Here is a 45,160-nt window from a genome sequence, read left to right on the forward strand (position 1 = left end):
CTGCTGCACTGATTGGCGCAGTGGGGGCGGTTGTGCTCGGCGGAGCAGGCGCCATATTCGTTACAGCACTCTGGGCGTGGATCTTCCCCGAACTTCGTCGGGCCAAGACATTCGCGCCACAATATAGACACGAAGGGAAGGAACCCCGGCATGAAGGCTGACAATGTTCTGGCAACGATTGGCAATACACCGCATATTCGCCTCTCCCGCCTGTTTCCCGATCACGAAGTCTGGGTAAAATCCGAAAGGGCCAATCCCGGCGGCTCGATCAAGGATCGTATCGCGCTGGCTATGGTAGAAGCTGCCGAAGAGTCCGGCAAGCTGAAGCCCGGTGGCCAGATTATCGAGCCAACCAGCGGCAATACCGGGGTCGGCCTTGCCATGGTGGCGGCGGTCAAAGGTTATAAGCTGACGCTGGTGATGCCCGAAAGCATGTCGCTCGAAAGGCGGCGGCTGATGCTGGCTTATGGTGCGAATTTCGATCTGACGCCCAAAGAAAAAGGTATGAAAGGTGCCATCGAGCGCGCTCGCGAACTGGTTGAGCAGACGCCCGGTGCCTGGATGCCGCAGCAATTCGACAACCCGGCCAATGTCGCCATTCACAGCCGCACCACGGCACAGGAAATTCTCACTGATTTTGCCGACAGCCCCATCGATGTGCTGATTACAGGCGTTGGCACTGGCGGCCATCTCACTGGCTGTGCCGAAACGCTGAAAGCCGAATGGCCGGGCATGAAGGCCTTTGCCGTGGAACCGGGATTATCCCCGGTCATCTCCGGCGGTCAGCCCGGCCCTCATCCAATTCAAGGCATCGGTGCCGGCTTTATCCCGGAAAACCTTCATACAAAGGTCATTGACGGCGCCATTCAGGTTGATGGAGACGAAGCCAAGGCCATGGCCTTGCGCTGTGCCCGTGAGGAAGGACTGCTCGTCGGTATCAGTTCGGGCGCCACGCTGGCTGCCATTGCGAAGAAACTGCCCGAACTCGATGCAGGATCGCGAGTGCTCGGTTTCAATTACGATACAGGCGAACGCTATCTCTCAGTGCCGGACTTCCTGCCCAATGAGTGATTTCCGCGAGATTCCTTATAAAGACGGGGATGTTGCGCTGACCGGTCTTCTGGCTCTGCCCGAAGACCGCCCGCGCGCCGCCATTCTCGTTTATCCGACGATTATGAACCCCACAGAGGCGGTGCTGAACAAGGCACGGGAACTGGCCAAATCCGGCTATCTCGCTTTTGTTGCCGATTTCTACGGCTCAAAGCCTGAAAGCATGGATGAAGCCCGCGAGCTGGCGGGCGGCGTTCGCGAAACGCCGGGATCGTATCGCCAGCGTTTACGGGCGGCGATACGCGCGCTGGTTGGAATAGAGCAGGTCGGCAACGATCTGCCAATTGCCGCTATCGGTTTCTGCATGGGCGGGCAGGCTGCGCTCGAAGTGGCCCGCGAAGGCGCACCCCTGTCAGCCGTGGTCAGTTTCCATGGCCTGCTCAATACCGAACAGCCTGCCGAACCAGGGACTATCGCAACCCGCATTCTGGTTTGCCATGGCGATAAAGACCCGATGGTCCCGCGAAGTCAGGTCATGAGCTTCTGGGAAGAAATGGACCGCGCCGGAGCGAACTGGCATTTCCACTCCTATTCGGGTGTGAAACACGGATTCACCAATCCTGACGGACCGGCTGACAATCCGGCACTGGGTTATGACGCCAGCGCCGACCGGCAAAGCTGGGCAGCCATGCACGCTCTGTTCGACGAAGTCTTCGAGCTGAACTGAGGCAAGGAGAGACGGCGAAACATTTTCGCCGTCTCCTGATCTTCTTTACACTGTAATTTCAAAGGCTTCCGCCGGAAGTGCCATCAGTGTTTCAGCCCCGGCCTGCACCTGACGTTTGAGCATGGGAACCTCGGCCAGTCCGCGTCGGGCATAATGATGCGCGACAGCCAGTTTGGCTTCATAGAAAGCCTGATCGCCTTCCCCGGCAGCCAGCTTTGCCTGTGCCACGGACGCAATTCGCAACCACATCAAGCCGATTGAAACAATGCCCACCAGTTGCATGAAGGCAAAGGACCCGGCGCCGAGATTATTCGGATCGGCGCCCGCATTCTTTACCAGCCATTGGGCACTGTCCCGCAAATCCTGCACCGCTTCGCTCAAAGGTTCTGTGATAAAACCAAGCGAAGCATCGGCCGCATCGCATTCCCTTTCGATAAGGGTGAAGTAAGTTTCCGCTACCTGACCGCCATCCCTGGCCAGCTTGCGCCCGGCCAGATCCATAGCCTGCACCCCATTGGCACCTTCATAGATCATTGCCACACGCGCATCGCGCACGCATTGTTCGAGCCCCCATTCGGTCACATAGCCATGGCCGCCAAGCACCTGCTGCATATTCACGGCAGTATAAAAGCCGCGATCCGTTCCGAAACCTTTCAGCACCGGTGTCAGGAAACTGACCAGAGCATCGGCCGTATTGCGCTCTTCTTCTGTTTCCGCACCATGGGCGAGATCGAGCTGCAAGGCACACCAGAGGGTCAAGGCGCGAAAGCCCTCGATGAAGCCACGCGCGTCCATCAGCATCCGTCGGACATCGGCATGGACGATAATCGGATCAGCGGCTTCCGAGGGATCGGGCCGTTCACCCGATGCACGGCCCTGACGGCGATCCAGCGCATAGGTCGCAGCATTCTGATAAGCCAGTGAAGCCTGCCCCAGCCCCTGATTGCCGCAGCTCAACCGTGCCGCATTCATCATGATAAACATGGCGGCAAGGCCCTTGTTTTCTTCGCCGACAATCCAGCCTTTCGCTTCGTCGAAATTCATGACGCAGGTGGCGCTGCCATGAAGGCCCATTTTTTCTTCGATCGATCCGCAAGTGACCGGATTGCGTTCACCCAGCGATCCGTCTTCTTTCACGAGAAATTTGGGTACGATAAACAGCGAAATTCCGCGTGAACCCTCCGGTGCATCGGGGGTTTTGGCGAGCACCAGATGGACGATATTCTCGGTCAGGTCCTGTTCGCCGCCGGAAATGAAAATCTTGGTCCCGGTGATTGAATAAGAGCCGTCATCCTGCGGTACGGCTCGCGTCCGGATCAGCCCAAGATCTGTGCCGCAATGCGGTTCGGTCAGCGCCATCGTGCCCAGCCATTCGCCCGCAACAAGGCGCGGCAGATATGTCGCCTTCTGTTCCTCTGTTCCCTTTTCGAGAATGGCCGAAACCGCGCCATGCGTCAGGCCGGGGAACATATGGAAGCCGTGGCAGGCAGAGTTGAGATATTCCTCGAACACTGTGGCAAGAATATGCGGCATGCCCTGCCCGCCATATTCTTCAGGCAATGCCAGCGTGCCCCAACCCGCCTCGCAATATTGAGCATAGGCTTCACGAAAACCCGTCGGTGTCGTGACCCGTCCATCCTCATGCCAGGTGCACCCTTCCTTGTCGGCAACCGGATTGAGCGGGGCAATAACCTCCGCACAGAATTTCCCCGCTTCATCAATAATCGTATCGATCAGATCATTATCGACGGCAGAGAAAACCGGCAGATTACTATATTCGTCAAGTCTCAGAAGATCCTGAAGAATAAAACGGGTATCACGGGTGGGAGGGGTATATGATGGCATTGTGATCCTCTTATTGCTTTTTTCGGACCCGTTCTATTCTTCTGCCGGATGTAAGCCGTTTTTATCGAGTGAACGATAGAAACAACTTACTGCGCCAGTATGGCAGGTCGGGCCCTTAGGAAGCGCTTTCAGCACAATTGCATCCTGGTCGCAATCGACCAGAATGTCCTCCACTTCCAGAACATGCCCGGAACTTTCACCCTTCTTCCACAAACGCCCGCGGCTGCGCGAATGGAAATGCGCCACACCGGTTTCGCGTGTTTTGTCGAGCGCTTCCCTATCCATGAAAGCAACCATCAGAATTTGTTTGGTTTGTGCGTGCTGAACCACAGCACTTAACAAACCGGCAGCATCGAATTTCGGCATGAAGGCCGAACCCTGCTCACGTTCGGCTGCACTGTTCTGGGAATCGGAAATTGTTTCATCCTTTCGTTAAATTTCACCAGCCCTATTTCCGCAGGGCCGGTTGTTGCACGATAACCACAGATTGCGGGCAAAATCCAACATCTCTCATTACAAGGCTTTCTATGCGAGGCTTTCGATGGAATGAATAGGTCGTGGCTCTGGGGAGGGCCGCGTAAACCAGACCAAGGTGCTAAAGCATGCGCGCCAAGGTTATAGGGGGGTAAGAAAGCTGTCTCCACAGAGAGATGGCTTAATAACATGAGGGTTGGGCCGTGTTGCTGGGGGGTAACACTTAAGGTCGCAAGACCGGCCTGGATATCGTCACGCGAACGCCCGGAGCCTCGCTCCGGGCGTTTTGCATTGAAACAGCATGTTTCGTTCATTCGGCATCCTGCTCAATAATCGAGAGCTTCGTCCAGAACTCTTGCAAAACAGGCAATACGGACCTTTTTCGCCCCCGCGCGCTTGAGCGCCGATACGCAAGCGGCAGTGGTCGCGCCGCTGGTCATCACATCATCCACCAGAATAATCTGCATATCGCGCAATACCGCTTGTCGCCGGGGATTGGTGCGAATCGCTCCGGTGAGTGCCCTTGCCCGTGCCTTTTTGCCCAGACCGCCCAGAACGGGCGTTCGCCTGTGCCGCTCCAGAGCATCGACACATAGCGGCCAGTGACGTGTTCTGGCTATAAAGCGAGCCAGCAGGGCAGACTGGTTGAAACCGCGCCGCCACAAACGCCAGCGATGGAGAGGCACAGGGACCAGCAGCCATTCGCCCTCCAGTGGCGGCAGCCGTGCGTTTATCAGACGCGCCAGCATATCGGCCAGCGCAATCCGGCGGCCGTGCTTATAAGCCAGGATCAGGCGACGCGACGCGTCATTATAGAGCGTCGCTGCCGTAATTCCGTCATGCCGGGGCGAATTGGCCATACAGACTGCACACAGGCCTTCCTTCAACCCGTTTTCGGGCGGGAACGGGCGCTGACAAGCCGTGCAGGCCGGTTCGCCGGGAATGACCAGTTCCGACCAGCACGGTCCGCACAAGCCATCCTGAGCCGCCATGCTTTCGCCGCATAAGGGGCAGCGCGGCGGATAGATAAGATTCACTATAGGAGACAGGGCTTGCGCGATCATAGAAGCAGGCTGCAAGCGGACTGGGCAAGCGGCAAGCGCCTTGTGCCGACCCATTGCGTAATGGGACAGCAACGGGCACAGCGCCGTCATGTCCGACCAAACCCCTCCCCGCATTTTCTCTCCCGACCGCCGCAAGGCCATTCGTCAGCGTGCCGTGGCATTGCAGGCCCGGCCCGATGCAGCGCATTTTGTGCTCGACGATATGGTCGAGGATGTGATCGAGCGTCTCGCATTTCTGCGCCACGAGCCGGAAAGCGCATTGATTATCGGTGACTGGACGGGGAAACTGGCGGGTGAACTGGCAGGTCGCGGCTGCGCCGTCACACAAGCCGATCCGGGCGCGCTCAACAATATACCGGCACTGGATGAAGAGCAGCCCTATCCGGCAGGCGCCTTCGACCTGATCGTCAGCCTCGGCACTCTCGATACGGTGAACGATCTGCCCGGTGCGCTGATCCATATTCGCGAAGCACTGGCCGATAGCGGCCTTGCCATTGCGAGCTTTCCGGGAGCGGGAAGCCTCCCTGCCCTGCGCACGATCATGATGGAGGCCGATGGAGACCGCCCTGCAGCGCGGATGCATCCGATGGTGGATGTGAGAGCAGGGGCGCAATTATTGCAGCGGGTAAACTGGGCGAGCCCGGTGGTCGATACCCATTCCATCGCAGTACGCTATCGTTCGCTGCACGGATTGGTGGACGATATTCATGCGCAGGGTCTGGGATGCGCGCTGACATCGCGCGCACCGATGATTTCGCGCGAAGCGCTTGAAAGAGCCGAAAAGGCTTTTGCAAAACTGGCAGATAACGATGGAAAAGTGTGCGAAACTTTCGAAGTTTTGACACTAAGTGGCTGGAAACCAAAGGGCGGGCAGTTCCTCTAAAGCAACTGCCCGCCTTTCATGGATAGTCTCAGGCCAAAGCTGCCTGTGCGGCAGCCAGACGGGCAATCGGCACGCGATAGGGCGATGCGCTGACATAATCGAGGCCGGTTTCCTCGCAGAATGCGATACTGGCCGGATCGCCGCCATGTTCACCGCAAATGCCGAGCTTGATGTCAGGTCGTGTAGCCCGGCCGCGTTCCGCTGCCAGCGAAACGAGTTGACCGACACCTTCCACATCGAGGCTCACGAAAGGATCGCGGGCATAAATGCCCTTTTCGACATAAGTCGAAAGGAAACGGCCTGCATCGTCACGCGATACACCCAGCGTCGTCTGGGTCAGGTCGTTGGTCCCGAAAGAGAAGAAGCGGGCCTCTTCGGCGATCTCACCTGCCATCAGCGCAGCGCGCGGCAATTCGATCATCGTACCGACGAGATAATCCAGCTCGCGGCCCTTTTCCCTGAACACATCGGCGGCTGTGTCATTCACCAGCTTGCGGAGAATTTCCAGCTCGCGCTTTGTGCCGACCAGCGGGATCATCACTTCGGGCACCGGCGCTTCGCCGCTCTTTTCAGCGACGTCGCAGGCAGCTTCGAAGATTGCCCTGGCCTGCATTTCGTAAATCTCGGGATAGGTGATCCCCAAACGGCACCCGCGATGGCCCAGCATCGGGTTGAATTCGTGCAGTTCCTCGGCCCGACGCTTGAGATGATCGACTCCGAAACCGGTAATATCGGCCAGCTCCGCAAATTCGGCATCGCCTGTGGGCAGGAATTCATGGAGCGGCGGATCGAGCAAACGGATCGTGCAGGGCAGCCCTGCCATACATTCGAGAATATCGACGAAATCCTTGCGCTGTTCGGGCAATAGCTTGGCCAGCGCTTTGCGACGGCCCTCTTCGCTTTCCGCCAGGATCATCTCACGCACTGCGCTGATCCGGTTGGCATCGAAGAACATATGCTCAGTGCGGCACAGACCGATGCCTTCCGCCCCGAATTCACGCGCCATGGCGCAATCGGCCGGGGTTTCCGCATTGGTGCGCACACCCATGCGGCGATGGCTGTCAGCCCATTTCATCAACGTGGCAAAATTACCTTCGAGCCTGGGCTCGATCGTCGGCACTTTGCCGGCCATGACCTGACCGTTGGCACCATCAAGCGTGATGATCTCGCCTTCCTTCAGTTCATGATCCCCGATCCGCAGCGTGCGGGTCTTCCGGTCGATCGATACGGCGGAGGCGCCCGAAACGCATGGGCGACCCATACCGCGGGCCACCACGGCAGCATGGCTGGTCATCCCGCCGCGCGCGGTGAGAATGCCCTTGGCCGCATGCATACCGTGAATGTCTTCCGGGCTGGTTTCGACCCGGCACAGAATTACGCTTTCTCCGCGTTCGGCCCAGCTTTCCGCCGTATCGGCATCGAGCACGATCTTGCCCGACGCCGCGCCCGGCGAGGCCGGCAGGCCGGTGGTCAGCACATCACGAGACGCTTCGGGGTCGAGCGTGGGATGCAGCAACTGGTCGAGAGCCATCGGATCGACGCGCAAAACCGCGGTTTTCTCGTCAATCAGCCCTTCCCCGACCATATCGACAGCCAGTTTCAGAGCCGCCGCAGCCGTACGTTTACCGTTACGCGTCTGGAGCATCCACAATTTGCCCCGCTCCACGGTAAATTCGATATCCTGCATGTCTTTGTAATGCTGTTCGAGCAGTTCAAAAACCTCGGCCAGTTCCTTATAGGCATCGGGCATCGCCTCTTCCATCGAAGGGGCAGTAGCACCCGATGCTTCGCGCGCGGCTTTGGTGAGATATTGCGGCGTGCGGATACCGGCCACCACATCTTCACCCTGTGCATTGACGAGATATTCGCCGTAATATTCTTTCACGCCCGTGGCCGGATCGCGGGTGAAGGCCACACCGGTGGCGCTGGTATCGCCCATATTACCGAACACCATGGCCTGAACATTGACCGCCGTGCCCCAGTCGCCCGGAATATCGTTCAACCGGCGATAGACCTTGGCGCGATCCGAATCCCAGCTATCGAACACGGCGGCAATTGCGCCCCAGAGCTGTTCTTTCACTTCCTGCGGGAAAGGCGTGCCATTCTGTTCCTGCTTCACGATGGACTTATATTCATCGACCAGCGCGCGCCAGTTATCGGCGGTCATTTCCGTATCGGCGAAATAGCCGTTTTCTTCCTTGGCGATTTCCAGCGCTTCTTCGAACAGGCCGTGATCGAGGCCCAGCACCACATCCGAATACATCTGGATGAAGCGGCGATAGGAATCCCAGGCGAACCGGTCATCGCCGGAAACTTTGGCAAGACCTTCGACCGTCTGGTCATTCAGGCCGAGATTGAGCACCGTATCCATCATGCCGGGCATCGAAACCCGGGCACCCGAACGGACCGAAACCAGCAAGGGATCGGCGGCATCGCCGAAATCTTTACCGACTGTTTTTTCGATATGATTCAGAGCCTTGTCGACTTCTGCTCGCAAAGACTCCGAAAAGTCGGAACCTTCCTTCAGATAACGCACACATTCTTCGGTGGTGATTGTAAAACCGGGCGGCACGGGCAAACCGATAGAAGCCATCTCCCCAAGATTGGCCCCTTTACCACCCAGCAGATTCTTATCTTTGGCACGCGGATCATCGTGACGGACACCGCCACCGAACGTGTACACCATCTGGCTCATTTATATTCCACCCTCGTCGGTCAAGACAGACTTACATCATCGAGGTGAGTGTTTTATCCCTCGATACGTGAAAAATCTGCAACATTGTGCACTGCGGCACGAAAGTTATCAAGCAAGGCGAGACGAGCCGATCGTTTTTCCGTCTCGGGTGCGTTCACGATGACAGACTCGAAAAACGCATCGATCGGCGCACGCAGGGAAGCCAGAGCCGCCATTGCCCCTTCAAAATCTTCCTGCTCTATTGCCGCAGAAGCACGCGGCTCGGCTTCGCTCAAAGCATCGATCAGAGCCTTTTCGGCAGGCTCCGGCTCATAGGAAAGCTCTGGCAAACGCTTGCGGCGGTCTGCCATTTTGGCAGCAATAACGGCCGTGAGATCGGGATCGTCCACTTCGGACAGAGGGTCTTCCTCTCCGGTTCTGGCAATATCGCTTTCCAGCCCCTGCCAGTCTTCTTTTTTGAGAATATTGGCGGCACGCTTATAACCCGCAAGCAGATTGGTACCGTCCTCGGTTTCGACAAAACTCTGCAAAGCCTTCACCCTTGCGAGCAGGCGAACCAGATCGTTCTCTCTGCCCAGAGCAAACACCGCATCGATCAGATCATGGCGGATCCCGGCTTCTTTCTGCTGGACCTTGAGGCGGTCAGCGAAGAAATCGAGAAGGTCGCCTTCAGCCACAGACATACGCAGACCGTTCTCAGTGAGAATGCGAATAACGCCCAAAGCAGCACGACGCAGAGCGAACGGATCTTTCGATCCGCTCGGTTTTTCATCAATTGAAAAGAAGCCCTGCAACGTATCGAGCTTATCCGCCAGCGCAACAGCCACCGTTACCGGCGCTGCAGGCACACCATCGCCCTGCCCGACCGGCTTGTAATGGTCGCGAATAGCGTCGGCCACGGCATCCGGCAGATCCTCGGCGCGGGCGTAATAACCGCCCATAAGACCTTGAAGTTCAGGAAATTCTCCGACCATTTCGGTCACGAGATCGGCCTTGGAAAGCCGCGCGGCCTGTTCTGCCTGATCGGCGTCAGCGCCTTTGACGATGCCCTGCTCCACCAGCCAGCGAGCGAGCCTGGCAACCCGCTCCACCTTGTCGGCCACCGTACCGAGTTTTTCGTGGAAAGTGATGCGCTGCAGGCCTTTGGCATGCTCTTCGAGCGTCTTCCTGCGGTCGACATCCCAGAAGAAACGCGCATCGGACAGTCTTGCGGCAAGCACTTTTTCATTGCCTGCAACAATCGCCACACCGCCATCTTCAGCTTCGATATTGGCGGTGCAGATAAAGGCATTGGCCAGTTTGCCGGTTTTATCGTTGCAGATAAAATATTTCTGGTTGGTCCGTGCAGAAAGCTGGATCACTTCGGGAGGCACTTCGAGAAAAGCGTCGTCGAACCGCCCCAGCAGCGGCACCGGCCATTCGGTAAGGCCGGCATTTTCCACCACCAGACCTTCATCCTGGACCAGCGTCAGGCCGGCGGATCGGGCGGCTTCTTCCGCTTTTTCGCGGATCAGCGCTTCGCGTTCGGTGTGATCGACAATCACATGGCACGCCCGCAGCTTTTCCTGATAATTATCGACATGGCCGATGGTGATATCGCCCGAATGGTGAAAACGATGACCCAGCGTGACCAGCCCGCTCGTCACGCCATGCACTTCACATTCGACCAGTTCTTCGCCGAACAGCGCGAGAATGCCCGAAAGCGGACGCACCCAGCGCAGGCTTTCCGTGCTGAGCGAGGCGGCGCCCCATCGCATCGATTTCGGCCAGGGGAAAGCACGAATGACGGCCGGAATAGTGTCCGCCAGAACCTCTTTCACCGCCCGACCCGGAATATTCCTGACCGCAAAATAGGTCGCCCGGCCTTTAACATCACGCAGTTCGAGTTGATCGCGGGTAACACCATTCTTGCGGCAAAACCCGTCAATCGCCTGATCGGGCGCACCTTCGGGCGGTCCCTTGGCTTCTTCGCTCACCGCTTCTGTCTGTTCGGGCAAGTCGCGCGCGATCAGCGCGAGGCGGCGCGGCGTTGACCAGACGGTGATGTCGCCCGGAGCGATGCCGGCGGCACTCAATTCTGACCGGAACAGCTTTTCCAGATCGGCACGAGCGCTTTTCTGCATTCGGGCGGGAATTTCCTCGCAGCGCAGTTCGAGCAGAAAGTCGGTCATGCCTGCCACTCCGGATATTTTGCGGCCCAGCGGTCTTTTTCCTTGGCCATATAGGCTTCACACGATCCGCGCGCGAGATCACGAACCCGGCCCATATAAGAAGCACGTTCCTGCACAGAAATCACGCCGCGCGCCTGCAACAGATTGAAAATATGGCTTGCTTCGATGGCCTGTTCATAGGCTGCGATGGGCACATCGGCATCGAGCGCATTGCGGCATTCGGCTTCTGCTTTATTGAACAGATCGAACAATGCATCCGTATCGGCGACTTCGAAATTCCATTTGGACATCTGTTTCTCATTTTCGAGAAACACATCGCCATAGGTCACACCGCGCCCGTTGAAATCCAGATCGTAAACATTGTCGACATTCTGGATATACATGGCGAGCCGTTCGAGCCCGTAAGTCAGTTCCCCTGCGACGGGCCGGCAATCGTAACCGCCCATCTGCTGGAAATAGGTGAACTGGGTGACTTCCATCCCGTCGCACCAGACTTCCCAGCCAAGCCCCCAAGCCCCCAGTGTGGGCGATTCCCAGTCATCTTCCACGAACCGAATATCATGTTTGAGCGGATCGATCCCGATCACTTCGAGACTTTTGAGATAAAGATCCTGAAGATCGGGCGGGCTTGGCTTCAGGATTACCTGATACTGGTAATAATGCTGAAGCCGGTTCGGATTTTCGCCATAGCGACCGTCGGTCGGGCGGCGGCAAGGCTGCACGAAAGCAGCGTTCCACGGCTCGGGGCCGAGCGCGCGCAGTGTCGTGGCGGTGTGAAATGTCCCTGCGCCCACGCGCATGTCGTAGGGTTGCAGGATCAGACAGCCCTGTGCGCTCCAGTAATCATGGAGCGCAAGGATCATGTCCTGAAAGCTCTTGGGTGCTTTAGTCATCGTGCGGAAGCCCATGGCCGATGGGCTGAAAACCGTCAATCCACCTTTCCTTAGATGTTACACTGCAACAGCTGTGTCTTTCCTGACACGTTAAACATTTCCTCGCTTTCTCAAGGCATTTTCACTTTATCGCTCCTTGTGGAAATGCCTATGGATCGGAACAGGTTACTTTGTCGGCGGAGTGCCGGTGCCCGAAGGAAAACAGCAATGGCCTTTACATCGCGTCTGATTCCCTCCCTTGCGGTGCTAAGCCTCAGTTTCGCAACGCTGGGCTGCGCCACACCGCGCGCCAGCGCTGAAACTGCCCAGGCCGCGCCCAACGGCCCGGCTCTGTGGTGCGCTGCCGATGAGGACACAACGATCTATCTGTTCGGCACGGTCCATGCTCTGCCCGCCGGGGTCGACTGGTTTAAAGGGCCGGTCAAACAGGCTTTCGATCGCTCCGACGAACTGGTCACCGAAATCGCGCTGGACGATACCACAGGAATGCAGAAGCTTGTACTCGATAAGGGTATGCTGCCTGAAGGGCAGAATCTTCGCGACCTGATGAGCGAAGAAAACCGCATTCAATATGAGGAATCGCTCGTCTCGCTGGGTGTGCCAGTGGAAGCTTTCGACCGGTTCAAGCCCTGGTATGCCGCAATGACGCTGCAACTTCTGCCGATCCTCCAATCGGGCTATGTGCAGGATAGCGGGGTGGAAAATGTGCTGAATGGCGAAAGCCCGGCCAAGACGCATGCCGCCCTCGAAACAGCTGAAGAGCAGATCGATCTGTTTGACAGCCTGTCGATGGATCAGCAGCTCACCTATCTCGATCAGACCGTGGAAAGCGCCAATGAAATCGTGCCCACAATTGATGAAATGGTGCGCGAATGGCTGGCGGGCGATGCCGATCATCTGGCGGATCTGCTCAATTCCGAAATGACCGATCCGGCGCTTTACAAGCGTTTGCTGACCAACCGGAACGCCCATTGGGCGGACTGGATCGACAAACGCCTCGGCCAGCCGGGCGTAGTCTTTATCGCAGTGGGCGCCGGCCATCTCGCCGGCAAAGGCAGCGTGCAGGATCAGCTCCGCAAGCACGGTATCAAGACGAAACGCATCAACGAATGATCCGCCTGCTCTTCCTCATGCCTTTCGCGGCGGCGCTGTTTCTAGGAGCATGCCGCAGCGATCCGGCAGGGGACTGGCCAGCGCCCAGCCCGGCCTTATGGGAAGTGCGCGATGGCGACGGGCAGATGAAAGGCTGGCTGTTCGGTACGGTCCACGCCCTGCCCGACGGAGTGGACTGGCACACCCGCCAGATCGATAATGCAGTGGAACAGGCCGGCCTCCTGCTGGTCGAAGTGGCCAATCTGGACGATGGCAAGGCTGCCAATGCTTCTTTCATGCAATTCGCGCGCACGAATGGCTTACCTCCGCTTACCGAGCGGGTTACAAAACAGGACCGCCCCGCCCTGCGCGGATTGATGGATAAGACAGGTCTCGATGACAGCGATTTTACCGAATATGAAAGCTGGGCCGCGGCGCTGATGCTGGCCAATGCCGCGCAGGCCGATCAGGCAGCCGGCAACGGAGCCGATCGCTGGCTGCTCGAACAGGACATCCCGACGGGAGAACTCGAAGGTTTCAACCAGCAGTTCCGTATTTTCGATCAGCTTTCGCCTGAGGATCAAACCGATCTGTTAATGGGCGTGGTCGCCGAAGCGCAAGATAGCGGCGGATCGTCCAATCTGCGCGCCTGGCTGACAGGCGATATCGATGCATTGCAAGCCAATACACGCAAAGGGATTCTTGCCGATCCCGACTTACGGCGAATTCTTCTGACAGACCGCAACCGGCGCTGGGCAAAGATCATCGCCACAAAGCTGGATCAGGCGAAGGACGGGCCGGTTTTTGTCGCTGTAGGAGCAGCACATATGCTGGGAGAAGACGGTCTGCCCTCCCTGCTCCGCCGTCGCGGCTTCCGGGTCAATCGCGTGCAGTAAGCTGTGCGGATTCAGCCGAGCAGATGAAACAGCAGCGGCAGGAACAGCACATTCATGACCCCGACCAGTACCATGACCAGCCCGGCAATCGCCCCCTCGGTCCGACCGAAGCGATGGGCCTGTGCAGTGCCCGCGCCATGCGCGGCCATACCGAAAAGCGCCCCGCGCGCCATGGGCGATCCATAGGAACTGCGGGCCAGCAGCACATCGCCGATCACCGCCCCGCCAATCCCGGTAATCGCCACAAAGACCGCTGTCAGATCGGGCGCACCGCCAATATCCTGCGATACGATCATAGCGAAAGGCGTACTCATGGAGCGCGGCATCAGGCTGAGACGCAGCGTTTCATTGAGCCCGACAATCGATGCCAGCGCCCAGCTCGATAATGTCGCGGTGGCGCTGCCGACCAGCATACCGATCAGCAGAACCGGCCAGTAACGACGGATCAGGGCACGCTGTTCATAAAGCGGAATGGCAAAGGCAACGGTCGCCGGCCCGAGCAGGGTCAGCAGCCAGTGGGTGCCCTGAATATAACTGGCATAGCTCGATTGCACGGCAATCACGACCAGACCGATCAGCACCGGCGTCATACCCAGCGGCGAGAGCCACCAGCGCGGCCAGCGGCGATACAGGTTTTTAACCAGCGCATAGAGCCCGATCGTTACCACAGACCAGACGATAATATGCAGGATCGTCTCACCCATGGTGGTTCATACTCCAGCGGATCGCACGTTCGACGGTGAAGACCGTTGCCAGCATCACCAGTACCGTGCTGGTAAGAATGACGAACAGCACTTTGAGGCCAAGCAACCCGAAAAGCTCCCGATGTTCGAGCACCGCCAATACGGCAGGTACGAAGAACAGCAGCAGATCGGCAAGAAAGAGATTGGCCCCCTTGCGCATGCTGACGACACTCAACCGACGGGACGTCAGCAGAATAATCGCAATCGCAAGGCCGATAATACTGCCCGGAACCGGCAGACCGGTCAGGCGGGCAAGCGCTTCCCCTGTCAGCCAGCAGGCGAACAGGATCGCAACCTGTAAAATAGCATTGCGTTGAATAATCCGTGCAGTGCGAGCCATATGCGACCTCCTGCAACCCATATGTGTGCAATTGCAGCATGATGGAAATGAATAGACTTCATGACTACTATTCCATATTAGAATGGCATGAATTTTCGTCGCCTGCGTATTTTCGTCGAGGTCGTCCGGCAGGACAGTTTTTCGCGTGCTGCGGACATTGTGGCTGCCACCCAGTCCACGGTCAGCAAGGCCGTCCGCCAGCTTGAGGAAGAAGTGGGCGCTCCGCTGCTCGACCGGGTGGGCGCACATAATATTCTCACGCCCGCGGGGGAAATCGTTTATCGCAGGGGCATGAAATTGCTGGCCGATCGTGACGATCTGCTGGTCGAACTGGCCGAACTGCGCGGCCTCAAACGTGGTACTTTGCGGCTCGGCCTGCCACCGATCGGCTCCAGCACGTTATTCGCGCCATTATTTACAGCCTATCGCCGGCTTTATCCGGGGATCACCGTGCATCTGGTCGAACATGGCAGCGATCAGCTCGAACAGATATTGCGGGCCGGTGAAATCGATCTGGCCGGCTTGCTTCTTCCGACATCGGAAGATTTCGACAGCGAACTGGTACGCAGCGAATCGCTTGTCGCACTCCTGCCCGATACACACCCTCTGGCCGCGCGCTCCTCCATCCGGATAGAAGATCTGCGCGAAATGGACTTCATCCTGTTCGAAAGCAGTTTCAGCCTGCACAGGATCATCTATGACGTTTGCCGACGCGCCGGTTTCGATCCGTCCGTGGTGGCAGTGAGCAGCCAGGTCGATTTCGTTATCGAGCTGGTCGCCACAGGCCTTGGCGTCGCTTTTCTGCCGCAAATGATTGCAGCACAGCGCCTGCATGGGGGTGTAAGGGCGGTTTTGTTGGAAGAAGAAGGCACGGCATGGCAAATGGCGATGGTATGGCGGCGCAATGCCTATCTGTCCGAAGCCGCACAGGCCTGGCTGGATCTGGTCAGGCACAGGCAAACCGTTTGATCGGGAGAGGTGTCAGGCACCACTCGCCCTTCTGCTTGCATTTCTCCTCCATCGGGCTTATGCGCGCGTCTTCCCGTTATCGGTCATCCCTGGAGGCGTGGCGGGAAAACATATCAACGTATTCGAAAGGCATGAGATTATGAGCGACGCTCTGACCCTGCCGGCTGAAGCGCGCGATCGGGTTGGCAAGGGAGCCTCCCGTGCACTCCGTCGCGAAGGCCGGACACCCGCAGTGATCTATGGTGACAACCAGGAACCTGTGGCTATTCATCTTGAAGAAAAAGAACTGACGAAGCAGCTGGATACTGGCCACTTCATGAACTCGATCGTCAATATCGAGCTCGATGGCAAGATCATCCGCACGCTCCCCAAGGACGTCGTTCTGCACCCGGTCAGCGATTTCCCGATCCATGCCGACTTCCTGCGTCTCGCCAAGAACGCTACGGTCGAAGTGCTTGTCCCGGTCAACTTCACCAATGAAGAAGCCTCACCGGGGCTCAAGAAGGGCGGCGTTCTCAATGTTGTCCGTCACGAGCTGGATCTGGTCTGCGAAGCCGACAAGATTCCGGGCGAGATCGAAATCGACGTCACCGGCCTCGAAGTCGGCGATTCGATTCATATCAGCCATGTGAAGCTTCCGGCCGGTTCGGAAAGCGCAATCACCGATCGCGACTTCACGATCGCCACGATCGTGGCACCTTCCGCGCTCAAGCGTTCGGAAGCCGAAGCCGCTGCCGAAGGTGAAGAAGAAGCCGCTGAAGGCGAAGGCGAAGCCTCAGAAGATTGAGGCGCCTGCCCGTTTAAGAAAAGACCGGCCACACCATCGTGTTTGGCCGGTCTTTTCATTTGCCGGTCTGTTTATTTGTGTGCCGCACCAGTCGAGGAGAATGCCATGCAGCTCTGGGTAGGTCTTGGAAATCCCGGCCCGCAATATGCCATGCAGCGCCACAATGTCGGCTTCATGGCGCTGGACGTACTTGCCGATATGCATGGTTTCGGATCGGTGCAGAAGAAGTTTCAGGGCTGGGTTCAGGAAGGCCGCCTCGGCGGAGAAAAAATTATCCTGCTCAAACCGGCCACCTATATGAATGAAAGCGGTCGCTCGGTCGGCGAAGCGATGCGCTTTTACAAACTCGGTTATGATGCGCTGACCGTATTTCATGATGAGCTCGACCTTCCGCCTTTCAAAGTAAAAGTGAAACAGGGCGGCGGCCATGCCGGCCATAACGGCCTGCGTTCGATCGATCAGCATTGCGGCAGTGACTTCCGCCGTGTGCGCCTCGGCATTGGCCATCCGGGGCATAAGGATCGTGTAACGGGCTATGTACTCGGTAATTATGCCAAGGCCGAACAGGAAGCACTGGTCGATATGCTTGGCGCCGTGAGCGCCGAAGCCGAATGGCTTGCCCGCGGCGATGCACCGCGCTTCATGAATGAAGTGGCGCGCCGTCAGCAGGATTGAACCGATCTTTCAAGCACGGCCCCCTTTCCTTATCCCGGCGCGACAGGCGCAGCTATCCTGTCCCAAATAAATACAGGTGAGAGCAGAGAATGGACTCACAGCGTCATACTCTCTTCAAAGGAACCCTGTTCGCAACGCTTTAAATGTGTCGGCCGCGGATGACGGGTCGTCATGCACCGTTAGAGGAAGATGTAAAATGATCCGCAAGACGACGATTGTTCTGGGAGCCCTCTGCGCTCTCGGGCTGGCCGCTCCGGCTTCGGCAACCGGTCGGGGTGGTGGTGGCCATCATTGCGGATGGCATTGCGGTCCCGGTTCGTCTTCTTCAGGTGGTAACACCTCTTCCGGCGGCAACACCTCTTCAGGCGGTAATACTTCCTCCGGTGGCTCCAGCTCCGGCGGAACGCAGGTTCCCGAGCCGGGCATGCTCGGCATGGCAGGGCTTGGCCTGCTCGGAATCGGTGCGATTCACACCCGTCGCCGCAAGGCTGCACGCAAGAGCTAATGACAGCCTGTACCGTTCCGTTGGGGGAACGGCACGGTTACAGGCCTTTCTCGGAAGGGGGGCTCCTTCCCAAGACGGAAAGCGCTTCCGCCCTGAGGGTGGAAGCGCTTTTTGCATCTCTGGCCTTTCGGGCTTTGCATCGCTAAAGCGTGCGCAAACATATTTTCAAGGATAGAGACCATGGGATTCCGCTGCGGAATCGTCGGCCTGCCCAATGTCGGCAAGTCGACGCTGTTCAACGCATTGACCGAAACGCAGGCTGCACAAGCTGCGAACTACCCCTTCTGTACGATCGAACCCAATGTGGGACAGGTTGCCGTGCCCGATCCGAGGCTCGACAAAATTGCCGCCATTGCCGGTTCGGCTAAAACCATTCCTACCCAACTCGCTTTCGTCGATATTGCGGGGCTGGTGAAAGGTGCGAGCAAAGGCGAAGGTCTTGGCAACCAGTTCCTCGGCAATATTCGCGAAGTGGATGCCATCGTTCATGTGCTGCGCTGCTTCGAGGATGACGATATCCAGCATGTTGCCAATAAGGTCGATCCCATCGCAGATGCCGAAGTGGTCGAAACAGAGCTGATGCTCGCCGATCTCGAAAGTCTCGAAAAACGCGTTCCCAATGCGCAAAAACGTGCAACCGGCGGCGATAAGGAAGCCAGAATCGCTGCAAGCGTTCTGGGGCAGGCACTCGAATTGCTGCGCGACGGCAAACCCGCCCGCCTCACCGAACCGCAGGATGACGAAGAAGCCCGCGTCTTCGAACAGGCGCAGCTTCTGACCGCCAAGCCGGTACTCTATGTCTGCAATGTTGCCGAGGGCGATGCCGCCACCGGAAACGAACTATCCGAAAAGGTCTTCGAAAAAGCCAAAGCGGAAGGCGCACAGGCTGTGGTCGTCTCGGCTGCGATCGAAGCTGAACTGGTCGCTATGGAACCCGAAGACCGGCAGGAATTTCTCACCGAACTGGGCCTTGAGGAAAGCGGCCTCGCCCGGGTCATCAAGGCCGGATACGATCTGCTCGGACTGCAGACCTTTTTCACCTGCGGCCCCAAGGAAGCCCGCGCCTGGACTTTCCCGAAAGGCGCCCGCGCTCCGCAGGCCGCCGGGGAAATCCACACCGATTTCGAACGCGGCTTCATCCGCGCCGAAACCATCGCTTTTGACGATTATGTTGAACTGGGCGGCGAAACGGCGGCCCGCGATGCCGGTCGGCTGCGGCAGGAAGGTAAGGATTACCTCGTGCAGGACGGCGATGTGATGCTGTTCAAATTCAACGTCTGAACGCCGGTGCATCCCTCCTCTGTAAGCTGGGTATAAAAAAGGGGCGCGGAAATTGAGATTTCCGCGCCCCTTTTTATATGCCGGGCCGATAACCGGCCCGGCATATCCGAAATCAGTTAGAGGTTTCTGCCGGTGTTTCGGCAGCCGGAGCCGCAGCCGGCTGCTGAGCGGGCGCCTGCGCAGGAACTGCCTGCACGCCGCCATTGGCTTCGACATCGGCATAGGTCGACCACATTTCGGCAATCGCTTTACGCGGGCCGGTAACCTTGGCCAGCGTGGCCTTGCCTTCGTCATATTTGCCCTGCTTGATCTGGACGATGCCCAGACGGGTCAGCACACGCTCATTATCCACGCCGCCCTTCTGCAAAGCGACCTGATACATTTTCTCGGCATTGGCATAATCGTCAAACGACATGAAGCTGTCAGCCGCACCGCGTGCCGTCACGCCATCTGCCGCCGAATTGGCTTCATCCACCAGATCCATTGTGGCTTCGCGGTCGTCTTCCGCACGATCCTGCGCAATGCTCTTGGCTTCGGAGAAATAGGTTTCATCAGCCGGAACGACACCGGCTTCGATACCTTCATTGACCAGCGAAAGCACTTCATTAGGCAGCATACGCGCATCGGCAGCTTCGATGTAATCGATATAATCGCGCTGCGTGGTCAGCGTGTTGGTCGCGCGCATCAGACGCAGGAAGTCGAGCGAAGCCGGATCGTCCCAGTCATGCGTGGCGCGAACCACCTGCAGGCCGTTAACCCAGTTCTGCTGGGTCGGTGTGTTCTTCACCAGCAGGCTGGAAAGCGTCACGCTTTCATCGGCCAGCGAATTTTCATAGGCCACTTTCAGACCGCGCAGCAGCCAGTTATCGGGCACTTGCTGCCCGGCAGCCTGACGCTGCTTAACCACATTTTCGAGATAGGAGACGCCTTCGGCGTTCTTGCCTTCCGCGAAATAGCTCTCGATGATGAGGCCCTGCGGATCATTTTCGGTATAACCGGCATCGGCAGCCGCTTTCAGCGCGGTGCGAGCGGCTTCATAGTCTTTTTCCTGATAAGCGAGGTTGCCAACGAAGAACTGGAACTGGCCGACCTGTTCGGCAGGCACCTTGCCGCTCTGGAGCATCATTTCGAGGCCCTGACGCTGAAGCGCAGGGTCCTTGCTCTTGGAACCCATGCTCAGAATGAGCTGACCCGCGGCGAAGCGGTCGTCTTCGGTTTTCACTGCCGAGACGATAGCGGGAATATTGGCCTTCTGGGCTTCAATATCCGCACCTTCTGCGTTGACCGCATCGGCTACCGGGGCATAGGCTTCAACGAAGCCCTTGGAATAGTCCTGTTTCTGCGCATAGGCCGGGGTCGCGATCCCGGTTGCGCCGATGACGGTTCCGCTCGCCAGCGCAACGGCCAGAGCAAATTTGGAACCGAACCGGGTTCGGCGTGCGGGAAGGGACGTGCGAAGCATTAAATTCTCTCCTGTAAGGATTGCGGGATGTATACCCATTCATCGGTTTCGCATTCGGTCTAGTGCCGGTTTGCGAGGAATTTTGCAAATAGGTTGTACAAATTAACGGCTGAACGAATTTTGAACGCTATTTCAGCGCTTTTTGTTCTGCAACCCGGTAAAATGTGGATAAGGCGCGACTTTTCTGCCCCTTCCCGTCTGATTGGCTGGCCTCGGCCAAGGGGATCGCCTAGGGTCCGCAAGCATATTTCATTAGCTGAAATGAAGGTAGATTTTCGCAGGTGAGCGACAGCAGCGACATTATTCTCCCGCCGGAAGACCCCGCTGGTTATGAACCCATCGACATCGTCGATGAGATGAAGACCAGCTATCTCGATTACGCGATGAGCGTGATCGTCTCCCGTGCGCTCCCCGATGTGCGTGACGGGCTCAAACCTGTGCATCGGCGTATTCTCTTCGCCAGCCAGGAAGGCGGCTTCGTCTATAACCGGCCCTATCGCAAATCGTCGAAAATCGTCGGTGACGTGATGGGTAACTATCACCCGCATGGCGACAGCGCGATCTATGATGCGCTGGCGCGTATGACCCAGCCATGGTCAATGCGTCTGCCGCTGATCGACGGCCAGGGCAATTTCGGTTCGATGGACCCCGATCCGCCGGCCGCCATGCGTTATACCGAAGCGCGTCTGGCCAAAGTCACCACCGCCCTGCTCGACGATCTCGACAAGGATACGGTCGATTTTGCCGATAACTATGACGGTTCGCGCTCCGAGCCGACCGTTCTGCCGGCCCGCTTCCCCAACCTTCTGGTAAACGGCTCTGGTGGGATCGCGGTCGGTATGGCGACCAATATTCCGCCTCATAATCTGGGCGAAGTGATCGATGGTTGTCTGGCCTATATCGAACGGCCTGAAATCACCTCGGAAGAACTGTTCCAGATCATTCCGGGACCCGACTTCCCGACCGCTCCGCTGATCCTGGGCACATCGGGTTCACGTTCGGCCTATACGACCGGGCGCGGTTCGGTGCTTCAGCGCTGCCGCCATGAAATCGAGGAAAAGCGAGGCGATCGCCGGTCGATCGTGCTGACATCGATTCCCTATCAGGTGGGCAAATCCAATCTGGTCGAAAAAATCGCCGAAGCCGCCAAGGAAAAGCGGATCGAGGGGATCTCCGATATTCGTGACGAAAGCTCACGCGAAGGCGTGCGCGTTGTGGTCGATCTCAAACGTGACGCGACAGCCGATGTGGTGCTGAACCAGCTCTGGCGCCACACCCCTGCCCAGTCGAGCTTCCCGGCCAATATGCTGGCCATTCGCGGCGGACGGCCCGAAGTCCTCACCTTGCGGGACATCATCGAAGCCTTCATCTATTTCCGTGAAGAGGTCATCACCCGGCGGACCAAATATGAGCTGCGCAAAGCCCGCGAGCGTGCGCATATCTTGCTCGGTCTGGTGGTTGCGGTTTCCAACCTCGATGAGGTGGTGGCGATCATTCGCGGTGCAGCCAATCCGGCCGATGCGCGCCAGAAATTGCTCAACCGCGAATGGCCGATCGGGGATATCGCGCAATATATCCGTCTGGTCGAAGCCATCGAGCCCAATGCCGAACAGGAAGGCGGAACCTATCGCCTGTCGGACCGGCAGGTGAAAGCCATTCTCGATCTGCGCCTCCATCGCCTGACCGCTCTGGGCCGGGACGAGATCGGTGACGAACTCAAGGAACTCTCGCTCGCCATCGAGGAATATCTCTCCATTCTCGGCGACCGTGCCAAACTTTATGGCGTGATGCGTGACGAGCTGGTCGAAATTCGGGATAATTACGCCACACCGCGCGTCTCCGAGATCGCTCCGGCATGGGATGGCCTCGAAGACGAAGATCTGATCGAGCGGGACGATATGGTCGTTACCGTCACGATGGACGGCTATATCAAGCGCACGCCGCTTTCCACTTTCCGGGCACAGAATCGCGGCGGCAAAGGCCGTTCGGGCATGTCCACCAAGGAAGAGGATGCGGTGAGCGACATGTTCGTCACCAGCACGCATAATCCGGTGCTGTTCTTCTCCACCGCAGGCAAAGTCTATCGTCTCAAGGTCTGGAGACTTCCCGAAGGTGGCCCGGCGACCCGCGGACGGCCGATTATCAATCTGCTGCCTTCGCTCGAAACGGGTGAGAATATCGCCGCTGTGCTGCCTCTTCCCGAGGATGAGGAAAGCTGGGGGGCGCTCAATGTCATCTTCGCTACGGCGAAAGGCAATGTGCGGCGCAACTCGATGGACGCTTTCGCCAATATTCCCTCCAACGGGAAACTGGCCATGCGCTTCGACGATGGCAGCGACGATCGCCTGATCGGTGTTGCCCTGCTCGATTCGACCGATGATGTGCTGCTTGCATCGCGTAACGGTAAGGCAATCCGCTTCGCCGGCACTGACATTCGCGAGTTCCAGTCCCGTACATCCACCGGTGTGCGCGGCATGAATTTAAAGGATGGCGATGAAGTCGTGTCGCTTTCCATTCTTCACCGGGTCGGGACGGAAACCGAAGAGCGTGAGGAATATCTGCGCTATGCTCCGTGGAAGGGTGATCGCGAAGGCGAACCCAGTCTCTCGCCCGAGCGCTTCGCCGAAATTACGGAGAAGGAGCAATTCATCCTCACCGTCTGCGCCAATGGCTATGGCAAATTATCTTCGGCCTATGAGTATCGCCGGATCGGGCGCGGCGGTCAGGGTATCGTCAATATCGACAATATCCGCCGCAACGGACCGGTCGTGGCCAGCTTCAACGCTTCCAAGGACGATCAGCTCATGCTGGTGACGAATCAGGCGAAGCTGATTCGAATTGGCCTCGATACGATGCGCGTGATCGGCCGCAGCAGCGCAGGCGTGCGCCTGTTCAATGTCGGCAAGGACGAATTCATCGTCAGCGCAGTGCGCATTGACGAGGAAGAAGCGCCTGAAAATGAAGCCGAAGAAGCCATTGTGGAAGAAATTGTGGCTGGCGACAGCCCGGAAACCACTCCCCATACCACCATGGATCGTGACGATCCGGCCGGAGATGAAGACGCGGAAGGCTGAACGGACTTGCCGCGAATAGAGGTCGGGTAACAATCCGTCTCAGGTTCAGCGCTTAAATATCAGAAACCCCGCCCTTTTTTGGCGGGGTTTTTTGTGCGCTACCGGGCTGTTTTTGCCCCCCCTCATGCACGACATATCCGCCCATAGAGCGGCATATCTGCAACATTTGGAGGGCAACGGTAAAAACCATCTCACCAGATGTTGCAAATGATTATCAATACATTTAGCGCGCATCGCGATCACAGAAAGGTATCGTATGAAATATATTCGTTCGCTCGCGCTCGCAGGCACCGCTCTGGCTTCCGTAACCGCAGGACACGCCTTTGCTGAAGAAGTGGCTGCCCCGCCCCCCGCTTCGGGGACCGCAGCCAGCGATTCTTCGGGCCGTGACGACATTATCGTGACAGGTTCCAGAGCCGAACAGACCTTTGCCGGCACCAAGACCCAGACCCCTCTGATCGAAACCCCGCAGCCGCTCAGCGTGGTCACTTCCGACGTTTTCGAAGATCAGGGCGCCATCACGATCAGTGATACGGTGCGCTACACGGCCGGTGTCGTAACCGGCACTTATGGTCGCGACACAAGGACCGACGGTTTTATCATTCGCGGCGTCAGCGCTTTGCAGTTCCGCGACGGAATGCGCGATATTTTCAGCTCCTATGCCAGCATCACCTCCGACCCTTACAATTTCTCGCGCGTCGAAGTGGTGCGCGGACCGGCATCGGTGCTGTTCGGCCAGGGCTCGATTGGCGGTCTCGTCAATCTGGTTTCCAAAAAGCCTTATTTCGAAACCGGCGGTGAAGTCGCCGCGACCTATGGCAGCCACGATCGCAAGGAAGCCCGCGCCGATCTCAATACGCCTCTTTCCGACAGTTTGGCCGTCCGGCTGGTCGGCAAGGTCCGCGATTCCGGCACCCATATCGATCATGTGCCCGATGACCGGGTGATGCTCGCCCCGTCGATCCGCTGGCAGCTCTCGCCCGATACGGATATCACCCTGACGGGCCTGTATCAGGAAGATGACAGCGGCTCGACTTCGCAATTCCTGCCTATTGTCGGGACACTGCTCCCCAATGGCGATAATCCGCGGCTCGATGACGATACATTTGTCGGCAAGCCGGGCTGGGACCGCTATGACGGGCGTCTGTTGCAGGGCGGCGGCAGCCTGACCCATCGCATCAGCGATAATATACAGCTCAGCGTGAAGGCGCGCTATATCGACAGCGATGTCGATTACCGTTCGCATTACACGAACAGTTACACCCACCCGCTCGACCCTTATGTGGCGGGCAGCAACGGGCGGCTGATCCAGCTTTATGCGGTCAACAGTCCGGCTCGGCTAAACGTATTCTCAACGGATAATAATCTGCAATTCAACTTCAACACTGGCGCCGCAGTCGAACACACGCTGCTAACCGGGGTCGATTATTCCTGGAACAAGGTGCGTAATAAGAGCGCATCGACCATCGATATTATCGACATTTACGATATCGACCGGGACGCGATCTCAGCACCCGACGCTCCCGGAGACTGGAGCACAACCTCGCAAAAGCAGCTCGGCTTCTATGTGCAGGATCAGATCAAGTTCTGGGACCGTGTGAACACCGTGTTCGGCTTCCGCCGCGACAAGGTTATCAATTCGGATGGAACCAAGGATTTCGCCTCGACTTTCCGCGCCGGAATTATCGGCGAAGTGGGCGCAGGGATTTCGCCCTTCTTCAGCTATACGGAAAGCTTCAATCCGGTTTCGGGCACCACCTTCGACGGCTCGCGCTTCAAACCACAGCGCGGCACGCAATATGAAGCGGGTTTCAAATGGCAGCCGGAAGATAATACGCTGGTCACGATCACGGGCTTCCATATCAAGGAAAGCAACCGTCCGATCAGCGATCCGCTTCACCCCAATGAGCGGATTCAGGCCGGTGAGCTGACCACCAAGGGGATCGAGTTCGAAGCCAGCCATCGTCTGCCGGGCAATTTCGACCTGCTGGTCAATTACGGCTATAACAAGGTGAAGGTGGATGACGCATCCAGCTTCAACTACATGCCGCGCCATTCCGCTTCGGTCTGGTCGACCAAGAGCGTAACCGTGAATGACGATCTCGCTTTCAAATTCGGCGGCGGGGTTCGCTATGTCGGCAAGAAGGATTCGGTCAGCCCGGTCTGGACGATGACCACCGACGATGTGACGCTGGTCGATGCCATGGCCGAAATGACCTGGCAGGACTGGCGCCTGACGATCAATGCCACCAATCTGCTCGACAAGAACTATCTGTCCTGTCTCGCTCGCGGCGACTGCTTTGTCAGCGAGCCGCGCAATGTGATGGCCACAATCGGCTACAAATTCTGATGAAGCACGAAGCGGGCGGCACAGATGTCGCCCGCTTCATCGCTTAATGGACCACCCGCAATTCGGGGCGCCGTTTACGCAGTGTCTGGATAACCCCGGTGCAGATCAGGAACTGGCCGAGATAATAGACCGGCCAGACGAAAATATCCTGCGCCATGCTCCCTGAAAGCGGCCCCATTCCGGCAATCCACAAGCAGTGGGATATCACGAAAAGCACTGCACCGGCCCCCACCCGGTAGCGCGGAAAATCGCTTGCCCAGGCGGCTGCCGCCATACCTCCCATCGCGAGACCGTATAGCCCGAAACTGCTCGCGACACCGCGATCGGCCGGCAGCAGCCAGCACATCAGCGGCGTCACCAGCAACAGGGCTACTGCCACGATTTTCCGCGATCTCGTCAAATGAGCGGGACGATGGCGCAGATAGAGCGCCATGGCGAGCAGATGACCGCCGAAAAACAGCCATCCGGCCACTTCCATGTCGATCATGAGGACCATGTCCCCCAGGGCACCGAACGCCATCACCCAGACGAGCAGCCGCGCATCGGCGCTCGAATGACGCATAAAGGCATAAATGGCGAGCAACCCCACCGCCGCACCTTTCAGCGGCAGCAGATAAAGCTCGGGCATCGGCCCGGCGCGCAGATAGTAAAAGGCCAGCGCTACCGCGATACTGGCCAGCAGCCAGGGCCGTTTTTCATACAGGGCACGTTTGGGCATCGGTTCCTCCAGAGCCTCTCATGCGGGTTTGCCCCGTGCCGCGCAAGAGAGGTTGCGCGCAGAACCGGTGAAGGCTTGGCCCGGACCGCGCAGAAGCGTATAGGCCGCGCGCATGACATATCAGGTCCATATTATCGGCGGCGGTCTCGCCGGAAGCGAAGCGGCATGGCAACTTGCGCAGCGCGGTGTAAAAGTGCGCCTGTCCGAAATGCGCGGCGGCGGCGATCGCACAGCGGCGCATCAGGGCGATGGCCTCGCCGAACTGGTCTGCTCCAATTCCTTCCGTTCGGACGATGACGAGAAGAATGCAGTCGGCCTGCTGCATCACGAAATGCGGCGCCTCGATTCGCTGATTATGCGCGCAGCCGAAAAAGCGCGTGTGCCTGCCGGTTCCGCACTGGCCGTGGACCGTGACATTTTCTCCGCCGATGTGGAACAGCATCTGCACGACCACCCCAATGTCGAGATCGTCCGCGAGCGAGTGGACACGCTGCCCGAAAACGGCCCGACCATCGTCGCCACCGGCCCGCTCACCGCCCCTTCGCTGGCAGAGAGTATCGGCAAGGCCACCAGCACGCAGAGCCTCGCTTTTTTCGACGCCATTGCCCCGATCGTTCATTACGAAACTATCGATATGTCGATCTGCTGGATGCAATCGCGCTGGGACAAGCAATCGGGGCCGGATAGTGACGGCAAGGATTATATCAACTGCCCGATGAATAAGGAGGAATATCTCGCCTTCCATCAGGGCCTGCTCGATGGCGAGAAGACCGAATTCAAGGAATGGGAAAAGGACACGCCCTATTTCGATGGCTGTATGCCGATCGAAGTGATGGCATCCCGTGGCGTGGACACTTTGCGCTTCGGGCCGATGAAACCGGTCGGCCTCGACGATCCGCGCACCGCTACGCCCGAATTTCCGCAGGGACGCTGGCCTTATGCGGTGGTCCAGCTCCGGCAGGATAACAAGCTCGGCACCTTGTGGAACATGGTCGGCTTCCAGACCAAGCTCAAATATGGCGCGCAGGTGGAACTGTTCCGCACCATTCCCGGCCTGCAGAATGCCGAATTCGCCCGGCTCGGCGGCCTCCATCGCAACACATTCATCAATTCACCCGTTCTGCTGGACCGCCAGCTCCGGCTCAAAGGCGCAGAGCATATTCGCTTTGCCGGACAGATCACGGGCTGCGAAGGCTATGTCGAAAGCTCGGCCATCGGTCTTCTCACCGGAATGATGGCAGCCGCCGAATTGCAGAACCGGCCATGGCAGTCTCCTCCCGCCAGCAGCGCGATGGGCGCGCTGCTTTCCCATATTACCGGCGATGCCGAGACGGAAAGCTATCAGCCGATGAATGTTAATTTCGGCCTGTTCCCACCGATGCATGACGTTAAAAAGAAACAGCGCAAGGAAGCCTATACCACGCGCGGCAAGGCCGATTTCGGCGACTGGCTGAAAACGCTGGAACCGCTTCCCGCCTGAGCATCCTGCTGAACACTACCTAGGAACAGGCGCAGCGCGGCTTTTTCCGGCGCGATTTGCGTTTGGGAGCTGTGGTGGCAAATTCTGCCGGCGTCAGTTCGCCATTGCCATTGGCATCCGCGCCGGTGAAACGATCGGCCGTGGTCACCGCCCATTCCTCGAATGTCAGCAGATTGTTGCCATCCACATCGAGCCTGCGGAACCCGTCCGTACGCGAAGCCAGCATTTCATCGCGTGTAATGCGCCAGTCCCGATTGCGATCATAGCGGAAGAAGCGGCGCTGCTCGCGCGTGAGTTCGCTCGCTTCGGGCGGTTCGGGGCCTTGCAGCCCGGCAAGATCGGCTTCGGGCAAACCTTCTTCCTCCGCCGCAGCCTCCGGCGACGCAGGTTCGGGCGGCGGTGCGCCCTGCTCCACCTGCGCCTGTCCCTGCCACCAGAAGACCCCGACGCCAGCCAGCACCAGCGCCACAAATGCTCCAAGAATTATGCGATTCACGGCAGCCCTCCCCCAAACAAGGCTGCTACAGGCTATCGCCCGGTCAGCCCTATCCGCAAGGCAGTGAAGCCGCTCGCCGGACCCTGCAACAAAGCTGTCCCACCTTGTGACAGTCCACGCCGGGCCAGCCCGGCCAGTACAGCCAGCGTACGCAGGCGTCTGGGCAGCTTTTCCGGTATCTTGTCCAGCTTCTGTGCATGAGCGACAATCCGGGCCTTTTCCTGCGGTTCGGAAACATTGGCAGCCAGATCGCCGAGCGACCAGAGCCGCGCAGCCTGCTGCGCCGAAGCCTGCGCCCGTTCTTCGCCAAGCTGCACAGCCAGCGCTCCGAAAATCGCGGCGCGCCCCTCCGCAAAACCGTTCAGCGCCTCTTCGTCGAGCTCTTCTTTGAGCAGATATTCCCAGCCATCGACCAGATCGACGAGACCGTTGCGCTCCGGCCAGTCTTTCAGCGCGCCGAGCACTGCATCGCCTTTGGGCCACTGATCGGCGGGCTTGCCGAACATATCGCGCCACCAGGCAAGCCGCATCTGCGCCAGCATCACTTCGCGCTTCTGGCTTACCAGTTGCGAAAGCCGTGTATCGAGCGCGAGCACCGCCAGTGTCGGCGCACGAGCGGCAGCGGGCGCATAAGTCAGCGCCAGACGCTGCGGCAAGGCCAGCGATTCGATCAGATTGTCAGCCATGGGCGCGACCTGAAAACATTCTCTTCAAAAATCAAGCGCCCGGCCTGGCGGTCTGTTCCCACCTGGCCGGGCGCCTGCTGTTCTATCAGTCCGGTCGCTTGCCGGACCGAAACGCTGTCACCTCAATCGACGTAGCAGACCTTCTTGGCCGCAGCGATGATGCGATCGGAATCGATCAGCGCCATCTTTTCGAGATTGGCGGCATAAGGCAGCGGCACATCCTCATTGCAGACCCGCAGCACAGGCGCATCGAGATTGTCGAAACCGTCTTCCATGCAGATAGCCTGAATTTCCGCAGCAACCGAACATTGCGGAAAGCCTTCTTCGGCCACGATCAGACGGTTTGTCTTGGCGAGGCTTTCCAGCACGGTTTCGCGATCCAGCGGACGGATCGTGCGCAGATCGATGATTTCGGCATCGATGCCTTCTTCGGCCAGCTTTTCCGCTGCTTCGAGCGCCAGACCGACACCGATCGAATAGGATACGATGGTGACATCGGACCCTTCGCGCATGATCCGCGCCTTGCCGATCGGCAGGACATGATCGTCGAGCTGTGCCAGTTCGAAGCTCTTGCCATACAACAATTCGTTTTCGAGGAAGACCACCGGATCTTCACAGCGAATGGCCGCTTTCAGCAGGCCCTTGGCATCGGATGCATCATAAGGTGCAATCACGATCAGGCCGGGCACGGCGGAATACCAGGGAGCGTAGTTCTGGCTGTGCTGCGCGGCCACGCGGCTTGCCGCGCCATTGGGGCCACGGAACACGACCGGACAACGCATCTGACCGCCCGACATATAATTCGTCTTGGCCGCCGAATTGATGATGTGGTCGATCGCCTGCATGGCGAAGTTAAAGGTCATGAACTCGACCACCGGACGCAGACCGCCCATGGCAGCGCCGGTTCCGATACCGGCAAAGCCATATTCGGTGATCGGCGTATCGATCACGCGCTTGGGGCCGAATTCATCGAGCAGGCCCTGCGTGACCTTGTAAGCGCCCTGATATTCGGCCACTTCCTCGCCCATCACGAAGACGCGCTCATCGAGCCGCATTTCCTCGGCCATGGCATCGCGCAACGCTTCGCGGACGGTTGCCTTCACCATATTGGTGCCTTCCGGAATTTCCGGGTCGGCCTTTTTCGGTTTGGGCTGTTCCTGGGTCATGATTTCGGCCGAGCTGGCAGCGGGCTTTTCTTCATCGGCCGGCTTGCTTTCGGTCGGCTCGGAAGATGCGGACGGCGCTTCGAGCGAGGACGCATCTTCGCCTTCTTCGGCCAGCATCGCAATTACGGTGCCGACTTTAACATTTTCCGTGCCTTCATCGACCAGCAGCTTGCCGACCGTGCCTTCATCGACGGCTTCGAATTCCATCGTCGCCTTATCGGTCTCGATTTCGGCAAGGATGTCGCCGGAGGAAATTTCATCGCCTTCCTTGACCAGCCACTTGGCCAGGGTGCCCTCTTCCATCGTCGGAGAGAGCGCGGGCATCTTCAGTTCGATAGCCATCAGTAATTACCCACCAGAACGTCGGTGTAGAGTTCGCTCGCCTCGGGTTCGGGCGAATTTTCGGCGAAATCGGCCGCGTCGGCCACTTTCGCGCGGATATCCTTGTCGAGCTGCTTCAGCTTATCTTCGGACACACCCATTTCCATGAGGTCCTTCTTGATATGCTCGATCGGATCGCTGTGTTCGCGCACATTCTGCACTTCCTCGCGGCTACGATATTTCGCCGGGTCGGACATGGAGTGGCCGCGATAGCGATAGGTTTCCAGTTCCATGAGAACCGGGCCCATGCCCTTGCGCACATGATCGGCAGCGACATGGACGGCCTGATGCACCTCGAGCACATCCATCCCGTTCACTTTCATGCCGGGGATGCGGAAGGCCGTGCCGCGGCGATAGAATTCGGTTTCGGCCGAGCTGCGCTTGACCGACGTGCCCATCGCATACTGATTGTTCTCCACGATGAAGATCATCGGAAGATTCCACAGGCTGGCCATGTTGAAGGTTTCGTAAACCTGCCCCTGATTGGCCGCACCGTCGCCGAAATAGGTCGCGCAGATGCCGCCATCGTCCTTATATTGATGCGACAGAGCGAGACCGGCACCGAGCGGAACCTGCGCCCCGACGATTCCATGGCCGCCGTAAAAGGCTTTCTCGGTCGAGAACATATGCATCGAACCGCCCTTGCCGTGGCTGATACCCGCCTGGCGACCGGTCAGTTCGGCCATGATAATCTTGGGATCGATCCCGTATGCGAGCATGTGACCATGATCGCGATAGCCGGTGATAACGCTGTCTTTCCCTTCCTCAAGAGCGGACTGCACGCCCACGGCAACGGCCTCCTGGCCGATATAGAGGTGGCAGAAACCGCCAATATAGCCCAGTCCGTAAAGCTGACCGGCACGCTCTTCGAAGCGACGGATCAGAAGCATCTGCTCATAGAAGGTGAGCAGTTCTTCCTCGCTCGCCTTGTAGCGCTTATTCTTCTCGAACTCTTCCTGAAGGCTGTGCAGGGCGAAATTCTCGTCCTGAGCGGCACCTTGCGAATTCGCGGAAGATTCCGTTTTTGCAGTGGATTTCCTGGGGGAAGCACGGCGCTTCCCTGATCCGGAATTGGCGGAGGCTGGTTTGGCCAAAACGTCTATCCCTTTCTAACGCCGGCACAACGCGGCGTATTCGTTCTAAGCGATGCCTATAAGCGGAGTAATGTCGCGCTGGCAACGCCTCGCATCACGCATAAGGCTGCAAGCGGCATTTTCATGCCTGTAAGAGGGCCTCAAGGCTGTTTGAGTTCAATGATATATTCATCGGGATGCGCGACATTGAGATTTTCGCGCATAAGCTCGGTCACGAGATCCGGATCGGCATGGTCGAGATTGAGCAGGGACACCCGATTCCTGAGTTCCGCTTTATCCTTTTCAAGCACCGCAATCCGATGCTCCCGTTTTTCGAGCAGGGCCTTGTTCTCTCCCCAGGCAAGCACGCCATAAGGACCGACCAGCGCCAGACCGCCCAGCACGAGCAGATAACCGAGCGCGCCGAACTGGCTCAGTTTCTCCCGTAATTTCGGCTGATTGGAGATGGTGTGAGGCATGTATGCACAGGACCACAAATAGGCCGGCAATTCAAGCCAAATAGCGCAGAATCAACGCATTTTTCCACCAGACGTTGCTTGCTTGCGGGGAGCGCGCTTGCCTGCCCTCGGGAAACAGGTTACACTTGAAACTATGATAAAGGAAACGACTATAACGGATAATAATCCACTGGGACTGGACGGCTTCGAATTTCTCGAATTTTCGGCACCTGAAAAAGGCGTTCTGGAAGCGAAATTCGAAGCGATGGGCTTCACTCGAGTCGCCCGCCACCGCAGCAAGGACGTGCAGCTCTGGCGGCAGGGTGAAATCAATCTGATCGCCAATTACGAGCCGCGTTCCCCCGCTGCCTATTTCGCTGCCGAACACGGCCCCTCGATCTGCGCCATGGCCTTTCGGGTCGCCAATGCCGGAAAAGCCTATGCCACGGTGGTCGAGCGCGGAGCCGAGCCGGTGGACATCCCGACCGGCCCGATGGAACTGAAGCTGCCCGCCATTCGCGGCATCGGCCATTCGCTGATCTATCTGATCGACCGGCACAGCGAAAACGGCCCCGACCTCTACGATATCGACTTTCTCTTCGAAGACGGGATCGAGCGCCACCCGCCCGGTGCCGGCTTCAAAACCATCGATCACCTGACGCATAATGTTCACGAAGGGCGGATCGCCCATTGGGAAAATTTCTACCGCCGCATTTTCGGCTTTCGCGAATTCCGCCAGTTCGATGTGACCGGCGAATATTCCGGACTCAACACCAAGGTGATGGCCGCCCCCGACGGCAAGATCCGGATTCCGCTCAATGAAGAAGGCAAAGGTGACAGCAAAGGCCAGATTGCCGAGTTCCTGCGCGAATATAATGGTGAAGGTATCCAGCATATCGCGTTCGACAGCGACAATCTTTACGCCTCGCTCGACAGTCTGAAACAAAAGGGCACCGAATTCGCCTCTCCCCCGCCCGACATATATTACGATCAGCTCGAAACGCGCCTGCCCGGCCATGGTGAGCCAGTGGCAGAATTGAAAGCACGCGGCATTCTCGTTGACGGCACGACCGAGGGTGGCAATCCGCGCCTGCTGATGCAGATTTTTTCCAAGCTCACTTTCGGTCCGGTCTTTTTCGAATTTATCCAGCGCAAGGGTGATGAAGGGTTCGGTGAAGGCAACATCACCGCGCTCTTCAAAAGTATCGAAGCGGATTACAAATTGCGCGAGGGCGAAGGCACCGGTCAACCGGCCTGAGCGCCCCCTTGGACTGGTTTATGGCCCTGTTCCGTGCCGTTCAGGCCCTCTTAGGCCTGAACGGCTTTTTTTGGCGTAAAACAACGAAATTATCAGACTTTATCAATCTCCGCTTGGTGGAATCGCGCAAGCTCTGCTAGCCGAAAGGAAACACCCTCCTTTCGGGAAAACCGGAATCGAGCCTGAAAACAGGCTGCCCGCTTTGTCCGCCCAAGTGCGGACAGGCAGCGATGCCGACCGGAAAGGAAGGGGCAGAACAAGGAAAGAGAGGACGATAATGGCATTTGATTTCAAAGGACGCACAGCTTTCATCACCGGCGGTGCCAGCGGCGCAGGCTTCGGTCAGGCAAAGGTTTTCGGCCGTCTCGGCTGCAAGATTGCGATTGCGGATATTCGCCCCGAAGCGGTCGAAAAAGCCGTCGCCGCGCTGGAAGATGAAGGGATCGAATGCCACGGGGTCGTGCTCGATATCACCGATCGCGACGCCTTTGTTGATGCGGCAAATGAAGTGGAGGAAAAGCTCGGCCCGGTTACCATGCTGTTCGGAACGGCCGGCGTGTCGATCTTCGGGCCGCTCGAAAAGGCAACCTATGACGATTATGACTGGATCATGGACGTCAATTTCAACGGCGTCGTCAACCTGATGCAGACCTTCGTTCCGCGCATGATAAAGCACGATAAGGGCGGCTATATCGTCAACACCGCTTCGCTCGGCTGCTTTATGGCCAGCAGCGGCGCCGGTATCTATTCAGCCTCGAAATTCGCGGTTCACGGCATCACCATGGCGATGCGCGATGCACTGAAGGATTACGGCATCGGCGTCAGCGTTCTCGCCCCCGCCAATATCAAATCCAACATTGCCGAAAGCGTGAAAACGCGGCCCGATAAATATGGTGAGAGCGGTTTCAAGGTCGATGACCGGGAAATCACCGCACTGCATGAGATCTATTCGCAGGGCATGGAGCCTGAAGAACTGGCCCGTCATGTGAAAGACGCCATCGAGGAAAACCGTTTCTACATCATCCCTTATCCCGAAGCCCGTGCAGGGCTGGAAGCGATTTTCCAGCAGGCACTCGACGCTCTGCCCCCGGCGGACAGCGACAAGGAAGGGCAGGAAAAACGCTCCCAGGCGATGTATAAATATATCGAAGCGCGCAACCGGATGGATAAAGAGCGCTACGGCCACGCCACGCGCTGACGACAGGGCACCGGCGCTCTATCGGCACAAGATCGAACGGCGCCGGACCTTCCGTCCCCCATCGCGACGGAAGGTCAAGAGAGGAGAGTTTTTGCAATGAATATGCGGTTTTTCGGGGTGTTACTGGCAGGGAGTGCCGGTATAACAGCCATTGCTGCGCCGGCCTCCGGGCAGATGAGCGATACGGAAGTGCTCAATATTCTGCGCGAATGCGCAAAGGTTCAGGACCCGTCTGCAAGGCTTTCCTGCTATGATAGCAACATAAGCGGCAGCCCATCTTCATCCTCGCCGACAGCAGGTGAGACCACCCTTCCCGCGCCTCCTCCGGCTGCGGCATCGAGCGGCTCCCAAAGCGCGTTTGGTGCAGAGGATATACGCAGCCCCGAACGGTTCACACCGCCCCCCGCAGAAAAGCAGAGTCTCACCGCACGCGTCCTGTCCGCCCGGCAGCGCGAGCCTGGTATCTATCTGGTAACGCTGGAAAATGGAGCGCAATGGCTGTTTTCCGAAAGCGTCCCCTTCTCTTTCAGTCCGCCCCGCAAGGGAAGCACGGTCACGATCGATAAGGCATCGCTCGGCAGCTATCTGATGCAGGTGGGGCGCCAGTCCGCAGTGCGGGTGAAACGGATCAAATAGCCACACAAAAACATAGTCTGCATTTTGCGCGTTCTGGAACAAGACCTGGCGGCTTTGAATCGCTATGGCACCCTCAGATTCAAACGGCAGATACGGCGCGGGGGAAGCGCCCGGCGGCCTTTATCGGAGACGATTTATCATGAGTGGACAGGGGGCTGGCAGCCATTCCGCGCACACGAATCCGCGCGACGGAAACGGCACGCTGATCGTTCTTCTGCTTATCACATTCATCAATATCGCAGGCTTCGGCATCGTCATTCCGCTGCTGCCTTTTTACGGTGAAACTTTCGGCATATCCGCCTGGCAGGTGACGGTATTATTCTCCGCCTATTCGGTCGGGCAATTCATCGGTGAACCGCTCTGGGGGCGGGTTTCCGACCATTTTGGGCGCAAGCCTGTGCTGCTCTTCACCGTTGCCGCCATCGGTCTTTCCTATGTCGCGCTGGCCTATACGAACAGCTATTATATCGCGCTGCTTCTGCGGCTTCTCGGCGGTGTTGCCGGGGGTAATATGGGCGTCACCCAGGCATATGTTGCGGATATTACCCCGCCGGGCAAACGCACTGCACGTATGGGTCTGCTGGGGGCCGCTTTCAGCCTTGGCTTCATGGCCGGTCCGGCGATTGGCGGACTGCTCGTGATTGAGGGGATCGGCACGGCAGGTTATCGCCCGCCCTTACTCTGCGCCGGTTTTTTGAGTGCGCTGGCCGTGCTTGGCACCGTTATTTTTCTTCGCGAAAGCCGCGTTCATATTAATCGCGCCAAACGGCAACAGGCCAGAATTCACGAAGCGATCCTGCATCCAATCATCGGACAGGTTCTATTGACCACTCTGGTGGCGACCAGCGCTTTTTCCGCCATGGAAGCGAGCTATGCGTTATGGGCCGAAGCGCGTTTCGACTGGGGGCCGCATGAAGTGGGGCTGACTTTCACCATGATTGGCGCGCTGGCAGCATTCAATCAGGCCGTTCTGGCAGGAAAAATCGTCGAAAAAATCGATGAGTCCCATGCTCTGGCCTATGGTATCTTGCTGGCGGGACTGGCGATGTTCTCGCAAATATTCGCCCCCAACGGCACTGTTCTGATCCTCATCACAGCACTGATGGTACTGGGCCTGTCGATCACACAGCCCGCCATTTCGGGGCTGATCTCACTCGCCAGTCCGCCCGAAAGGCAAGGTGCCTTGCTCGGCTTGAACGGCGCGCTGAGCGCCTTTGCCCGTATCATCGGCCCGCTGGTCGCAGGCGCGCTGTTTTCAATCGTCAGTATCGATGCGCCCTATATCTTTGCCGGGCTTGGCATGCTGCCTGCGGCATGGCTGGCTTTGCGGGTTGGCCGCCGGATCCGCGCACAGCAACGTGAAACGCAAACGGCCTGAAAATCAACGGACATCAATGAAGGGTCGGAAACGGGACCTCCGTTCCCGACCTTCCTAAGCTCATTACTGGTTCTCGATTTCCTCCAGCGCCCTCTCGCGTTCCAACTGAGCGAAGGCGTTGTGGCGAATTTTGTCGAAAGTCAGCATGAAATGTTCCAGTCTCTCTCCGGACAGCGGCTCCATCAGAAACTCACTGCGCTTCATCCCCATTTCGGCGATAATCGCGTAAAGTTCCTTGCCTTTTGCTGTGGGAGAAAAACGCCCCAAACGGCGTACCGGCTTCCCTTCGCGCGCCACCAGCCCCCGTTCGATCAGCGCGTTGATCGTCCGACCCGACTGACTGTGATCTCGATCAAGGCGGGAGACAAGCTGCGCCCATTCGATCGGCGGGTTTTGTGAAATCTCGGACAGAACCCAGGCTTCGAAATTGGATAATCCTGTCAGGCGCTTAAAGGTTAACGCGGCACTGCGACTGAAATAGGCGCTGAGCGTCAGCAAAGGGGCCACGATGCTGGACCGGTCGATAACGATGTCCTCTCCGACCCGACGTTCGGTGGGTATCCGGATGTCTTCTACACCTGATTCGCTGGCATAGGTCTGCTGGGTCAGATCCCGCTCTTGCTCATAGAGCATGATGGCCCGGTCGAGCAGCAATTTCATGACCGAGAAAAAGTCTGCCAGTTCCTCATCGCTCACATCGAATGTCAGTTCGCGATTGCGCAACTCGGCCAGTTTCAGCAACTTGTCAGCCAGCGACCGCCCTTTTTCGGTCAGCAGGATCGGAGAACGGATCTGTGTTCGCTCGACATATCCTTCCTGTAACAAACGCTTGACCGAACGGCTGATCTGCGCCTTGTCCACTCCGGAAGCGGCAGAAATATCGGCAGGCGGTAACGGCCCGATACTGCCGAGCAGGAACATAACCCGCCGGTCCAGTTCCGCCAGCTCCGCTTCGCGCGCATAGGAAAGTTCAGCGCTTTCCCGGATTTTGCGCAGGATCTGCCACAATTCGCTCTGGAAGATCTTGGGCTGTGTAAAAGTGCCGTAATCATATGCTCTGCCGGAAGAAACGAGCAGCGAGAGTCCGCTCAGAGTCACAGCCAGTTCGTTATAAAAAGCGTCCGGCGCCTCACCTTCGGCAACCGTTCCTGAAGACGCAAAACGCGATGCTGCACCCACAGCATAGGTTTCGACAATACGCAGCGCTGTCTCGCCCAGAGTGCCGAGCGGATTAAGTACTTTAATCTGGTTAGCGGAAGGGCCCGAAAGCGGTTGTGTTCCATCTGCCGCCAGTGCCCGCCGATACACATCGCGCGCATAATGTTGCAGCCATATCCGCCAATCGCTGCTTTCTCCGGCCTGCTGCTTCATACTGCCTTGTGCAGCCTTATCCATTACATTTACCCAATCTTCTTCGGAGGAAGACTCTTCTGCCTGCTTCATAGCAAGACGACCCTTCTCATTCTGTCCGAAACTCACTCTGCTGCGGATATTCGGACTAACGAGCTTGTTACTCGAAAAAAATCACAACGCCACCCCTGTTTTGTGCAGAAAAAAGTTTAGCATATGCCGGGAATTATATGGACATAGTCAATTAATAGGTCATTATCCCTTCCGGAGAGGAACCGGCGAGACCGAAGAAAAATCGGCCGCTGGCAATGTCTGGGAGAGAGATGATGGCGAGTATTTCACCGCCGACCACGGAGCAGGCCGAGGGCATTGCTGCGTCGGCCGATATGGGAACGATGCCGGCCGGGCAGAGCTGGCCATCGGCCAGACGAGCCTGGACCTGTGTCGCCCTGCTGGCCTGCGCCCATATGATAAATATGTTCGATAACGGGCTGACCGGCTTTCTGGTCACCCTTATCAAGGCAGATCTTCAGGCCAGCGACGCGGAAATGAGCTTGTTGATCGGTTTTGCTCCCGTTGCTTTTTATGCGCTGGTCGGCCTGCCCATGGCCCGTTTGATAGACCGCTATCCGCGCACCATTGTCATGCCCATCGGCTCGCTGTTCGTCGGCACTTTCACGCTCATGTGCGGACTGGCTCAGAATTTCTGGCAACTCTTTCTCGCCCGTATGTTCGTCGGTTCCTCAGCCACGGTAAACGGGCCGGGTTTCTATTCCCTGCTGGCCGATTATTTCCCGCCACACAAGCTGAGCCGGGCCATCGCGGGAATGCAGGTAGGTTTCGTTCTCGGCACAGCGCTGGCCTCGTTGCTGGGCGGCGTTCTTGTGGCCATGGCGATTGGCTGGGGAACCAGCGACTGGTTCGGCCTGACGATCCGGCCATGGCACAAGGTCTATATGGTGGGTGCCGCCGGGGCGTTTCTCGTCTCGCTGATCCTGTGGTCGATCAAGGAGCCTGACCGGCGCGAGCTGGCAACGCTCAAGCCCGGAGAAAAAGCCAAAATGATGCCGGTTTCGGAAACGCTGCACGAAGTCTGGCGCCGCCGTGCGGTCTATCTGCCGCTCTTTCTTGCACTCGGTTTCATGTCGCTCGAAATGGGAGGAATCGCCCCCTGGCGCGTCGCTTTCATGGAGCGCAACTATGGCTGGGATGTCGCCAAAATCGGCGCATGGTCGGCTGGGACGATGCTCATCTTTTCGCTGATAGGGCTCCCGCTTGGTACATGGATGACCGAATTCTTCCAGAAGCGCTATGACGACGCGCCGGTACGCGCCATTCTGGTAAGCTGGGTTATCGCTTTGCCTTTTTCGGTCGCCGGGCCACTGATGCCCACGGGCGAATTAATGATGCTATGCACCGGCGTCGGCATCACTTTCGCAATGGCGAGCGCCATTCCGCAGAACACCGCCGTTCAGATCATCACACCCAATCGAATGCGTGCGCAGGTCACTGCGATGTATCTTTTCATGATGACGGTCGTAGGCGGATTAGGTGCCAATTTGCTGACAGCCATTTCCGGTGCGCTTGGCGGAGAAGCCTATCTGGGCGAAGCCATGGCGCTTGCCGTTGCCATTATGACGCCGCTTGCAATTATTTGTGTCATGACCGGTCTTAAACCTTATGCACGCGAAATCCGTGAAAGGCGCGAAGCCGGAGTGATGTAAGCCCCGAAAAGCCTTCCATTGCCACTGGTGCGGTCCATGCGCTTCGTCTAGGCGCTGCGCATGGATCTGGCGATTGAGACCCTTCTTTTTCTGGCTGGCATCGCTTTTTTGGCCGGCAGTATCGATGCGCTTGCCGGAGGGGGCGGCCTGCTCACCATTCCGGCGCTAATGGCGGCGGGGGTTCCGCCCGTATCCGCTCTCGCTACCAATAAGCTGCAAAGCTCGGTCGGCACCGCTTCGGCCTTCGCTGCATTCTTGCGGGGCGGTCATGTCGATCTGCGCCGGTTTATCTGGCCCGTTATAGCCGCGGTTTCCGGATCGATGATCGGAGCGACAGCTGTGCAACATATCGATCCGGCTTTTCTGACCGCTTTCGTCCCCCTGCTACTGATCGCCATGTGCGTCTATTTCATCGCTGCCCCGAAAATGGGTGCAGCGGACAGAAAAGCGCGTTTGGGCAAAGTCGGCCTGACCGTCGTCACGGGCTGTATCGGTTTTTATGACGGGTTCTTCGGTCCCGGAACCGGTTCGTTTTTGACCACGGCGCTGGTCGCTCTGGGCGGTCTCGGGCTGATCCGGGCTATCGCTAATACCAAGCTTCTTAACCTGTCCACCAATATGGCCGGACTGGCTGCCATGATTGCCGGCGGCAAGGTGCTCTGGCTGCTCGGTTTTACCATGGCACTGGCCAATGTAGCAGGCAATCAGCTCGGCGCCTGGTATGCCATGCGGTTTAGCGGCAAGGGGGTGCGCCCGTTACTGGTCATCATGTCCGCGGCATTATCGGTCAAGCTGTTATCCGATCCGGCCAACCCGATCTGGCAATGGTTCTCTTCCTAGCAGAAAGAGACCGAAAACCGTTCTTCCGATCCGCAGAGAAAAGAAGGCGAAGCGCCTTAGCGCTTCGCCCCAGTAGAGGATGCTCGGCTCAACGCCTCGCTATCGCGGCCCCGCCTGTCAGGACGCGGAACCGCAATCCCATTGCATGGGCCTGTTTGCGAGAGTGTTTTGGCTGAACATCCCCACCCATTCGAAAAGCAACGGATGGAAATGGTGCGGGGATGGTCCAGATGCGCCGCACAAATCCACTTCCATCCGTTTCTGCAGTCACACAGGAATGACTGACAGTTTTCGAACTGGTTGAAAGATGCAAAACAGCTCAAACATCTCTCTCCCAATCTGGCCCGCCTCTCTTGACGGAGGCTGTGGCCACAAGGCCGAAGGAGGTGTTTCAATTCTCCTTTCGGCAAAGCTAAAAACCTTCTTTTATCCGGAAGCCCCCGGCATCGTGCTACCCGCTTCCTCGCGCATTTTCGCACGACGAATTGTGTCAGGATGATCCTTATACAGCATCATCGCTTCGATAATCTCCTCATCGCGGCCCTTCTGTCCATCCGCAAATTCAGGATAAGGCAAAATCCAGAACTGATCGCGCTCAATTCCTTCGCGCGCCACGCGTCCCAGGTCGACCGGATCGAACCCGCCTTCGATCACCGATTTCAGACGGGCAAAAACTGCTTCATCTGCACCATAATATCCTGTCTTGCCGTATTTTTCCGGGCGCGTTTCCACTGCACGGTGAATATTTGTGTTCACGCCGCCGGGGCATAAAAGCGACACGCCGATATTGTGTTGTGGCATTTCCACGCGCAGCGATTCCGCCAAACCACGGACCGCATATTTCGTCGTGCAGTAAATTCCAGTCGAAGGCAGTGCGACGAAGGCCGACATGGATGCCGTGATCAGAATATGCCCGCCCTGTCCATGGCCGATCATTCGCGGAATAAAAGTCATACAGCCATTGATGACGCCGTTGACATTCACGTCCATCTGCCAGTCCCAGTCATCATAGGTGGCATCGGCAATAGGGCCGAACTGACTGACTCCGGCGGTGTTGCACAGGAGCTGGACCGGCCCGAAAACCCGTTCTGCCTCATCGGCGGCCTCGGCATAGGCAGCCCGGTCTGTCAGGTCCAGCCTTATAGGATGGACGGCAACGCTCCGACCCGCAAAATAGGCCATGGCTTCATCGAGAGCGTCCTGCCGGATATCGGCAATCACGACTTTCATACCCGCTTCTTCAGCGAGCACCTTGGCCTGCCCCAGCGCCACGCCAGAGCCACCACCGGTGATGAAAGCAGTTTTGCCTTCCAGTTCCGTCATGAATGCCCTTCCCCCAAACGATTCTGTCCTGCTGTGTTTTTCTAGGCATAATCACTCGTTACTTACAAGCAATTATACAGGACAATATCAACTTAAATTCTTCAAACCGTTCAACGATAGCCTTCATACAATATGAGAGCTACTGTTACTAGTATAAATACGTCTGCCGTTCTGCAAGAGCGCTTTAAGGACGCCCGCGAAACGATAACTGCGCCAAAGCCATGAGTTAGGATTTTTAAGACAATTGAAATTTGATGCCACTCCTATGAAATTCATGGAAACTTCCCAACTGTCCAGCGAGTTTGAAACGCAGCTACAGAATTCAATATTTCCTATACTTTTCTGCTACTTATTATATTAAAATAGCAGTGAGCAACAGCGTAAAAGCCCGTCTTATCCAATATGCAGTCAGTGACGTGATCGAATCGCGCTCATACATGCTGGACACTATCAACAAGTAGTCATATGAATCTGTCCTCAGACGGACCTGACGAGTCAATAAATGTCAGGACGTCGGGAGGGATGACAATGATGACTCGGCGGATTTTTCCGTTTGACTACCTATCGGTAGCTCCTGTTTCCAGCTGCGGAAACAGTCATCATTGTGCTGTTCCAGACGCACACTTCTTTCGGACATTTCAAATTTGGTCTTCGTACCGCCTTAGCGACGCGGAGCGATAATTCATGTCCATCGAGATAGTCAGGCCCCGGTAAACCGGTGCCCCATAATGGAAGGAACCTGAAAGTGAGGATATCGAAACTCAACCGGACGAGGGTGTTAAAACGCCTTTTGCTTGCCGGAAGCGCCGGTACGTTTGCGCTGGCAACCCCGGCTATGGCGCAGGATACATCATCCGCTGAAAACGATGTGCTAAATCCGCCAACCGAAACGGCGAGCGAAATTGTCGTAACCGGCTCACGCATTGTTCGTCGCGACTTTGAATCGAGCAGTCCGATTGTGACTGTAGACGATTCACTGTTGCAACAATCGAGCACCGCGGCCGTGGAATCCAATCTCAACAAGCTGCCGCAATTTACCCCCACTCTCGATGCTCCGACAGATGGTGGAGACATTCAGCCAACGGCGCGCAACACGCCGGGTGCGGCTACAGTGGCGTTGCGCGGCCTGGGATCGAACCGTACGCTGGTGCTGATCGATGGCCGTCGTGGCACGCCGAGCAACGCCTCCAATGTAGTGGACATCAACTCCATTCCTTCCGCTGCGCTGGAACGTGTTGAAGTGATTTCCGGAGGCGCATCTGCGACTTACGGCGCAGATGCCGTAGCCGGTGTGGTCAACTTTATCATGCGCAAGGATTTCGAAGGTCTCGAACTCGATGCACAGGCCAATGTCACACAGGAAGGCGACGGTTTCGAATATCAAGTGTCCGGTATTATGGGCACGGATTTCGATGATGGCCGGGGCAATATTTCGCTCAGCTTTTCAACCAATGATCGCAACGCATCCTACCGCAAGGATCGCGACTATTTCCTCGATTACTGGGCCGATCCGTCCATCGATGGCACCGGCTTTTTCCCTTACAGGCCCGGCATCAATCTCGGCTTTACCTCCGCCCCCGATCCGACAGTGATGAACGCGATTTTCGATCAGGCATCGGGGCCGATTTCACCTGCCGGCACCCTCATCTATGCCAATCCCGACGGTACGGTCTTCTCCGGTTTCGATCCGGCCGGCGTTCCTGGCGCCTATCGCAACAAGATTGTCGATGGTTATAATTACAAGCTGCTGGATAATGGCCAGCTCGGAACCAATTTCACCGATGCCATGCTGGTTCTGCCTCTGAAGCGTTACAATATGTATGCGCGCGGCAATTATGAGCTGAATGACTGGATCGGCGTGTTTGCCCAGGGCCTGTTCAGTAAGGTTTCCACGCGAACGGTGCAGGAGCCCTCGCCCGTCACCGGCGGGTGGACAGCCTTTGTCGATTACGATCCCAATAATCCGCAAAACGACCTGCCATCGGAAATCGTCCAGATCCTTAATTCGCGTCGCACCCTGATTACGCCGGCGCAGGGCTCCCCGGGGCAGGCCGATTATGTTCCGGCGGTCTACGGCGCTCCCGGATCGGCGGCGAGTGATCCGTTCCAGATCTTCCAGATGATGCCTTTCAATCGCACATCGGATACGGACGTCTACACCTATAATATGACGGTGGGCCTCGAAGGAACCATTCCCAGTACCGACTGGACCTGGGAAGTGTTCGGCTCGCAGGGTGAAACGGAAACCACGGTTATCCAGCGCGGCTTCGCCTCCTTGCAGCGTTATCGCACGCTCATCAACGCACCCAATTTCGGCGAAGGTTTCTCAGCCACCGGCAATGCCGAGTTCGGCGGTTTCGGCGGAGCAACGGCGACCTGTACCTCCGGCCTCAATCCGTTCAGCGGTGATCCGATCAGCGAAGATTGCCTCGAAGCCATCCGTGCCAATGTGAAGACCAAATCGGTCATGAAACAGAGCATCTGGGAAGCCAATCTGCAGGGCGGCCTGTTCGATATGCCGGCCGGTCAGCTTCGCGGCGCCTTTGGTGCCAGCTATCGCAGCACGGATTACGAATTCCAGAACGATACGCTGACCACGCAAGGTCAGTCTTTTCAGGAACAGGTTCTCGGGCTTTATCCATCGGGTAATTCGGAAGGAAAAATAACCGTCAAGGAAGTCTATGGTGAATTGCTCGTGCCGCTGCTGCACGACATTCCTGGCATAAAGAAGCTAGGCTCAGGACCTATTAAATTGCTTGCGTGGGGTATGATTGGTTGATTCAATGGTAGTGTCGAGGAGGCGCTGCCGATGGATGTACCGTTTTTGTTGAGCCGTGCGCAGATGCGCCGGATTGAGCCGTTTTTCCCGCTGTCGCATGGTATCCCGAGGGTCGATGATCGGCGGATCGTGTCGGGGATCGTCTACGTCATCAAGCATGGGCTGATGTGGCGCGATGCGCCCAAGGGTTATGGTCCGCATAAGACGATCTACAACCGGTTCGTTCGCTGGAGCCGCCTT

39 protein-coding genes (1 of these 39 only partly in view) are annotated in these 45,160 nt (G+C 57.6%); 22 read left to right on the plus strand and 17 right to left on the minus strand.

What is annotated here, in order from left to right:
- The 3 genes in view from D6851_RS03300 to D6851_RS03310 are tightly spaced (each overlapping or abutting the next) and all read left to right on the plus strand, a layout consistent with a single transcriptional unit that may run on beyond the window.
- On the plus strand, positions 1-161 hold the final stretch of the coding sequence (locus D6851_RS03300; protein WP_120323406.1) for an MFS transporter. Its footprint begins 1,120 nt before the window's first position; the window shows 161 of its 1,281 coding nt (coding positions 1,121-1,281); its start codon lies beyond the left edge, outside the window; the stop codon is at positions 159-161.
- Complete coding sequence (gene cysK, locus D6851_RS03305; protein WP_120323407.1) at positions 151-1,071, plus strand: cysteine synthase A; 921 nt, start codon at positions 151-153, stop codon at positions 1,069-1,071. Before D6851_RS03300 ends, cysK begins: the two co-directional genes overlap by 11 nt.
- Complete coding sequence (locus D6851_RS03310; RefSeq protein ID WP_120323408.1) at positions 1,064-1,777, plus strand: dienelactone hydrolase family protein; 714 nt, start codon at positions 1,064-1,066, stop codon at positions 1,775-1,777. Before cysK ends, D6851_RS03310 begins: the two co-directional genes overlap by 8 nt.
- A gap of 45 nt (positions 1,778-1,822) precedes the next feature.
- On the opposite strand, the gene D6851_RS03315 is transcribed toward D6851_RS03310, so the two are convergent.
- The 3 genes from D6851_RS03315 to D6851_RS03325 form a co-directional block, all read right to left on the minus strand.
- Complete coding sequence (locus tag D6851_RS03315; protein WP_120323409.1) at positions 1,823-3,622, minus strand: acyl-CoA dehydrogenase C-terminal domain-containing protein; 1,800 nt, start codon at positions 3,620-3,622, stop codon at positions 1,823-1,825.
- A 33-nt stretch (positions 3,623-3,655) separates the two neighbouring features.
- Positions 3,656-4,039 carry a phosphoribosyl-AMP cyclohydrolase gene (gene hisI / locus D6851_RS03320; protein ID WP_120323410.1) on the minus strand — a complete coding sequence of 128 codons (384 nt, stop codon included), beginning with the start codon at positions 4,037-4,039 and terminating at the stop codon, positions 3,656-3,658.
- 383 nt (positions 4,040-4,422) lie between these two features.
- Positions 4,423-5,214, minus strand: a complete 792-nt coding sequence (locus tag D6851_RS03325; RefSeq protein ID WP_420797085.1) for a double zinc ribbon domain-containing protein — start codon at positions 5,212-5,214, stop codon at positions 4,423-4,425.
- A 34-nt stretch (positions 5,215-5,248) separates the two neighbouring features.
- Here D6851_RS03325 and D6851_RS03330 point away from each other — a divergent pair, with 34 nt between their 5' ends.
- Positions 5,249-6,043 (plus strand): methyltransferase domain-containing protein, encoded by a 795-nt coding sequence (locus D6851_RS03330; RefSeq protein ID WP_120323411.1) that lies wholly within the window; start codon positions 5,249-5,251, stop codon positions 6,041-6,043.
- Between the two features lie 28 nt (positions 6,044-6,071).
- On the opposite strand, the gene ppdK is transcribed toward D6851_RS03330, so the two are convergent.
- From ppdK to D6851_RS03345, 3 genes are read right to left on the minus strand one after another with little or no spacing between them, the layout of a single operon-like run.
- Complete coding sequence (gene ppdK, locus D6851_RS03335; protein WP_120323412.1) at positions 6,072-8,738, minus strand: pyruvate, phosphate dikinase; 2,667 nt, start codon at positions 8,736-8,738, stop codon at positions 6,072-6,074.
- A gap of 53 nt (positions 8,739-8,791) precedes the next feature.
- Positions 8,792-10,909 (minus strand): glycine--tRNA ligase subunit beta, encoded by a 2,118-nt coding sequence (gene glyS, locus D6851_RS03340; protein WP_120323413.1) that lies wholly within the window; start codon positions 10,907-10,909, stop codon positions 8,792-8,794.
- Complete coding sequence (locus D6851_RS03345) at positions 10,906-11,802, minus strand: glycine--tRNA ligase subunit alpha (RefSeq protein WP_120323518.1); 897 nt, start codon at positions 11,800-11,802, stop codon at positions 10,906-10,908. Before D6851_RS03345 ends, glyS begins: the two co-directional genes overlap by 4 nt.
- Positions 11,803-12,009: 207 nt before the next feature.
- Here D6851_RS03345 and D6851_RS03350 point away from each other — a divergent pair, with 207 nt between their 5' ends.
- Together D6851_RS03350 and D6851_RS03355 are read left to right on the plus strand one after the other, a co-directional pair.
- Positions 12,010-12,915 carry a TraB/GumN family protein gene (locus D6851_RS03350; RefSeq protein WP_183029960.1) on the plus strand — a complete coding sequence of 302 codons (906 nt, stop codon included), beginning with the start codon at positions 12,010-12,012 and terminating at the stop codon, positions 12,913-12,915.
- On the plus strand, positions 12,912-13,790 hold the full coding sequence (locus D6851_RS03355) for a TraB/GumN family protein (RefSeq protein ID WP_120323415.1): 879 nt from the start codon (positions 12,912-12,914) through the stop codon (positions 13,788-13,790). Before D6851_RS03350 ends, D6851_RS03355 begins: the two co-directional genes overlap by 4 nt.
- A gap of 11 nt (positions 13,791-13,801) precedes the next feature.
- Here the strand turns inward: D6851_RS03355 and D6851_RS03360 are convergent, their stop codons facing one another.
- Both D6851_RS03360 and D6851_RS03365 read right to left on the minus strand, forming a co-directional pair.
- Positions 13,802-14,494 (minus strand): LrgB family protein, encoded by a 693-nt coding sequence (locus tag D6851_RS03360; RefSeq protein ID WP_120323416.1) that lies wholly within the window; start codon positions 14,492-14,494, stop codon positions 13,802-13,804.
- Positions 14,487-14,873, minus strand: a complete 387-nt coding sequence (locus D6851_RS03365; RefSeq protein WP_120323417.1) for a CidA/LrgA family protein — start codon at positions 14,871-14,873, stop codon at positions 14,487-14,489. Before D6851_RS03365 ends, D6851_RS03360 begins: the two co-directional genes overlap by 8 nt.
- Before the next feature lie 87 nt (positions 14,874-14,960).
- Here D6851_RS03365 and D6851_RS03370 point away from each other — a divergent pair, with 87 nt between their 5' ends.
- The 5 genes from D6851_RS03370 (at position 14,961) to ychF (ending at position 19,090) form a co-directional block, all read left to right on the plus strand.
- On the plus strand, positions 14,961-15,842 hold the full coding sequence (locus D6851_RS03370) for a LysR family transcriptional regulator (protein ID WP_120323418.1): 882 nt from the start codon (positions 14,961-14,963) through the stop codon (positions 15,840-15,842).
- A 139-nt stretch (positions 15,843-15,981) separates the two neighbouring features.
- Positions 15,982-16,629 carry a 50S ribosomal protein L25/general stress protein Ctc gene (locus tag D6851_RS03375; protein ID WP_120323419.1) on the plus strand — a complete coding sequence of 216 codons (648 nt, stop codon included), beginning with the start codon at positions 15,982-15,984 and terminating at the stop codon, positions 16,627-16,629.
- A gap of 105 nt (positions 16,630-16,734) precedes the next feature.
- Complete coding sequence (gene pth / locus D6851_RS03380) at positions 16,735-17,304, plus strand: aminoacyl-tRNA hydrolase (RefSeq protein WP_120323420.1); 570 nt, start codon at positions 16,735-16,737, stop codon at positions 17,302-17,304.
- Positions 17,305-17,500: 196 nt separating this feature from the next.
- Positions 17,501-17,809 (plus strand): PEP-CTERM sorting domain-containing protein, encoded by a 309-nt coding sequence (locus D6851_RS03385; RefSeq protein ID WP_120323421.1) that lies wholly within the window; start codon positions 17,501-17,503, stop codon positions 17,807-17,809.
- A 180-nt stretch (positions 17,810-17,989) separates the two neighbouring features.
- On the plus strand, positions 17,990-19,090 hold the full coding sequence (gene ychF / locus D6851_RS03390) for a redox-regulated ATPase YchF (RefSeq protein ID WP_120323422.1): 1,101 nt from the start codon (positions 17,990-17,992) through the stop codon (positions 19,088-19,090).
- A gap of 112 nt (positions 19,091-19,202) precedes the next feature.
- Here the strand turns inward: ychF and D6851_RS03395 are convergent, their stop codons facing one another.
- A complete protein-coding gene (locus D6851_RS03395) occupies positions 19,203-20,552 on the minus strand; it encodes a hypothetical protein (protein ID WP_120323423.1) in 1,350 nt (449 codons plus the stop codon).
- A gap of 356 nt (positions 20,553-20,908) precedes the next feature.
- On the opposite strand from D6851_RS03395, the gene gyrA reads away from it, so the two are divergent.
- Together gyrA and D6851_RS03405 are read left to right on the plus strand one after the other, a co-directional pair.
- Positions 20,909-23,626, plus strand: a complete 2,718-nt coding sequence (gene gyrA / locus D6851_RS03400; RefSeq protein WP_238473925.1) for a DNA gyrase subunit A — start codon at positions 20,909-20,911, stop codon at positions 23,624-23,626.
- A 256-nt stretch (positions 23,627-23,882) separates the two neighbouring features.
- Positions 23,883-25,976 carry a TonB-dependent siderophore receptor gene (locus D6851_RS03405; RefSeq protein WP_120323425.1) on the plus strand — a complete coding sequence of 698 codons (2,094 nt, stop codon included), beginning with the start codon at positions 23,883-23,885 and terminating at the stop codon, positions 25,974-25,976.
- Between the two features lie 43 nt (positions 25,977-26,019).
- On the opposite strand, the gene D6851_RS03410 is transcribed toward D6851_RS03405, so the two are convergent.
- Positions 26,020-26,694 (minus strand): lysoplasmalogenase family protein, encoded by a 675-nt coding sequence (locus D6851_RS03410; protein WP_120323426.1) that lies wholly within the window; start codon positions 26,692-26,694, stop codon positions 26,020-26,022.
- A gap of 112 nt (positions 26,695-26,806) precedes the next feature.
- On the opposite strand from D6851_RS03410, the gene trmFO reads away from it, so the two are divergent.
- Positions 26,807-28,174, plus strand: coding sequence for a methylenetetrahydrofolate--tRNA-(uracil(54)-C(5))-methyltransferase (FADH(2)-oxidizing) TrmFO (gene trmFO / locus D6851_RS03415; protein WP_120323427.1), 1,368 nt, complete (start codon positions 26,807-26,809; stop codon positions 28,172-28,174).
- A 19-nt stretch (positions 28,175-28,193) separates the two neighbouring features.
- Here the strand turns inward: trmFO and D6851_RS03420 are convergent, their stop codons facing one another.
- The 5 genes from D6851_RS03420 to D6851_RS03440 form a co-directional block, all read right to left on the minus strand.
- Complete coding sequence (locus D6851_RS03420; protein WP_120323428.1) at positions 28,194-28,670, minus strand: EF-hand domain-containing protein; 477 nt, start codon at positions 28,668-28,670, stop codon at positions 28,194-28,196.
- Positions 28,671-28,702: 32 nt separating this feature from the next.
- The gene (locus tag D6851_RS03425; RefSeq protein ID WP_120323429.1) at positions 28,703-29,356 is read right to left on the minus strand and encodes a squalene/phytoene synthase family protein; all 654 of its coding nucleotides are present in this window, start codon (positions 29,354-29,356) and stop codon (positions 28,703-28,705) included.
- Between the two features lie 122 nt (positions 29,357-29,478).
- Positions 29,479-30,864 carry a pyruvate dehydrogenase complex E1 component subunit beta gene (locus D6851_RS03430; protein ID WP_120323430.1) on the minus strand — a complete coding sequence of 462 codons (1,386 nt, stop codon included), beginning with the start codon at positions 30,862-30,864 and terminating at the stop codon, positions 29,479-29,481.
- On the minus strand, positions 30,864-31,997 hold the full coding sequence (pdhA, locus tag D6851_RS03435) for a pyruvate dehydrogenase (acetyl-transferring) E1 component subunit alpha (protein WP_120323431.1): 1,134 nt from the start codon (positions 31,995-31,997) through the stop codon (positions 30,864-30,866). Before pdhA ends, D6851_RS03430 begins: the two co-directional genes overlap by 1 nt.
- 140 nt (positions 31,998-32,137) lie before the next feature.
- Positions 32,138-32,455 (minus strand): FtsB family cell division protein, encoded by a 318-nt coding sequence (locus D6851_RS03440; RefSeq protein WP_120323432.1) that lies wholly within the window; start codon positions 32,453-32,455, stop codon positions 32,138-32,140.
- Between the two features lie 133 nt (positions 32,456-32,588).
- On the opposite strand from D6851_RS03440, the gene hppD reads away from it, so the two are divergent.
- From hppD to D6851_RS03460, 4 genes are all read left to right on the plus strand, one after another.
- Positions 32,589-33,692: a 4-hydroxyphenylpyruvate dioxygenase gene (gene hppD, locus D6851_RS03445; protein ID WP_120323433.1), complete on the plus strand. Its 1,104-nt coding sequence runs from the start codon at positions 32,589-32,591 to the stop codon at positions 33,690-33,692.
- A gap of 277 nt (positions 33,693-33,969) precedes the next feature.
- The gene (locus D6851_RS03450) at positions 33,970-34,890 is read left to right on the plus strand and encodes an SDR family NAD(P)-dependent oxidoreductase (RefSeq protein WP_120323434.1); all 921 of its coding nucleotides are present in this window, start codon (positions 33,970-33,972) and stop codon (positions 34,888-34,890) included.
- Positions 34,891-34,986: 96 nt separating this feature from the next.
- On the plus strand, positions 34,987-35,526 hold the full coding sequence (locus tag D6851_RS03455; RefSeq protein WP_120323435.1) for a hypothetical protein: 540 nt from the start codon (positions 34,987-34,989) through the stop codon (positions 35,524-35,526).
- A 139-nt stretch (positions 35,527-35,665) separates the two neighbouring features.
- Positions 35,666-36,904 carry an MFS transporter gene (locus tag D6851_RS03460; protein WP_183029962.1) on the plus strand — a complete coding sequence of 413 codons (1,239 nt, stop codon included), beginning with the start codon at positions 35,666-35,668 and terminating at the stop codon, positions 36,902-36,904.
- Positions 36,905-36,967: 63 nt separating this feature from the next.
- Here the strand turns inward: D6851_RS03460 and D6851_RS03465 are convergent, their stop codons facing one another.
- Positions 36,968-38,347 carry a MarR family winged helix-turn-helix transcriptional regulator gene (locus D6851_RS03465; protein WP_120323437.1) on the minus strand — a complete coding sequence of 460 codons (1,380 nt, stop codon included), beginning with the start codon at positions 38,345-38,347 and terminating at the stop codon, positions 36,968-36,970.
- Between the two features lie 230 nt (positions 38,348-38,577).
- Between D6851_RS03465 and D6851_RS03470 the strand changes: the two genes are divergently transcribed.
- Together D6851_RS03470 and D6851_RS03475 are read left to right on the plus strand one after the other, a co-directional pair.
- Entirely contained in the window at positions 38,578-39,978 is a 1,401-nt protein-coding gene (locus D6851_RS03470) for an MFS transporter (RefSeq protein ID WP_183029963.1), read from the plus strand.
- Positions 39,979-40,038: 60 nt separating this feature from the next.
- Positions 40,039-40,818, plus strand: coding sequence for a TSUP family transporter (locus D6851_RS03475; protein ID WP_120323439.1), 780 nt, complete (start codon positions 40,039-40,041; stop codon positions 40,816-40,818).
- Positions 40,819-41,244: 426 nt separating this feature from the next.
- On the opposite strand, the gene D6851_RS03480 is transcribed toward D6851_RS03475, so the two are convergent.
- Complete coding sequence (locus D6851_RS03480; protein ID WP_120323440.1) at positions 41,245-42,141, minus strand: SDR family NAD(P)-dependent oxidoreductase; 897 nt, start codon at positions 42,139-42,141, stop codon at positions 41,245-41,247.
- A 745-nt stretch (positions 42,142-42,886) separates the two neighbouring features.
- Here D6851_RS03480 and D6851_RS03485 point away from each other — a divergent pair.
- Both D6851_RS03485 and D6851_RS03490 read left to right on the plus strand, forming a co-directional pair.
- A complete protein-coding gene (locus tag D6851_RS03485) occupies positions 42,887-44,920 on the plus strand; it encodes a TonB-dependent receptor plug domain-containing protein (protein WP_238473916.1) in 2,034 nt (677 codons plus the stop codon).
- A gap of 30 nt (positions 44,921-44,950) precedes the next feature.
- Positions 44,951-45,160, plus strand: a 210-nt coding sequence (locus D6851_RS03490; protein ID WP_147395420.1) for a transposase, incomplete at its 3' end; no start/stop codon positions are given.

It is taken from the genome of Altericroceibacterium spongiae, assembly GCF_003610805.1.
Lineage (GTDB): Bacteria > Pseudomonadota > Alphaproteobacteria > Sphingomonadales > Sphingomonadaceae > Altericroceibacterium > Altericroceibacterium spongiae.

Bases quoted from the DNA above. Each gene is read 5' to 3' on its own strand.
- cysK (WP_120323407.1), top strand. From the start codon at position 151: ATGAAGGCTGACAATGTTCTGGCAACGATTGGCAATACACCGCATATT.
- D6851_RS03310 (WP_120323408.1), top strand. From the start codon at position 1,064: ATGAGTGATTTCCGCGAGATTCCTTATAAAGACGGGGATGTTGCGCTG.
- D6851_RS03315 (WP_120323409.1), bottom strand. From the start codon at position 3,622: ATGCCATCATATACCCCTCCCACCCGTGATACCCGTTTTATTCTTCAG.
- D6851_RS03325 (WP_420797085.1), bottom strand. From the start codon at position 5,214: ATGGGTCGGCACAAGGCGCTTGCCGCTTGCCCAGTCCGCTTGCAGCCT.
- D6851_RS03330 (WP_120323411.1), top strand. From the start codon at position 5,249: ATGTCCGACCAAACCCCTCCCCGCATTTTCTCTCCCGACCGCCGCAAG.
- ppdK (WP_120323412.1), bottom strand. From the start codon at position 8,738: ATGAGCCAGATGGTGTACACGTTCGGTGGCGGTGTCCGTCACGATGAT.
- glyS (WP_120323413.1), bottom strand. From the start codon at position 10,909: ATGACCGACTTTCTGCTCGAACTGCGCTGCGAGGAAATTCCCGCCCGA.
- D6851_RS03345 (WP_120323518.1), bottom strand. From the start codon at position 11,802: ATGACTAAAGCACCCAAGAGCTTTCAGGACATGATCCTTGCGCTCCAT.
- D6851_RS03350 (WP_183029960.1), top strand. From the start codon at position 12,010: ATGGCCTTTACATCGCGTCTGATTCCCTCCCTTGCGGTGCTAAGCCTC.
- D6851_RS03355 (WP_120323415.1), top strand. From the start codon at position 12,912: ATGATCCGCCTGCTCTTCCTCATGCCTTTCGCGGCGGCGCTGTTTCTA.
- D6851_RS03360 (WP_120323416.1), bottom strand. From the start codon at position 14,494: ATGGGTGAGACGATCCTGCATATTATCGTCTGGTCTGTGGTAACGATC.
- D6851_RS03365 (WP_120323417.1), bottom strand. From the start codon at position 14,873: ATGGCTCGCACTGCACGGATTATTCAACGCAATGCTATTTTACAGGTT.
- D6851_RS03370 (WP_120323418.1), top strand. From the start codon at position 14,961: ATGAATTTTCGTCGCCTGCGTATTTTCGTCGAGGTCGTCCGGCAGGAC.
- D6851_RS03375 (WP_120323419.1), top strand. From the start codon at position 15,982: ATGAGCGACGCTCTGACCCTGCCGGCTGAAGCGCGCGATCGGGTTGGC.
- pth (WP_120323420.1), top strand. From the start codon at position 16,735: ATGCAGCTCTGGGTAGGTCTTGGAAATCCCGGCCCGCAATATGCCATG.
- D6851_RS03385 (WP_120323421.1), top strand. From the start codon at position 17,501: ATGATCCGCAAGACGACGATTGTTCTGGGAGCCCTCTGCGCTCTCGGG.
- ychF (WP_120323422.1), top strand. From the start codon at position 17,990: ATGGGATTCCGCTGCGGAATCGTCGGCCTGCCCAATGTCGGCAAGTCG.
- D6851_RS03395 (WP_120323423.1), bottom strand. From the start codon at position 20,552: ATGCTTCGCACGTCCCTTCCCGCACGCCGAACCCGGTTCGGTTCCAAA.
- gyrA (WP_238473925.1), top strand. From the start codon at position 20,909: ATGAAGACCAGCTATCTCGATTACGCGATGAGCGTGATCGTCTCCCGT.
- D6851_RS03405 (WP_120323425.1), top strand. From the start codon at position 23,883: ATGAAATATATTCGTTCGCTCGCGCTCGCAGGCACCGCTCTGGCTTCC.
- D6851_RS03410 (WP_120323426.1), bottom strand. From the start codon at position 26,694: ATGCCCAAACGTGCCCTGTATGAAAAACGGCCCTGGCTGCTGGCCAGT.
- trmFO (WP_120323427.1), top strand. From the start codon at position 26,807: ATGACATATCAGGTCCATATTATCGGCGGCGGTCTCGCCGGAAGCGAA.
- D6851_RS03425 (WP_120323429.1), bottom strand. From the start codon at position 29,356: ATGGCTGACAATCTGATCGAATCGCTGGCCTTGCCGCAGCGTCTGGCG.
- D6851_RS03430 (WP_120323430.1), bottom strand. From the start codon at position 30,864: ATGGCTATCGAACTGAAGATGCCCGCGCTCTCTCCGACGATGGAAGAG.
- D6851_RS03440 (WP_120323432.1), bottom strand. From the start codon at position 32,455: ATGCCTCACACCATCTCCAATCAGCCGAAATTACGGGAGAAACTGAGC.
- hppD (WP_120323433.1), top strand. From the start codon at position 32,589: ATGATAAAGGAAACGACTATAACGGATAATAATCCACTGGGACTGGAC.
- D6851_RS03450 (WP_120323434.1), top strand. From the start codon at position 33,970: ATGGCATTTGATTTCAAAGGACGCACAGCTTTCATCACCGGCGGTGCC.
- D6851_RS03455 (WP_120323435.1), top strand. From the start codon at position 34,987: ATGAATATGCGGTTTTTCGGGGTGTTACTGGCAGGGAGTGCCGGTATA.
- D6851_RS03460 (WP_183029962.1), top strand. From the start codon at position 35,666: ATGAGTGGACAGGGGGCTGGCAGCCATTCCGCGCACACGAATCCGCGC.
- D6851_RS03465 (WP_120323437.1), bottom strand. From the start codon at position 38,347: ATGAAGCAGGCAGAAGAGTCTTCCTCCGAAGAAGATTGGGTAAATGTA.
- D6851_RS03470 (WP_183029963.1), top strand. From the start codon at position 38,578: ATGATGGCGAGTATTTCACCGCCGACCACGGAGCAGGCCGAGGGCATT.
- D6851_RS03475 (WP_120323439.1), top strand. From the start codon at position 40,039: ATGGATCTGGCGATTGAGACCCTTCTTTTTCTGGCTGGCATCGCTTTT.
- D6851_RS03480 (WP_120323440.1), bottom strand. From the start codon at position 42,141: ATGACGGAACTGGAAGGCAAAACTGCTTTCATCACCGGTGGTGGCTCT.